The organism is Rhodanobacter fulvus Jip2 (genome assembly GCF_000264315.1).
Lineage (GTDB): Bacteria > Pseudomonadota > Gammaproteobacteria > Xanthomonadales > Rhodanobacteraceae > Rhodanobacter > Rhodanobacter fulvus.
Genome location: NZ_AJXU01000001.1, coordinates 57,672 through 115,342, shown reverse-complemented (window position 1 = coordinate 115,342; position 57,671 = coordinate 57,672). Strand labels below are relative to the sequence as shown.

Annotated in this window: 48 protein-coding genes (2 of these 48 cut by a window edge); 34 read left to right on the top strand and 14 right to left on the bottom strand. The window is 66.0% G+C overall.

The genetic code is table 11. The features are described from left to right. The 3 genes from trxB to aat all read left to right on the top strand — a co-directional run. Positions 1–626 carry the 3' portion of a thioredoxin-disulfide reductase gene (gene trxB / locus UU9_RS00485; RefSeq protein ID WP_007079738.1) on the top strand. It extends 340 nt beyond the left edge of the window, so the window shows 626 of its 966 coding nt (coding positions 341–966); its start codon lies off the left edge, out of view; it ends in the stop codon at positions 624–626. Positions 627–709: 83 nt separating this feature from the next. Further along, on the top strand, positions 710–1,894 hold the full coding sequence (locus tag UU9_RS00480; RefSeq protein WP_040669785.1) for a GNAT family N-acetyltransferase: 1,185 nt from the start codon (positions 710–712) through the stop codon (positions 1,892–1,894). After that, the gene (gene aat, locus UU9_RS00475) at positions 1,891–2,613 is read left to right on the top strand and encodes a leucyl/phenylalanyl-tRNA--protein transferase (protein ID WP_007079736.1); all 723 of its coding nucleotides are present in this window, start codon (positions 1,891–1,893) and stop codon (positions 2,611–2,613) included. The genes UU9_RS00480 and aat overlap by 4 nt, the downstream gene beginning before the upstream one ends. Before the next feature lie 120 nt (positions 2,614–2,733). Here the strand turns inward: aat and UU9_RS00470 are convergent, their stop codons facing one another. Both UU9_RS00470 and ispG read right to left on the bottom strand, forming a co-directional pair. Beyond that, the gene (locus UU9_RS00470) at positions 2,734–3,576 is read right to left on the bottom strand and encodes an HD-GYP domain-containing protein (protein ID WP_007079735.1); all 843 of its coding nucleotides are present in this window, start codon (positions 3,574–3,576) and stop codon (positions 2,734–2,736) included. Positions 3,577–3,675: 99 nt separating this feature from the next. Next, positions 3,676–4,905 (bottom strand): flavodoxin-dependent (E)-4-hydroxy-3-methylbut-2-enyl-diphosphate synthase, encoded by a 1,230-nt coding sequence (gene ispG / locus UU9_RS00465; protein WP_007079734.1) that lies wholly within the window; start codon positions 4,903–4,905, stop codon positions 3,676–3,678. Positions 4,906–5,230: 325 nt separating this feature from the next. Here ispG and ccoN point away from each other — a divergent pair, with 325 nt between their 5' ends. From ccoN to ccoS, 7 genes are all read left to right on the top strand, one after another. Continuing rightward, entirely contained in the window at positions 5,231–6,700 is a 1,470-nt protein-coding gene (gene ccoN, locus UU9_RS00460) for a cytochrome-c oxidase, cbb3-type subunit I (RefSeq protein ID WP_007079733.1), read from the top strand. A 114-nt stretch (positions 6,701–6,814) separates the two neighbouring features. Then, positions 6,815–7,468: a cytochrome-c oxidase, cbb3-type subunit II gene (gene ccoO / locus UU9_RS00455; protein ID WP_007079732.1), complete on the top strand. Its 654-nt coding sequence runs from the start codon at positions 6,815–6,817 to the stop codon at positions 7,466–7,468. Then, a complete protein-coding gene (locus UU9_RS00450; protein ID WP_007079731.1) occupies positions 7,465–7,686 on the top strand; it encodes a cbb3-type cytochrome oxidase subunit 3 in 222 nt (73 codons plus the stop codon). The genes ccoO and UU9_RS00450 overlap by 4 nt, the downstream gene beginning before the upstream one ends. Continuing rightward, positions 7,683–8,609 carry a cytochrome-c oxidase, cbb3-type subunit III gene (ccoP, locus tag UU9_RS00445; protein WP_040669779.1) on the top strand — a complete coding sequence of 309 codons (927 nt, stop codon included), beginning with the start codon at positions 7,683–7,685 and terminating at the stop codon, positions 8,607–8,609. The genes UU9_RS00450 and ccoP overlap by 4 nt, the downstream gene beginning before the upstream one ends. After that, positions 8,596–8,826 carry a hypothetical protein gene (locus UU9_RS00440; RefSeq protein WP_040669777.1) on the top strand — a complete coding sequence of 77 codons (231 nt, stop codon included), beginning with the start codon at positions 8,596–8,598 and terminating at the stop codon, positions 8,824–8,826. Before ccoP ends, UU9_RS00440 begins: the two co-directional genes overlap by 14 nt. Beyond that, entirely contained in the window at positions 8,823–11,051 is a 2,229-nt protein-coding gene (locus UU9_RS00435) for a heavy metal translocating P-type ATPase (protein WP_007079729.1), read from the top strand. Before UU9_RS00440 ends, UU9_RS00435 begins: the two co-directional genes overlap by 4 nt. Further along, a complete protein-coding gene (gene ccoS, locus UU9_RS00430; protein ID WP_007079728.1) occupies positions 11,048–11,218 on the top strand; it encodes a cbb3-type cytochrome oxidase assembly protein CcoS in 171 nt (56 codons plus the stop codon). Before UU9_RS00435 ends, ccoS begins: the two co-directional genes overlap by 4 nt. A 63-nt stretch (positions 11,219–11,281) precedes the next feature. Here the strand turns inward: ccoS and UU9_RS00425 are convergent, their stop codons facing one another. From UU9_RS00425 to UU9_RS00415, 3 genes are all read right to left on the bottom strand, one after another. Beyond that, positions 11,282–11,707 (bottom strand): hypothetical protein, encoded by a 426-nt coding sequence (locus UU9_RS00425; RefSeq protein WP_007079727.1) that lies wholly within the window; start codon positions 11,705–11,707, stop codon positions 11,282–11,284. 15 nt (positions 11,708–11,722) lie between these two features. Continuing rightward, positions 11,723–12,622 (bottom strand): XVIPCD domain-containing protein, encoded by a 900-nt coding sequence (locus UU9_RS17430; protein WP_083838869.1) that lies wholly within the window; start codon positions 12,620–12,622, stop codon positions 11,723–11,725. Positions 12,623–12,800: 178 nt separating this feature from the next. Then, positions 12,801–14,756 carry an acetyl-CoA hydrolase/transferase C-terminal domain-containing protein gene (locus tag UU9_RS00415; RefSeq protein ID WP_007079725.1) on the bottom strand — a complete coding sequence of 652 codons (1,956 nt, stop codon included), beginning with the start codon at positions 14,754–14,756 and terminating at the stop codon, positions 12,801–12,803. Between the two features lie 59 nt (positions 14,757–14,815). Here UU9_RS00415 and UU9_RS00410 point away from each other — a divergent pair, with 59 nt between their 5' ends. Both UU9_RS00410 and xseA read left to right on the top strand, forming a co-directional pair. Then, entirely contained in the window at positions 14,816–16,273 is a 1,458-nt protein-coding gene (locus UU9_RS00410) for a phospholipase D-like domain-containing protein (protein WP_007079724.1), read from the top strand. A 100-nt stretch (positions 16,274–16,373) separates the two neighbouring features. Further along, on the top strand, positions 16,374–17,720 hold the full coding sequence (gene xseA, locus UU9_RS00405; RefSeq protein WP_007079723.1) for an exodeoxyribonuclease VII large subunit: 1,347 nt from the start codon (positions 16,374–16,376) through the stop codon (positions 17,718–17,720). A gap of 389 nt (positions 17,721–18,109) precedes the next feature. Here the strand turns inward: xseA and UU9_RS17815 are convergent, their stop codons facing one another. Beyond that, on the bottom strand, positions 18,110–18,634 hold the full coding sequence (locus UU9_RS17815; protein ID WP_156804133.1) for a surface-adhesin E family protein: 525 nt from the start codon (positions 18,632–18,634) through the stop codon (positions 18,110–18,112). A 155-nt stretch (positions 18,635–18,789) separates the two neighbouring features. Between UU9_RS17815 and UU9_RS00400 the strand changes: the two genes are divergently transcribed. The 3 genes from UU9_RS00400 to UU9_RS00390 all read left to right on the top strand — a co-directional run bounded on the left by UU9_RS00400 (position 18,790) and on the right by UU9_RS00390 (position 25,339). Beyond that, on the top strand, positions 18,790–20,220 hold the full coding sequence (locus UU9_RS00400) for an aldehyde dehydrogenase family protein (protein WP_007079722.1): 1,431 nt from the start codon (positions 18,790–18,792) through the stop codon (positions 20,218–20,220). A 154-nt stretch (positions 20,221–20,374) separates the two neighbouring features. Continuing rightward, complete coding sequence (locus UU9_RS00395; RefSeq protein WP_007079721.1) at positions 20,375–21,808, top strand: lipase family protein; 1,434 nt, start codon at positions 20,375–20,377, stop codon at positions 21,806–21,808. A 105-nt stretch (positions 21,809–21,913) separates the two neighbouring features. Next, a complete protein-coding gene (locus UU9_RS00390; RefSeq protein ID WP_007079720.1) occupies positions 21,914–25,339 on the top strand; it encodes a trifunctional glycoside hydrolase family 18/polysaccharide deacetylase/glycosyltransferase family 2 protein in 3,426 nt (1,141 codons plus the stop codon). Positions 25,340–25,429: 90 nt separating this feature from the next. Here the strand turns inward: UU9_RS00390 and UU9_RS00385 are convergent, their stop codons facing one another. Next, positions 25,430–25,897: a YehS family protein gene (locus UU9_RS00385; RefSeq protein ID WP_007079719.1), complete on the bottom strand. Its 468-nt coding sequence runs from the start codon at positions 25,895–25,897 to the stop codon at positions 25,430–25,432. 191 nt (positions 25,898–26,088) lie between these two features. On the opposite strand from UU9_RS00385, the gene UU9_RS00380 reads away from it, so the two are divergent. Beyond that, positions 26,089–26,943, top strand: coding sequence for a fumarylacetoacetate hydrolase family protein (locus UU9_RS00380; protein WP_007079718.1), 855 nt, complete (start codon positions 26,089–26,091; stop codon positions 26,941–26,943). A gap of 45 nt (positions 26,944–26,988) precedes the next feature. Here UU9_RS00380 and UU9_RS00375 read toward each other — a convergent pair whose 3' ends face one another. Further along, positions 26,989–27,780, bottom strand: a complete 792-nt coding sequence (locus tag UU9_RS00375; RefSeq protein WP_050982344.1) for a YdcF family protein — start codon at positions 27,778–27,780, stop codon at positions 26,989–26,991. 113 nt (positions 27,781–27,893) lie between these two features. On the opposite strand from UU9_RS00375, the gene UU9_RS00370 reads away from it, so the two are divergent. The 6 genes from UU9_RS00370 (at position 27,894) to UU9_RS00345 (ending at position 34,087) form a co-directional block, all read left to right on the top strand. Next, positions 27,894–28,490: an IMPACT family protein gene (locus tag UU9_RS00370; RefSeq protein ID WP_007079716.1), complete on the top strand. Its 597-nt coding sequence runs from the start codon at positions 27,894–27,896 to the stop codon at positions 28,488–28,490. A gap of 124 nt (positions 28,491–28,614) precedes the next feature. After that, positions 28,615–30,384, top strand: coding sequence for an ABC transporter transmembrane domain-containing protein (locus UU9_RS00365; RefSeq protein WP_007079715.1), 1,770 nt, complete (start codon positions 28,615–28,617; stop codon positions 30,382–30,384). A gap of 231 nt (positions 30,385–30,615) precedes the next feature. After that, positions 30,616–31,707, top strand: a complete 1,092-nt coding sequence (locus UU9_RS00360; RefSeq protein WP_007079714.1) for an alpha/beta hydrolase — start codon at positions 30,616–30,618, stop codon at positions 31,705–31,707. A 43-nt stretch (positions 31,708–31,750) separates the two neighbouring features. Next, positions 31,751–32,806, top strand: a complete 1,056-nt coding sequence (locus tag UU9_RS00355) for an alpha/beta hydrolase (protein WP_007079713.1) — start codon at positions 31,751–31,753, stop codon at positions 32,804–32,806. Positions 32,807–32,841: 35 nt separating this feature from the next. Further along, entirely contained in the window at positions 32,842–33,327 is a 486-nt protein-coding gene (locus UU9_RS00350) for a (R)-mandelonitrile lyase (protein WP_007079712.1), read from the top strand. A 1-nt stretch (position 33,328) separates the two neighbouring features. Beyond that, positions 33,329–34,087, top strand: a complete 759-nt coding sequence (locus tag UU9_RS00345; protein ID WP_237710187.1) for a carboxymuconolactone decarboxylase family protein — start codon at positions 33,329–33,331, stop codon at positions 34,085–34,087. 8 nt (positions 34,088–34,095) lie between these two features. On the opposite strand, the gene UU9_RS00340 is transcribed toward UU9_RS00345, so the two are convergent. After that, on the bottom strand, positions 34,096–34,989 hold the full coding sequence (locus UU9_RS00340; RefSeq protein WP_007079710.1) for a LysR family transcriptional regulator: 894 nt from the start codon (positions 34,987–34,989) through the stop codon (positions 34,096–34,098). A gap of 157 nt (positions 34,990–35,146) precedes the next feature. Between UU9_RS00340 and UU9_RS00335 the strand changes: the two genes are divergently transcribed. From UU9_RS00335 to UU9_RS00315, 6 genes are all read left to right on the top strand, one after another. Next, positions 35,147–36,142 (top strand): aldo/keto reductase, encoded by a 996-nt coding sequence (locus UU9_RS00335; protein WP_007079709.1) that lies wholly within the window; start codon positions 35,147–35,149, stop codon positions 36,140–36,142. A gap of 280 nt (positions 36,143–36,422) precedes the next feature. Then, the gene (locus tag UU9_RS00330) at positions 36,423–36,998 is read left to right on the top strand and encodes a DUF3228 family protein (protein ID WP_007079708.1); all 576 of its coding nucleotides are present in this window, start codon (positions 36,423–36,425) and stop codon (positions 36,996–36,998) included. Positions 36,999–37,528: 530 nt separating this feature from the next. Then, a complete protein-coding gene (locus UU9_RS00325) occupies positions 37,529–37,975 on the top strand; it encodes a hypothetical protein (protein ID WP_007079707.1) in 447 nt (148 codons plus the stop codon). Positions 37,976–38,008: 33 nt separating this feature from the next. Continuing rightward, complete coding sequence (locus tag UU9_RS18290) at positions 38,009–38,245, top strand: hypothetical protein (protein ID WP_237710186.1); 237 nt, start codon at positions 38,009–38,011, stop codon at positions 38,243–38,245. 461 nt (positions 38,246–38,706) lie between these two features. After that, complete coding sequence (locus tag UU9_RS00320) at positions 38,707–39,696, top strand: ligase-associated DNA damage response exonuclease (protein ID WP_007079706.1); 990 nt, start codon at positions 38,707–38,709, stop codon at positions 39,694–39,696. Further along, positions 39,696–41,291 carry an ATP-dependent DNA ligase gene (locus tag UU9_RS00315; RefSeq protein WP_007079705.1) on the top strand — a complete coding sequence of 532 codons (1,596 nt, stop codon included), beginning with the start codon at positions 39,696–39,698 and terminating at the stop codon, positions 41,289–41,291. The genes UU9_RS00320 and UU9_RS00315 overlap by 1 nt, the downstream gene beginning before the upstream one ends. 27 nt (positions 41,292–41,318) lie before the next feature. Here UU9_RS00315 and UU9_RS00310 read toward each other — a convergent pair whose 3' ends face one another. After that, entirely contained in the window at positions 41,319–42,512 is a 1,194-nt protein-coding gene (locus tag UU9_RS00310) for a serine hydrolase domain-containing protein (protein ID WP_007079704.1), read from the bottom strand. Between UU9_RS00310 and UU9_RS00305 the strand changes: the two genes are divergently transcribed. Together UU9_RS00305 and UU9_RS00300 are read left to right on the top strand one after the other, a co-directional pair. Beyond that, a complete protein-coding gene (locus UU9_RS00305) occupies positions 42,511–42,960 on the top strand; it encodes a hypothetical protein (protein ID WP_007079703.1) in 450 nt (149 codons plus the stop codon). The genes UU9_RS00310 and UU9_RS00305 overlap by 2 nt on opposite strands. A 182-nt stretch (positions 42,961–43,142) precedes the next feature. After that, on the top strand, positions 43,143–43,646 hold the full coding sequence (locus UU9_RS00300) for a PepSY domain-containing protein (protein WP_007079702.1): 504 nt from the start codon (positions 43,143–43,145) through the stop codon (positions 43,644–43,646). A gap of 117 nt (positions 43,647–43,763) precedes the next feature. Here UU9_RS00300 and UU9_RS00295 read toward each other — a convergent pair whose 3' ends face one another. Further along, positions 43,764–45,278, bottom strand: a complete 1,515-nt coding sequence (locus UU9_RS00295; protein WP_040669770.1) for an alpha-N-arabinofuranosidase — start codon at positions 45,276–45,278, stop codon at positions 43,764–43,766. 493 nt (positions 45,279–45,771) lie between these two features. Next, a complete protein-coding gene (gene ilvD, locus UU9_RS00290) occupies positions 45,772–47,613 on the bottom strand; it encodes a dihydroxy-acid dehydratase (RefSeq protein ID WP_007079700.1) in 1,842 nt (613 codons plus the stop codon). Between the two features lie 127 nt (positions 47,614–47,740). On the opposite strand from ilvD, the gene UU9_RS00285 reads away from it, so the two are divergent. The 4 genes from UU9_RS00285 (at position 47,741) to UU9_RS00270 (ending at position 53,528) form a co-directional block, all read left to right on the top strand. Continuing rightward, positions 47,741–48,649, top strand: coding sequence for a LysR family transcriptional regulator (locus UU9_RS00285; protein ID WP_007079699.1), 909 nt, complete (start codon positions 47,741–47,743; stop codon positions 48,647–48,649). A gap of 129 nt (positions 48,650–48,778) precedes the next feature. Continuing rightward, positions 48,779–51,250: a hybrid sensor histidine kinase/response regulator gene (locus UU9_RS00280; RefSeq protein WP_007079698.1), complete on the top strand. Its 2,472-nt coding sequence runs from the start codon at positions 48,779–48,781 to the stop codon at positions 51,248–51,250. A gap of 27 nt (positions 51,251–51,277) precedes the next feature. After that, positions 51,278–52,189: a hypothetical protein gene (locus tag UU9_RS00275; protein WP_162098760.1), complete on the top strand. Its 912-nt coding sequence runs from the start codon at positions 51,278–51,280 to the stop codon at positions 52,187–52,189. Positions 52,190–52,301: 112 nt separating this feature from the next. After that, positions 52,302–53,528 carry an MFS transporter gene (locus UU9_RS00270; RefSeq protein ID WP_007079696.1) on the top strand — a complete coding sequence of 409 codons (1,227 nt, stop codon included), beginning with the start codon at positions 52,302–52,304 and terminating at the stop codon, positions 53,526–53,528. 1 nt (position 53,529) lies between these two features. Here UU9_RS00270 and pbpC read toward each other — a convergent pair whose 3' ends face one another. Beyond that, positions 53,530–55,911 carry a penicillin-binding protein 1C gene (gene pbpC, locus UU9_RS00265; RefSeq protein ID WP_040669818.1) on the bottom strand — a complete coding sequence of 794 codons (2,382 nt, stop codon included), beginning with the start codon at positions 55,909–55,911 and terminating at the stop codon, positions 53,530–53,532. A gap of 26 nt (positions 55,912–55,937) precedes the next feature. Next, on the bottom strand, positions 55,938–57,671 hold the 3' portion of the coding sequence (locus UU9_RS00260) for an MG2 domain-containing protein (protein ID WP_007079694.1). The gene runs 4,272 nt beyond the window's last position; the window shows 1,734 of its 6,006 coding nt (coding positions 4,273–6,006); its start codon lies off the right edge, out of view — the gene reads right to left on this strand; it ends in the stop codon at positions 55,938–55,940.

Below are 57,671 nucleotides of genomic sequence, written 5' to 3'. Positions count from 1 at the left end.
CCGGCGCCACCGCGAAATACCTGGGCATCGCCTCGGAAGAGAAGTTCAAGGGCAAGGGCGTGTCCGCCTGCGCCACTTGCGACGGCTTCTTCTTCCGCGAGCAGGCGGTGGTGGTGATCGGCGGCGGCAACACCGCGGTGGAAGAGGCGCTGTACCTGTCCAACATCGCCAGCAAGGTCTACCTGGTGCACCGCCGCGACAAGCTGCGCGCCGAGAAGATCATGCAGGACAAGCTGTTCGAGAAGGCCGCCGCCGGCAAGATCGAGCTGGTGTGGAACCACAGCGTGGACGAGGTGCTGGGCGACGACTCCGGCGTCACCGGCGTGCGCGTGAAAGACGTCAACTCCGGCGCCACCCGCGACATCGAGGCCACCGGCTTCTTCGTGGCGATCGGGCACACGCCCAACACCGGCATCTTCCAGGGCCAGTTGGACATGCACGACGGCTACATCCGGATCCACAGCGGCCAGCAAGGCATGGCCACCATGACCTCGGTCGAAGGCGTTTTCGCCGCTGGCGACGTGGCCGACCATGTGTACCGGCAGGCGATCACCTCGGCCGGCTTCGGCTGCATGGCGGCACTCGATGCCGAGCGCTGGCTGGATCAGCAGACGCCGGCTGCCTGATGTAGGAGCGCACCCTGTGCGCGATGGCTCTTCGTGACGTAACGGAAAGCATCGCGCACAGGGTGCGCTCCTACACTTTCCTCATGCTTACCACACGCTTCCACGACGCGATCGCCGAGCTGCCCGCCGCGGCGTGGGACGCTTTGCGCAGCGACGCGAACCCGTTCGTGTCGCACGCATTTCTGTCCACGCTGGAACGCTCCAACTGCATCCGTGCCGATTGGGGTTGGCAGCCGCATCACCTGGGCATCTACGAGCGCGACCGGCTGATTGCCGCCGCGCCGCTGTACTTCAAGGGCAACTCGCACGGCGAATTCGTGTTCGACTTCGGCTGGGCGCGTGCCTGGCAGCAGGCCGGCGGCGAGTACTACCCGAAACTGCTCAACGCCGTGCCCTACTCGCCCGTCACCGGGCCACGGCTGCTGGCCGGCTGCGATGGGCAAACGGTCCTGCTGCAGCGGGCGCTGGTGGAGGCGATGCGCGGCGAGGCCGAGGAGCTGGGGCTTTCCTCGGTGCACGCCAATTTTCTGGAGACCGCCGAAACCGAGGCGTTCGATGAGGACTGGCTGGTGCGGTCGGACGTGCAGTTCCGCTGGCACAACCGCGGCTACCGCCATTTCCCGGCGTTTCTGGCCACGCTCAACCACAAGAAGCGCAAGAACATCCTGCGCGAGCGCCAACAGGTGGCGGCCAGCGGGCTGGCCATCGAATGGCGCAGCGGCGACAGTCTCAGCCTGCTCGAATGGCGCCGCGTGCACGCGCTGTACGAAGCCACCTTCGACGCCAAGGGCAACCACGCCGCGCTCACCGCCGCGTTCTTCAGCCACCTGGGCGAACTGGGCCAGACGGCCCAACTGGCGCTGGCCCGCGACGGCGACACCATCGTGGCGATGGCGCTGTTCATGCAGGGCGGCGGCGTGTTGTATGGGCGCTACTGGGGCGCGTCGGTGGAAGCGCCGGGGCTGCATTTCGAGCTGTGCTATTACCGCGGCATCGACTATGCGATCGCGCAGGGCCTCACGCGTTTCGAGCCCGGCGCGCAGGGCGAGCACAAGCTGGCGCGCGGCTTTTTGCCGGTGCGCACGCATTCGCGGCATTTTCTGGTCAACCCCGGTTTCCGCGCCGCGGTGGCGGACGCGCTGATCCACGAAGCGGAAGCGGTGGACGGTTATGCGGCCGAACTGCTGGCGCACAGCCCGTATGCAAAGACCCGCGAGACGACGCGCGAGGAAAACGGGCCCGGCTCACCGCGCGACCCGTCATCGTGATCCGCCTGCCCCTGCTCGATCCGGACGCGCCGGCGTCGTTCCCGGACCCCCGGCAGGCGTTGACGGAACCCAATGGTCTGCTGGCGTTCGGCGGCGACCTTTCGCCGACGCGGTTGCTGGCCGCCTACGGCAAGGGCATCTTCCCGTGGTTCAGCGATGGCGAACCGATCCTGTGGTGGTCGCCCGACCCGCGCTGCGTGCTGCACACGCAGGACCTGCGCATGAACCGCAGTTTGCGTCGCCAGTTGGCGGACAAGCATTGGCGCCTCACGCTGGATCACGCGTTCGACGCGGTGGTTCGCGGCTGTGCCGCGCCGCGCCGGGATGCTTCGGGCACCTGGATCGTGCCGGCGATGGTCGATGCCTATAACCGCCTTTATCACCTGGGCCACGCCCACAGCATCGAGGTGTGGGAGGACGGGCAACTGATCGGCGGCATCTACGGGATTGCGCTGGGGCAGTTGTTCTGCGGCGAGTCGATGTTCAGCCGCCGCAGCGGCGCCTCGAAACTGGCATTGGTTGCCTTGGCCCGCCTGCTGCACAGCTGGGATTTCCCGTTGATCGACACCCAGGTGGCCAACGCGCACACCTTGAGCCTGGGCGCCGTCGAGATACCGCGCGCGCAATACCTGCAGGACGTGGCCACGCTGCGCCGCCAGCCCGGTCAACCGGGCAATTGGGCGGCATTTACCGACGAGCTGATCCAGCCCTGCAATTGATGGCAGGAACGGCCTGGGTGGACGCAGCTTTTGTGGGAGCGGCTTCTGTGGGAGCGGCTTCAGCCGCGATGCTCTCGCAATTCCCGATTCACGCCAAAAGCATCGCGACTGAAGTCGCTCCTACGCGTGCGCGGCACGCCGCGGCGGGTTGACCCTGTCGGGTGGTTCACCCAGTGCCTTGAGTTCGTCGTAGTGCTCGATGAACAGCGCGACCAGGCGTGGATCGAGCTGGCTGCCGGCCACCTTGCGCAGGTAATCGAGGACGTCGGCTTCGGGCCAGGCGGGCTTGTAGACGCGGGGGGAAATCAGCGCATCCCAGATGTCGACGACGCTGAAGATTCGCGCCGCCAGCGGGATGGCTTCGCCGCGCAGGCCAGCCGGATAGCCGGTGCCGTCCCAACGCTCGTGGTGACTGTAGGGAATGTCGCTGGCACGGCGCAGGAAATCCACCCGCTGCAGCATGTCGCCACCGAACCGCGCGTGCTGGCGCATGACGGCGATCTCACCCTCGTCGAGCTTGCCCGGTTTGACCAGGATGGCGTCGGGCACGGCCAGCTTGCCGATGTCATGCAGCAGCGCACCGAACGAGAGGTTGCGCAGCGCGTCGCCGCGTACCCCGGCCACGCGCGCCAGCCCGGTGGCCATGCGCATGACGCGGTCGGAATGGTCGCCGGTTTCCTTGTGCCGGATGTCGATCGCCGACACCAGCACGCGCAATGCCTGCTCCTGTCCTTCCAGCAGCCGTTGGTTGGCTTCCCGCAGATGGTGCATGTCGCGGCCGAGTACCCAGTAGAGCAAGGCACCGGTGCCCAACACGAAAAACCAGCCCTTGATGCTCTGCAGGAACGCCAGCTCGGCGCGACCCTCGACCAGGGCATTCAAGGCGTGATCGGAAAACCATATCCACAATGCGGACACTGTCACGTAGAGAACGACGGTGCGCAGTTGCGGGCGTTTCGTCACGGGTAGGCATCCATTGGAGGAGGTCTCGCGCCAGGGGTCATCACACGAGTCGTCGACCTAGTGTGATGAATACCGCACCCGCGCATTGTGACGCATCCATCAGCTCGTGCGCGCGGTGTATTTGCGCTCCACGTAATCGTCCAGGATGCCCACGAATTCGTTGGCGATATTGTCGCCACGCAGGGTCATTGCCTTCTCGCCATCGATGAATACCGGCGCCGCGGGCGCTTCGCCGTTGCCGGGCAGCGAGATGCCGATGTTGGCGTGCTTGGATTCGCCCGGCCCGTTGACGATGCAGCCCATCACGGCCAGCGTGAGGTTTTCCACGCCGTCGTACTTCACCCGCCACAGCGGCATCTGCTCGCGCACGTGTTCCTGCACGGTCTTGGCCAGCACCTGGAAGAACTCGCTGGTGGTGCGGCCGCAGCCCGGGCAGGCGGTGACCAGCGGCGTGAACGAGCGCAGCCCCATCGTCTGCAGCAGCTCCTGCGCCACGATCACCTCGCCGGTGCGCGGCGCGCCCGGTTCGGGCGTCAGCGAGATGCGGATGGTGTCGCCGATGCCTTCCTGCAGCAGCACCGCCAGCGCGGCGCTGGAGGCGGTAATGCCCTTGGAACCCATGCCCGCCTCGGTCAGGCCCAGGTGCAAGGCGTAATCGCAGCGCGCGGCCAGGTCGCGGTACACGGCGATCAGTTCCTGCACGCCGGAGACCTTGCACGACAGGATGATGCGGTCGCGTCCCAGGCCGATCTCCTCGGCCTTGGCGGCCGATTCCAGCGCCGAGCGGATCAGCGCCTCGCGCGCCACCCGCGATGCATCCCATGGGTCGGCGCGCTGTGCGTTCTCGTCCATCAGCGCGGCCAGCATGCTCTGGTCCAGCGAACCCCAGTTGACGCCGATGCGCACCGGCTTGGCGTAGCGCAGCGCCATCTCGATGATCGAGGCGAACTGGGTATCGCGCTTGGCGCCGAAACCCACGTTGCCGGGATTGATGCGGTACTTGGCCAGCGCCTCGGCGCAGGCCGGCTCGCGTTCCAGCAGCTGATGGCCGTTGTAGTGGAAGTCGCCCACGATCGGCACGTCCACACCCATCATCGCCAGCCGTTCGGCGATGCGCGGCACCGCGGCGGCGGCGGCCGGCGTGTTGACCGTGATGCGCACCATCTCGGAACCGGCACGGGCCAGTTCGGCGATCTGCTTGGCGGTGCTGGCGGCGTCCTCGGTGTCGGTATTGGTCATCGACTGCACCACGATCGGCGCGCTGCCGCCGACGCGCACCTTGCCCACCTGCACGGCAACGCTGTGCCGGCGTGGGGCCGGACCCGCCATGGGAGGCGCCTGGGTAACCATCTCGCTCATGTTTTCGACCGAAAGAAATGCCGACAAGGATACCCGATCGGGGCTGTGCCACTGCGACAAATCAACGCAAGCTGGCCGCATCCGGAAAACGGGCGCGCCGCCGGCTCCATCGACGAAACCCCGCCGCGCCCGCCTTTCTGTCGGGCATGTCGCGAGCGGGAATGCCGTGCACGGCAGACGGGGCTGCATGCTGCTACCGTCCGCGGCAGGGCGCATTGTCGCAGCCGCTTGATTGGCGTCATGGCACGGCGTCACGCTTTACGCAAAATAGTGCGGCTAACCGTCGAGGAACCACATGCCGAACACCGAGTATTACAACGACAAAGTGGTGCGCCAGTTTCTGCTGGCTGCGGCCGTGTGGGGCATCATCGGCATGTCGGTGGGCGTGTACGCCGCCGCCGAGCTGGCCTGGCCCGCGCTGAACTTCGACACCGCCTGGCTGACTTTCAGCCGCATTCGACCCGACCACACCTTCGGCGTGATCTTCGCCTTCGGCGGCTCGGCGCTGATGGGCACCTGCTACTACGTGGTGCAGCGCACCGGGCATGCGCGGTTGGCGTTGGGCAAGCTGGCCGGCTTCACCTTCTGGGGCTGGCAACTGGTGTGCGTGCTGGCGATGATCACGATGCCGCTGGGCATCACCCAGAGCAAGGAATACGCCGAGCCGGAGTGGTTCATCGACATCCTGATCGCGATCGTCTGGGTCAGCTTCGGCGTGGTGTTTTTCGCCAGCCTGGCGCGGCGACGGATCAAGCACATCTACGTGGCGAACTGGTACTACGGCGCGTTCATCATCGCGGTGGGCCTGCTGCACATCGTCAATAACCTCGCCTTGCCGGCCTCGCTGTTCAAGTCCTACCCGATCTACGCCGGCGTGGTCGATGCGATGGTGCAGTGGTGGTACGGCCACAACGCGGTGGCGTTTTTCCTCACTGCCGGCTTCCTCGGCATGATGTATTACTTCGTGCCGCGGCAGGCGCAACAGCCGCTGTGGAGCTACCGTTTCTCGATCGTCAATTTCTGGGCGCTGATCTCGGTCTACATGTGGGCCGGCGCGCACCACCTGATGTACACCGCCCTGCCCGACTGGGTGCAGTCCGTCGGCATGGCGTTCTCGCTGGTGCTGCTGATGCCCAGCCTGGGTTCGGCGGCCAACGGCCTGCTCACCTTCAACGGCTCGTGGCACAAGCTGAAGATGGATCCGGCGGCCAAGTTCATGGTGCTGTCGCTGGTGTTCTACGCCGCCTCGACCTTCGAAGGCTCGATGATGGCGATCAAGACGGTCAACTCGCTGTCGCACTACACCGACTGGACCATCGCCCACGTGCATTCCGGTTCGCTGGGCTGGGTGGCGATGATCACCATCGGCTCGCTGTACGCGATGGCGCCACGCGCGCTGGGGCAAGAGAAGATGTATTCGCGCAAGGGCATGGAGTGGCATTTCTGGATCCACACCATGGGCCTGCTGCTGTACGTGGGGTCGATGTGGACGGCCGGTGTCACCGAAGGCCTGATGTGGCGCAAGACGCTGCCCGACGGCTCGCTGGCGTACGCGTTCATCGACAGCCTGATCGCGGTCAAGCCGATGTACTGGATCCGCTGGCTGGGTGGCGTGTTCGTGCTCAGCGGCATGGTGATCATGGCGTGGAACCTGTGGCATACCGCGGCCGACGCGCGCGCGCACCTGATCAAGCCGATCCCGGTGCCGATTCCGGAGCCGTACCCGCACCAGGTGCCGGAACCACTGCCCGCGGTGGTCAGCTGATGCGCCCGTCCCTGCGCGCCGCTCCGATCGGTTCCATGGCTGGTGGCCGCCATTCGGGCCTGCAACTCCAGAAGCGGCCGTTCATGACCGCACTTTTCAGGTAGAGCTCACATCATGGCCTACAAACATTTCGAAGTGATCGAGAAGCACGCCGGCCTGCTCGGCGTCCTCATCGCGATCATGGTGTCCATCGGCGGCCTAGCCGAGATTACCCCTTTGTTCGTGCAGGCCCATTCGGTGAAGGCGCCGCCGGGCGTGAAACCGTACGATGCGCTGCGCCTGGCCGGCCGCGATGTGTATGTGCGCGAAGGCTGCTATCTCTGCCACTCGCAGATGATCCGCGCGCTGCGGGCGGAAACGCAGCGCTACGGTCATTTCTCCACCGCTGAGGAATCGGTCTACGACCGGCCGTTCCAGTGGGGCTCCAAGCGCACCGGGCCGGACCTGGCGCGCGTGGGCGGCAAGTATTCCGACCACTGGCAGCGTTTGCATCTGGAAGACCCGCGCCAGGTGGAGCCGGAGTCCAACATGCCCGCCTATCCGTGGCTGAACGACAACAAGCTGGACATCGCCGACGTGCAGGCGCGCATGCGCACGCTGCGCCGGTTGGGCGACCCGTACAGCGACGATGACATCGCGCAGGCCAACGAGTCGCTGGCGGGCAAAACCGAGATGGATGCGCTGATCGCCTACCTGCAGGGGTTGGGCATCAAGAACGAGCCGGTCGCCACCGTGCCGGTGCCGGTCGGGCATGGAGACAAGCCATGATGAATCCGATCTGGGGCCATATCACCGGCGTGGTAACCGTGGTGCTGATGCTGATCTTCATCGGCATCTGGGTCTGGGCATGGCGCAAGCGCCATCGTTCGACGTTCAAGCGGATGTCGGAGATTCCGATGGAAGACAAGCCCGAGGGCCCGCTGCCCGACCCGGCCGAGATTGCCAGCAAGGACGTCGCCGACAACGAGGGGAGCGATAAGCCGTGACCACTGGACTGTCGCTGTGGGTAATGTTCCTGGTGGTGCTGAACCTGGGCATCACGTTCTTCCTGTTCCTGTGGGCGCCGCGGGCGAAAATCCCCACCCTGCCCGACCAGACCAGCGGCCACGTCTGGGCGCACGGCACCGTACGCGAAGGCGTGCGCAACCTGCCGTTGTGGTGGCTGCTGTTTTCCGGCGCGATGTTCCTGGCCGGTTTCACCTATCTGGTGCTCTACCCCGGTTTCGGCAGCCACAAGGGCATCCTGGGCTGGACCTCGCACGGCGAACTGGCCCGCGACGAAGCCATCAACAACGCGAAAATGGACGAGTTGCTGGAGCGGTTCCGGCAATACCCCATCGAGCAACTGGCCAACGACCCCGCCGCGCTGCAGATGGGCGGCCGACTGTTCGTGGACAACTGCGCCGCCTGCCACGGCCGCGGCGGCTACGGCAATGTCAAAGTGGGCGCACCCAACCTGATCGACGACGACTGGTTGTACGGTGGTACCGGCGCGGACATCCTTGCCAGCATTCACGATGGCCGCAGCGGCCTGATGCCACCGTGGGCCAGCCTGGGCGAGGACAACGTCAAGAATCTGGCCCAATACGTATTGAGCCTGTCCGACTCGCCGCACGACGCGGCCAAGGCCGCCGCCGGCAAGCCGCTGTTCACCACCTGTGCCGCCTGCCACGGCGCCGAAGGCAAGGGCAACCCCGCACTGGGCGCGCCCAACCTTACCGACCACGTGTGGCTCCATGGCGGCAAGCTGGAGGACATCGAGCACTCCATCGGTGGTGGTCGCCAGGGCGCCATGCCGCCATGGAACAAGCGTCTGACCAACGACCAGATCCGCGTGCTCGCCGCCTACGTCTACCACCTGTCGCACCAGGGCGATGCCGCCGCGGGGCAAGGCCATGCCAAGCGCTGACCCCGTGCGGGCGCCAGCCAGGACAGCGTGGTATCGCCAGCCCGTGGTGTGGCTGGGCGTGACGCTGTTCGTGGCTTCGCTGGCCGGTTGCGTATGGATCATCGTGGTGGCCGCGCACCATCCCGATACGCCGGTGGAACACGCCGGCAGCGGTTTGTTCGGCGTGCCGTCCACTGCGCACAGCAGCCACGGCCCGCCGCCCGCCAAACCGCAATGAACGCGCACGCGGCCTGGGCGCATCCGCAGCTCGCCGCGCAGGTCATGCGGCCGCGCCGCGATGGCCGCAGCGAAATCGCCCTGCGCGTCGACGGTCTGCGTGATGCCCGCCAGATCCTGACCCTGGAGCAATTGATCCGTGCCTTGCCTGGCGTGCAACGCGTGGCGATCGATGCCCCGGCCGGACGCGTGCGGGTGGTGTGGGATGCCCGGCGCACACCGTTGCCACGCCTGCTCGCCGTCTTCGCCAACGCAGATTGCACCGCGCAGCCGCTGCGTCACGACAGCATCGACGATGCCCGCGCCACCGAAATGCATGCGGCGCTGAAACGCCTGCTGGTCGGCGGCATGTTCGCGATGCAGGTGATGACCTACGCGTTCGTGATGTACATCGGCGCGGTCGATTTCGTGGATTTCACCACGCGCGGGCTGTTCCGCTGGCTGAGCCTGCTGTCCACGATTCCGGTGGTGTTCTATTCGGCGCAACCGTTCTTTGCCGGTGCGCGGGACGAGCTGCGCCAGCGGCGGCTGGGGATCAACCTGCCGGTGGCGCTGGCGGTGACGCTGGTGTTCGTGGCCAGCGCCGTCAACACGCTGCGCGGCGATGGCGAGATCTATTTCGATTCGGTCAGCATGTTCGTGTTCCTGCTGCTGGGCGGACGCTATCTGGAACTGCGCGCACGCCATCGCAGCGGCGCGCTGGGCGATGCGGTGATCGATGCCACGCCATTGCTGGCCGAACGCCGCCGCAGCGACGGCCAGCTCGAAACCGTGGCCGCGATCGAGCTGGCCCCCGGTGATCTGGTGCACGTCGGCGACGGCGGCACGGTGCCTGCCGACGGCGTGCTGGAAGGCATCACGGTGCGCGTCGATGAAGCACTGCTTTCCGGCGAATCGCGGCCGGTAACCCGGCATGCCGGCGAACGGCTGGTGGCGGGCAGCGTGGTACTGACCGGGCCGGCGCAACTGCGGGTGGAATCCAGCGGCTCGCAGACGGTCGCCGCGCGGCTGGGTGAACTGGCGGCGCGGGCACGGCAGGCGCGTGCGCCCTCGATGCTGGCCAGCGAACGCGACGCCAGCCGCTTCGTGGCCCGCGTGTTGCTGTTGACGGTGCTGACCGCGCTGGGCTGGCTGCTGGTCGATCCTTCGCGCGCGTTCGAGGCCGCGGTGGCGGTGCTGGTGGTGGCCTGCCCCTGCGCCTTCGCGCTGACCTTGCCGGCCACGTTGACCCGGGCGCTGGGCGTGCTGGCGCAGCGTGGCGTGCTGGTGACCGACAGCGCGGCGCTGGAACCGCTGGCGCGCGTCGACTTCGCGCTGTTCGACAAGACCGGCACGCTGGCCACCCCGCAACTGTCGCTGGCGACGGTCGAACCGCTGCGAGGCGACGACCCCGCCCACGTCCTGCAATGGGCGGGCGCACTGGCGCGCGAAAGCTCGCATCCGCTGGCCCGTGCACTGGCCGCGGAAGCCGCCGCGCATGGCACGCCACCGCACGCCACGGCGGTGCGGGTCGTCGCCGGCGCGGGCATCCGTGGTGAACTCGATGGCCGCGCCCTGCGTCTGGGCCGCGCGGATTTTGCGCTGGAACACAGCGCGGCAAATGCCTCGACGCTGGCCGCCGGCATCCTCGTGCTGGCCGATGCGCAGGGCGCCATCGCCGCGTTCCATCTGGATGAACGGGCGCGACCCGACGCCGCAAGCACCGCAGAATTTCTTCGTGCCGACAACATCGCCTGCGCGATCGCCAGCGGCGACGTGGCCGAACGCGTGGCCCCGCTGGCCCGCGCATTGGGTATCAGCGATTGGCATGCGCGGCAGACCCCGGCCGACAAGCTCGCCGTGCTGCAGGCCGCGCGGGCGCGAGGCAATGTCACTCTGGCTGTGGGCGACGGCACCAACGACGCCCCCATCCTGGCCGGCGCCGACGTCTCCGCCGCACTCGACAGCGGCACCGGCCTGGCCCAGGCGCACGCCGATCTGTTGTTGCTGGATGGACGGCTGAATGGTTTGGCCAGCGCCCGCGTGATCGCGCGGCAGGTGCGCCACGTGGTGGCCCAGAGCAGGCGCTGGTCGCTGGCCTACAATCTCTGCGCGGTACCGTTCGCCGCGTTCGGACTGGTGCCGCCGTGGCTGGCCGGCATCGGCATGACCTTGAGCTCGCTGGTGGTCGTGCTCAACGCGCAGCGGGTCGGCACGCCCACGCCCGCGCGGGGAACCTCCGCATGAACATCCTGCTGATCCTGATCCCCGTCACCCTGATCGTCATCGGCGTGGCCGTGGCGTTGTTCTTCTGGGCCGTCAACCACCAGCAGTTCGACGACCTGGACAGCCCCGCCGTGCTGCCGTTGATGGATGATCCGCCAGCGGAGACGGATGAAAAAGACGCGCCCTAGCGTCGAGCCACAAGCCAGCGCAACGACGCCGGGAGAGCTCACCGCTCCGCCTTGTGTCTACTCTCACTGCCAATAACTGGCTTTGCGCTTTAGATGGATGACCTCTTTGTTTCCCGAGAACGATCCGGTCAGCTCTTGCAGCCCGATCGTTCCGACAAAGTTGCCGCGAGGATCAATGGATTTCGGTACCGAAAACTTGATTGACGTACCGGATATTGTCGCGGGCACCACCACTGGTGTTGTTGGTTCACCCTCACTGGATTGATAGACGACGAAGTAGCCGTCTCGAGCATAGGTGACAAAAATCTCCGTCCCGAGCAGGTCGCCTCCTTCGTCGTTGTATGCCATGTCCGAAAACATGCCCGTCGGCTTCGGTTGCCTGGCGTTGGCAGCGGTGGCCGCTGTTAAGGCGATGCTGAAAACAAGCACCATCAGGAATACGTAGTTCATCCGTTTCATCGTCTTGCTCCCGAAAATATCGTCAGTCATTGGCTGCTCCACGCTTTACCCCAAGCATGAAACATTCTGCGCGGCGGTCGCCTGCTGGTTTCCCTGTTGAGCCATTTGCTGCGCCCCGTGCTGGCCTTGCTGTTGCAAGGTCCGATTAACCTGTGCCATCTGCTGCGTGCTTCCCTCGATCGGCGTGTTGACCGCTCTAGCCGTATCTACATTTGCTACGTTCGTTACCACGCCAAGCATGGGTTGCTCAGTAGCAAACGCCTTGGAGCCATCGTCGCTCAGAACAACACTGTCGATTTGCTTCAAGCCCCGCGATTTTGCCTCGACAGCCAACGCACCGGCCAGGTTTTTACTGAGCCGATCCGACGCACGGCCTTGCTCGGCATCAATTTTTTTGACACCAGCGTACGCTTGCTTAAATAGCGCGTGATCCGGATGTGAGGCTTCGTCCAGACGTGGTGTTACCTGCGCTGATGTACCAGGTGCCGGATACTCGGGCGGCGCCTGCAGCGCGCTGTGCTGGTGAGTTGGCGCATCGTGATGCTCAGGCGCAGGCGGCCTATGGCGCCCGGTCAGCTCGTTATATTGCCGGGTGGCATTCGCGATAGCCGTGTTTCTGTCTATGGGCGGATCCGCATAAAAATGCGGCGGGTCGCGCCGATGAAAATTGCCGCCCCAGCTCAACCCCGCATCGTGTGCGGCCGTTCGAATGATTTCACGCTGCGCTTCGCTGACGGTGGAGTAATTCACATCGACGGCAAACCCGGCCGAATGAAGACTGTGCGTGGCCGGTGTAATGGCGTTGGGATCGTGGTGCAACCGTTCCTGATGTTCCGGGGTTCTGAACGCGCTGTTGAAATGGAGGCTTACACCGTGCGCCTGTGCATTCGCTATGAAAGCGTTGACCTTGGGAACCATCGATTGGTCGAGATAGGTATGACCCATGCCAGACAGCGTAACGGGCACGATTCGTAGTCCTGAACACCGTGGCCACGCCGGGTCGAGCGCCGCGGAAGGGTCGAATCTTTGCCGCGGCCGGCGTAGGAACCGCCGGTCAGGATGCTTCTGCTCCGCCCCCAAACAAAGAGCATCGCGACTGAAGTCGCTCCCACAGTGGTCGTGTCTACGGGGTATTCCGCAGCGCTGCCAGCAACACCCGCTGCTGCAGTCGATCCTTCCATGTCACCGGCGCCGTCAACCCCATCCGCTTCAGGGCCTCGGCTTCGCCCGCCACCGCATCGCCGGGACGGACCACGGCCTTCACCAGCCGCCACTTTCCGCGCCAGCTGATGGCGCAGCCTTTCAGCCAGTTCAACGCCGGCAACAACCGCTGCTCCACCTCGTCGAAATCGCTGCCGAACGGGAACGTGGGCAGCAGGCCCTTGCGCTGCAGCGGCGCCAGCGATTGGCGCAGGCAATCGGGGCGGTTGCGGCGCCAGGCGGCGGGTATCACGAAATCCGGTGCCAGCTTGCCGTGCGCCTTCGCCTCCGCGCACAAGGCGTCGAGGAAGCAGGCGTCGCTGATCGACAGCATCGCCTCCACGCACTCGCTGTCGCTCTTGCCGCGCAGGTCGGCCACGCCGTATTCGGTGACGTAGATATCGCGCAGGTGACGCGGGATGGTGGTCTGGCCGTAGTTCCAGCGGATATTGCTTTCCAGGCCATTGCGGCCCGCGCGGGTGGCGCGCAGCAGCAGCACCGAGCGTCCGTCGGCCAGCTCGTGCGCCATCGCCACGAAGTTGTACTGGCCGCCCACGCCGCTGACCACCGCGCCCTCCTCCAGCGTGTCGGAAACCGCGGCGCCCAGCAGCGTGGCCATCATGCAGGTGTTGAAGAAGCGCGCGCCGCGCCGCTGCAAGGCGGCCAGCGTCTGATGGTCGCCGTACAACTGGTTGACCTGGGACACCGGGCACATGTCGATCGCGTCCGGATCGGCCGCCTCGGTCTCGCCCAACCATGCATACAGCTCGCGCGAGCCTAGGAAGAACGCGCCGCGCAGGTAGTGGCCGCCCGGCGTCCCCGGATTCAAGCGACCCGCGACGGAGGCGCGTTCCAGCGCCAGGTTGTCCCAGCTGCGGCGCTTCAGAATGCCGCCGCGCTGCAGGTGCATGAAGCCGTCCATCACCATTTCGCTGGCGCCGTACAGGCCGGCAGCCAACGGCGCCGTGCCACCCATCCAGCCGGCCAGCGTGCGCGTGTTGCCGCCCGCGTCCAGCGACGCCAGCGCGCCACGCCACGCGCTGTTGGACTGCTGGCGCAGCAGCAGCGCCTTGACCAGCGCATCGGACAGCGCGCCGATGCCGATCTGCAGGCAGCCGCCATCTTTCACCAGCGCGCTGGCGTGCAGGCCCAGCGCGTATTCGGCCACGTCCAGCGGCAGGCGCGGCAGCGCGAACAGCGGCGGCGAGGTTTCCGGTTGCAGCTCGATGTCGAAGAAGCTTTCGGGTACTTCGGCCGCGCCGCTCATGTACGGCAGGTCCGGATGCACCACCGCCACGCACAGCGGCCGCGGCTTGCCGGCGGCCTGCGTCTGGCGCAGGAAATCCAGGGTCAGGTCGGGGTTGCTGGACAGGCTGTAGTGCACGCCGTCGGGGCCGTCGCGCCGCGCCACCAGTTGCACCAGCAGGTTGATCTCCTGCAGCACCAGGTCGCGCGCCACGTGGGTGTAGTTCTGGCTGATGTAGCTGCGCTGGGCGCTGGCCGAATGCAGCAGCGCGCCCGACTGCAGGTAGAACTCGTGCACGGCCACGTTGGGCGGCAAGGCGTCGCGCGCCTGGTCGATCGCGTATTGCGGATCGATCTGATCGGTACCGAAATGCCGCCGCAGGAAAGGTTCGAGGAAACGCGCCTCCAGCCCCGGCTTGGGCCGCGGACGCGTCAGCGACAGTGCGGTGTACAAACGCAATGAGCGCGTGGTGTCCGCGGCGGTCAACGCGTACAGCGCGTTGAGCAGGCCATGCGGCTTGCCCAGACCCAGCGGCGCGGCCACGCGCAGGTCCGGGCCAAGCGCATCGGCGACCTGCTGCGCGCAGGTGGCGGTATCGGCGTAAAGGCGACGGATCGGCATGTTTGCGATCATGCCAGAAGCGCCGCGCGGCGATGGCGCTACGTCAACAAGGCTTCGCTTACACTCGGGCCATGTCTTCGCTACCGCTCATTCCCACCACGCCGAGCCGCTTGCTGGCCGAACAGGCGCTGAGTCGCGCCGCCGGTGCGCCGCTGCTCAATGGCAACGCGGTGGAGTTGCTGATCGATGCCGCCGCCCACTACGAGGCCTGGCTGGCGGCAATCCGCGGCGCGCGGCAGCGCGTGCTGCTGGAGAACTACATCGTCCGCGACGACGACGTGGGCCGCGCCTTCCGCGATGCCCTGGTCGAGCGGGCGCAGGCCGGCGTGCTGGTGAACGTGGTGGTGGACTGGATGGGCTGCCTGGGACAGTCGCGCAGCCGCTTCTGGGCACCGTTGCGCGCGGCCGGCGGCGAAGTGCGGGTGTTCAACCCACCGCAACTAGGGCAGTCGTTCGGCTGGCTCAGCCGCGATCATCGCAAGGTACTGGTGGTCGATGGCGTGCAGGGTTTTCTCTCTGGCGTGTGCATCAGCGCGAAGTGGCTGGGCGATCCCGCGCACGAGGTGCCGCCGTGGCGCGACACCGGCGTAGCACTGCTCGGGCCGGCGGTGATGGAGCTGGAAGCGGCCTTCGCGCAAAGCTGGAGCAGTATCGGCACGCCGCTGGCGTCGTTTGCGCCGCTGCCCGAGCCGACCGAAGCGGCCGGCTCGGTCGCGCTGCGGGTGATCGCCACCCAGCCGGCCACGGCAGGCATGTACCGGCTCGACCAGCTGATCGCCTCGATGGCGCGCAAGACCCTGTGGCTTACCGACGCGTATTTCGTGGGCCTGGCGCCTTACGTGCAGGCGCTGGTGGCCGCTTCGCGCGATGGCGTGGACGTGCGCCTGCTGGTGCCGGGCAACAGCGATATTCCCGTCGTGGCCAGCATGTCGCGTTCGGGCTACCGGCCGTTGCTGAAGGCGGGCATCCGCGTGTTCGAGTGGAATGGCTCGATGCTGCACGCCAAGACGGCGGTGGCCGACGGCCAATGGGCGCGGGTGGGCTCGTCCAATCTCAATATCGCCAGCTGGCTGAGCAACCGCGAAATCGACGTCTCGGTGGAGGACGCCGGCTTTGCCGGCCAGCTGGCCGCGCAGTACGAGCGCGACCTGGAGAGCGCCACCGAGATTGTGCTGGCGCCGCATCGCCGCCATCCTGGCAGCGAGCGGGTGCGCAGCAGCCAGGACCGACCGCGCCGGGTGCGCCATGCCGGTGGCAGTTCCAGCCGTGCCGCGGTGGGCGCGTTGCGCATCGCCAACACCGTGGGCGCCGTGCTGAGCAATCGCCGCGTGCTGGGCGACACCCCCAGCGGCCCGCTGTTTGCCGGCACCGCCGGGCTGACCTTGCTGGCCGTGGTGTCGTTGCTGTGGCCCGCCTGGGTCGGCTGGCCGCTCGGCGTGCTGGCCGCCTGGTTTGCATTGAACCTGGGCATCGCGGCCTGGCGCGTGTATCGCGGTCGACGCCGCCCGGCGCCAGCCAAGAGCAGTTGAGGCAGGATGCGGCTTGTGCAAAGCAATCTCTCAGCAAGCTGCGCCAAGCGGATGTTTCTACAGGACTAGATCCGACGGCGCGTGCTAGGCTCGCCGTCCCATGCCCGCCCTCGACGACAGCACGCCCCGTCATGTCCTGACGCCCAGTTCGCTCAACCGGCTGGTGCGCGACCTGCTGGGCGACGCGCTGCCGCAGGTGTGGATCGAAGGCGAGCTTTCCAACGTGGCCCGTCCCGCCTCCGGCCATGTGTACTTCACACTCAAGGACAGCGGCGCGCAGGTACGCTGCGCGATGTTCAAGATGAAGGCCTCCGCGCTGCGCTTCCGGCCGGTGGATGGCATGCAGGTGATGGTGCGTGCCAAGGTCGGCCTGTACGAACCGCGCGGCGAGTTCCAGCTGGTGGCCGAATACATGGAGCCATCGGGCGAAGGCGCGCTGCAGCGGGAGTTCGAGCAACTCAAGGCCCGGCTCAACGCCGAAGGCCTGTTCGACCCCTCGCGCAAGCGCCCGTTGCCGCGTTACGCACGGCGCATCGGCGTGATCACCTCGGCCACCGGTGCGGCGGTACGCGACGTATTGAGCGTGCTGGCGCGGCGCTGGCCGCTGGCGCATGTCGAGATATTGCCCGTGCCGGTGCAGGGTCGCGAAGCGCCGCCGGCGATCGTGGCAATGCTGCGCAAGGCTTCGGCCTGCGCCCGCTACGACGTGGTGTTGCTGACACGCGGCGGCGGCTCGCTGGAAGACCTGTGGGCGTTCAACGAGGAGGTCGTGGCGCGGGCCATCCATGCCAGCGCGGTTCCGGTCATTTCGGCCGTGGGCCACGAAATCGATTTCAGCATCGCCGACTTCGTGGCCGACCTGCGCGCGCCCACGCCCTCGGCCGCGGCGGAACTGCTGGTGCCTGATGCGGTAGCGATCGGCCGTCACCTGCGCCAGTTGCAGCAACGCCTGCTGACGGTGCAACTGGGCCGGTTGCAGGCGCAATCGCAACGCATCGATCACCTGCTGGCACGCCTGCAGGCACAACGGCCGCAAGCCCGGCTGCAACGCGACCGCGAGCGGCTGGTACACCTGCGACGCCGCCTGACCACCGCGCTGCGCGAACAGGACCAGCGCCGCCGCACCCGACTGGAACGCCTGCACGCACGCCTGCTGGCGCGCCACCCACGCAACCAGCTGCCCCTGCTGCAGCGCCGCCTGGCCGAGCAGGACCAGCGCCTGCGCCGCGCCATCACCCAACTCTTGCAACGGCGCCAGACCCAACTGCGCCACGATGGCCGTGCACTGCACGCCGTAAGCCCGCTGGCCACGCTGGAACGCGGCTACGCGATCGTGTTCGACGCCGACGGCAAGGTGCTGCGCTCGGTGCAGAATGTCGCTGCAAATACGCGTCTACGCGCACGCCTCGCCGACGGAGAGCTGCAGTTGCAAGTCAGCGACGATTGAAATGCATACCCCACCATCTCCGCGAAAGATTAGGGGAGGTAGCTCATAGTGCGCGCCTTGGATACTCCAAGTTTTGGCAGCAGCGCGATCGCTCTTGCGTCATATGAAAACACCGCAAAGCGCCGCAGCCGTGCCAACAAATGCGGACCAAAGTGCCCACCGCGCAGCACGTCCATTCAATTCGCTAGCTCGGCGGGAAGCCTCAAGTAAACCAACGTTCCAGCCCGAAAGGCTGGAGATAGAATCCACCGGCTCGTCTAAAGAATTCATACCCCAAATTGGTGCTGTAACAACGCTGCTCGCATTGAGCGCCAGTCTGGCAGAGCGACAGGCCATAACGGCTGCAATCATCGAGAGCGAGGCACATAGCACCTTTGACCACATGAAGTTCATGAGCAAAACTCCCTCAGCACCAATGCGCCAGGGGTACCCGGAATAACTTCCTCGCGTTCAACCATTTCGTGTGATGCAAGAGGCTTATCGGTCGCCTTCTGAGCATAGAAAGCACGTTTGTCAGTGGTGATAAGCGCTTTATGGCAGTCAGCCGACACATGCTCAATTATTACCTTGTACCGGTCGCCGGAAAGCTTACGGGTACGTGAGTTAGCGAAATTCCACATCACCCACCCCTGCGTCCCCTTGCCTTCCTCCTTCCAACCACCGTCTATGGAAAGCTGCCACGCATCGTGTCCATTGCCGCCTCCGCCTAGCCGTCGCCATTGAGGTATCTGGTAAAAGCTGATCACTACGCATCCCATGTTGGGTTCGTTCGTAAATTTAATGCCACCAGTGGGTGTCGTGCAGCGGTATAGAACACCTTTCGCTTGCAAGTTTGTTCGTTCGGCCGCTTGTGCGTATATGTTTTGTCCAAGCACGCAACCACCAAGAACCAAAAGGCAACGTATGACGTTCATATCTCCCCCTTCCTCTTCGCGCCAAGTCTAGCCGAGGAGGAATGGGCCTATAGGTATTGGCATCGAGCGCCATACAAGCTGCCACGCAAACGAGGTCTCACATCGTTTCAACGGTTCAGCGCCCACCCTCAGAGGGTGCCAAATCGGGAACGACCATGTTGAAGAAAAGCTACCCCTACTACCTCGCCAACCAGCCGCAGCAGCCGAACACCGATCTCGCCGTGCGCGACAAGTACAGCGGCAGGATCGCCACGCGGGTGGCGGTGCCGGATGCGAAGACGGTCGAAAAGGCCATTGCCGCCGCGGTGAAAGCCACCACGCCGATGCGCAACTTCAAACCCTGGGCGCGGCAGGCGGTACTGCGCCATTGCGTGCAGCGCTTCAGCGAGCGCCGCGACGAGCTGGCCGAGGCCCTGTGCATCGAGGCGGGCAAGCCGATCCGTGATTCCGCCGGCGAGGTGACGCGGCTGATCGAGACGTTTCAGATCGCCGCCGAGGAAGCCGTGCGCATCAACGGCGAGACGCTGAACCTGGAATTGGCCAGCCGTCTGGACGGCTATCACGGCTATACCAAGCGCGTGCCGCTGGGGCCGGTGTCGTTCATCACGCCGTTCAATTTCCCGCTGAACCTGGTGGCGCACAAGGTCGCCCCCGCCATTGCGGCCGGCTGCCCGTTCGTGCTGAAACCGGCGGAGAAAACCCCTATCGGCGCGCTGATCATCGGCGAGATCCTGGCAGAGACGGATCTGCCCAAAGGTGCGTTTTCCATCCTGCCCATCGATGGCGAGCATGCGTCGCCACTGGTCGAGGACGAGCGCTTCAAGCTGCTCTCGTTCACCGGCAGCCAGATCGGCTGGGATCTGAAGGCGCGCGCCGGCCGCAAGAAAGTGGTGCTGGAACTGGGCGGCAACGCCGCCTGCATCGTCGACGCGGACCAGGGCTCGAAGCTGAAGCACGTGGTCGAACGGCTGATCTTCGGCGCGTTCTACCAATCCGGCCAGAGCTGCATCGGTGTGCAGCGCATCTATGCCCACGACGACATCTACGACGCCCTGAAGAAGCGGCTGGTAGCGGCCACGAAAAAACTGAAAAGCGGCGACCCGAAAAAGCCCGACACCTTCCTCGGCCCGATGATCGACGAAGCGGCCGCCAAGCGCCTGCACGGCTGGATCGACGAAGCGCGCGAGGCCGGCGGCAAGCTGCTTTGCGGCGGCAAGCGCGAGGGCAACATGCTGCAGGCCACGCTGATGGAAAACGTGCCCGCCGACGCGAAAGCCAACCGCATGGAAGCGTTCGGCCCGTTCGCCCTGCTGCAGCGCTACAGCACGTTCGACGAGGCCATCGCGATGGTCAACGATTCGGATTACGGCCTGCAGGCCGGCATCTTCACCGACAGCCTGGACCACGCCATGCGCGCCTGGAACGAGCTGGACCAGGGCGGCGTGATCGTCAACGACATCCCCAGCTTCCGCGTGGACAGCATGCCCTACGGCGGCGGCAAGCTGTCCGGCTTTGGCCGCGAAGGCATCCGTTATGCGATCGAGGACATGACCGAGATCCGGCTGATGGTGATGCGGGAGAGCTGACCGATTCGGTGGGAGCGACTTCAGTCGCGATGCTCCTTGCTGTGGGCTCCAGAGCAGAAGCATCGCGACTGAAGTCGCTCCCACAGTCGCCCCACCATTTCGCCGCGCCCCGCATTGCGCCATCATCGCCAGCATCTCCTCGCGGAGCGGTGCCATGACCACGCTTGTGTTCGTCCACGGCTGGAGCGTCACCAACACCTCGACCTACGGGCAACTGCCGCGGCAGTTGCAGCAGCAGGCCGCCGCGGCCGGGATGCCGTTGACCCTGGCCGATGTCTGGCTGTCGGAATACGTGAGTTTCGACGACGCCGTGACCATGGCCGACCTGGTGCGCGCGTTCGATCACGCGCTGCGCGACCTGCATCTGCGCGATGCCAGCATCGCCTGCATCACCCACTCCACCGGCGGTCCGGTGCTGCGCGAATGGCTGCGGGCGCAGCGCGACAAGCCCGGCAGCCACAGCACCATCAAGCTGAGCCACCTGGTGATGCTGGCGCCGGCCAACTACGGCTCTGCCCTGGCGCAGTTGGGAAAAGGCACGCTGGGCAAGCTGAAGTCGTGGTGGAACGGGGTGGAACCGGGCCAGCGCATCCTGGACTGGCTGGCGCTGGGCAGCGACGCTTCGCTGTCGTTGAACCTCGACTACATCCATGGCGCCGACCCCACCAGCGCCGGCCAGTACCTGTTCGTGCTGACCGGCGACCGGCCCGACCGCGCGTTCTACGATCACTTGAACAGCTACACCGGCGAGGACGGCTCCGATGGCGTGGTGCGCATCGCCGCGGCCAACCTCAACGCGCGCCACGCGGTGCTGGTGTCCGACGGCAAGGCCGCCACGCTGGACACCCTGGCGCTGAACCTGCAACGCGGCCCCCGTTGCGCGTTCAAGCTGATTGCCGGCGCATCGCATTCCGGCGACGCCCACGGCATCATGGCCAGCGCCGCCCCCGCCACCGTGGACGCCATCCTGCGCTGTCTGCAGGTGCGCAGCGCCGCGGCGTATGCCGCGCTGTGCACGACGTTCGACCAGGAGAACGACGCGCGCGATGCGGACAAGGTGGAACTGGAACCGGCCGGCCCGTTCGCCCCGCGCGTGCACATCCACGACCCGCGCAGCCTGCTGATCGTGCGCCTGTCCGACGAGGCGGGCGAGCCGCTGCCCGATGGCGGTTTCCTGCTGACCGCGGGCGCGCAGGCCAGCCCCGACCTGATGCCCGACGGCTTCCTGGTCGACCGCCAGACCAATGCGAAAACCCGCGCGACATCGCTGTTCCTCAACCACAGCCTTCTGGCCGGGGATGGTCGCGTGGCCGACCCACGCAACAGCCGCAAGACCTTGCGCGCGGCGGTGGCCAGCCATCGCCCGTACGGAGCCAGCGTGCAGCCGGCCGATCTCGCCGGGCTGGTGCACCACGCGCTGGCGCAAAGTGCGCCGGCCGACGACCTGTTCAACATGCTGGGCGCGCACCAGACCACGGTGCTGGACGTGGTGCTGCCCCGGCACGTGCACGAGGGCGTGTTCCGCCTGACCCAGGATCTTGCGCCGCACGATTTCCATGCGCCGGTGCCCGGCCCGCTCATCAGCTGAACAGCCTCAGCTGCCGTTGTGTTTTTTGGCCTATGATCGCGCTCGCTCCGCCCGGTCGAGACGTGCCCCGCACGCTGTCCACGGGTGGCCACATCGAACGCGCACATGCAAAAGAAACCCGTCTTCTTCGACCCCACCGGCCGCCGCGCCGGGCGGGTTTCGTTGCTGGTGCTGCTGGCCGGCGTGGTCAGCACCTTGTTCGTGGTGGCTTGTGCCGCCAGCCTGTTCGTGGGCCCGACCATGGCCGGCCTGCATATCGGTGAGCATGCCCGCACGCGCCACGCGCTGGCCAACGTCAAGGCCGCCGCGCCGGAACTGCTGAAGCCCGCCGCGAAACTCGCCGCCGAGGTGCGCGCCCGCCAGAAGCAGCTGCACGCGCCGCACACCCACGCCAGCAAGGCACCCGCCACTCACGTGCCACCGCTGTCACTGGACAAGCCCGCCGACCGGCCGCTGGCGATCGGCTTCTACGTCAACTGGGACGACAACAGCTACGCCTCGCTGAAGCGCAGCCTGGCGCAACTGGATTGGGTGATCCCGTCGTGGATGAGCCTCAGCGGCAAGGACATGGCGCTGCACACCAGCGTCGACGCCAAGGCGATCGACCTGATCCGTCAACAGAAGCCTTCCACACCGATCCTGCCGCTGCTGCAGAACGCGCTGGACGGCCAATGGGATGGTGCCGGTCTGGCCCGCATGCTGGCCGACCCGGCGTTGCGGCAGGCGCGTATCGCGCAGATCGTGGCATTCATCGCAGCCAACCATTTCCAGGGCGTGACGGTCGACTTCGAGGAAGTGCCCGACACCGCGCAAGGCGACCTGAAAACCTTCCTCGGCGAACTCAACGATGCCTTCGATCCGCACGGCTGGGGCATCGTGCTGTCGGTGCCGTTCGACGACGCCAGCTGGGATTACGCCGGCTACGCCGACATCGTCGACTTCGTGGTGCTGATGGCCTACGACGAACACTGGGCCGGCAAGACCCCGGGCAGCATCGCCGGCCAGCAATGGTTCGAGAACACCCTCGAAAAACGCATGAAGGACCTGGACCCCGCGCAGACGATCGTGGCGATCGGCAGCTACGGCTACGACTGGTCGCACGGCAACAATGCCGAGGCGCTGACCTTCCAGGATGCGATGGACCGCGCGTCGGATGCGCAAGCCGACATCAGCTTCGACCCCGACACGCAGAACCCGCACTTCTCCTACAACGAGGACGATGGCAGCACGCACCAGGTCTGGTTTCTGGACGGCGTCACCGCCTACAACCAGATCCACGCCGCCGACGAATACAAGCCTTACGGCTACGCCTTGTGGCGACTCGGCTCGGAAGATCCGTCGGTATGGTCGTTGCTCGACCGCCCCTATGGCGCAGCGGCGCCCGATCAACTGCGCTCGATCGGCGCAGGCGAGGACATCGACATCGAAGGCCAGGGCGAAGTGCTGGAAATCGTCTCGCAGCCCTCGCCCGGCGCGCGCAGCATCGAGGTCGACAAGGACGACGGCAGCATCGACGACGAAAGCTATGCCAGCCTGCCCAGCTCATACGTGATCCAGCGCGCCGGCACGCTGCCGCGCAAGATCGCGCTGACCTTCGACGATGGCCCCGACCCGGAGTGGACGCCGCAGATCCTCGACATCCTCAAGGCCAAACATGTGCCGGCCACGTTCTTCATCATCGGCGAGAACGCCGAGATGTCGCCGAAGCTGGTGCAGCGCGAAGTCGCCGAAGGCCACGACGTCGGCAACCATACCTTCACCCACCCCAACCTCGGCGAAAGCCCCGCCGGCATCGTGTCGCTGGAACTCAACGCCACCCAGCGATTGTTCGAGGCGCTCACCGGGCACTCGATGCGCCTGTTCCGCGCGCCCTACTTCGGCGACGCCGAACCGACCACCGCCGACGAACTGGTGCCGATCCAGATCGCGCAGAAAATGGGCTACCTCTCGGTAGGCCTGCACGTGGACGCCGAAGACTGGCAACGCCCCGGTGTCGATGCGATCGTGAATAACGTGGTCGCCGGCATCGAAACCACCAATGTCGACCGCAAGGGCCAGGTCGTGCTGCTGCACGACGGTGGTGGCGAGCGCTCGCAAACCGTGGCCGCGCTGCCGCGCATCATCGACGGCCTGCGCGCGCAGGGTTATGAGTTCGTCACCGTCTCCGCGCTGGCCGGACTGACCCAGGCGCAGACCATGCCCGCGATCCAGCCTGGCTCGGTGTCGCAATGGGCCGACCGCATGGTGTTTCTGGGGCTGGGCTTTTTCGGCCACTTCATCCGCTGGCTGCTGACCACCGCGATCACGCTCGGCGTGGCGCGGCTGCTGATATTGGGCGGCCTGGCCCTGCTCAACCGCCGTCGCGAAAAGCGGCGCATCGTGCCGGTGCTCGGTGACGAGCCGCCGTTGGTGTCGGTGCTGATTCCGGCCTACAACGAGGAAAAGGTGATCGCCAGCTCGATCCGGCAGATCCTCCGCAGCCACTACGCCAACCTCGAAGTGATCGTGGTCGACGACGGCTCGACCGACGCCACCTCCGCGGTAGTGCGCCAGCACTACGCCGACGAGCCGCGCGTGCGCCTGCTCACCATCCCCAACGGCGGCAAGGCACACGCCGTCAACACCGCGCTGCGCGAATCCCGCGGCGCGGTAGTGGTGGCGCTGGATGCGGACACCCAGTTCGAGCCGGACACCCTTCCGCACTTGGTGCGCTGGTTCGTCGATCCGAAAGTCGGTGCCGTGGCCGGCAACGCCAAGGTCGGCAACCGGATCAACCTGATCACCTTGTGGCAGGCGCTGGAATACATCACCGCGCAGAACCTGGAGCGCCGCGCACTGGCCGCACTGGGTGCGATCACCGTGGTACCCGGCGCCGTCGGCGCGTGGCGTCGCGACGCACTGGAGCAGCTCGGCGGCTTCCCCGCCGACACCCTGGCCGAAGACCAGGACCTGACCATCGCGGTGCAGAAAGCCGGCTACACCACCTTGTTCGATGCCGACGCCATTGCCTGGACCGAAGCGCCCGACACCGCCCGCGGCCTCGCGCGCCAGCGCTTCCGCTGGTCCTACGGCACGCTGCAATGCCTGTGGAAGCACCGCGACGCCACCTTCAACCCGCGCCACGGCTCACTGGGCACGGTGGCGCTGCCGCAGGTGTGGCTGTTCCAGATCCTGTTCTCGGTGGTCTCGCCGCTGGTCGACCTGGTGCTGGTCTGGCAGATCGTCGCCACCACGCTGGATTACTTGCAGCACCGCGGCCAGTTCGACGACACCAACCTGATCCGCATGCTGGTGTTCTACGCCGCCTTCATGGCCGTGGATCTCGCTGCCTCGGCGCTCGCCTTCGCAATGGAAAAGAAGGAAAAGTGGAGCCTGCTGTGGTGGCTGGTGCTGCAACGCTTCGGCTACCGCCAGCTGATGTACTACGTGGTGGTGCGGTCCGTCTGGACGGCCATCAAGGGCCCGTCGGTGGGCTGGGGCAAGCAGGAGCGCAAGGCAACGGTGAACGCCGCCAACGCGGCGGAACACTGATCTCCGCACACGGTTCATGACCTGCGGGAGCGGCTTCTCCTCAAGCCATGAAAAACATCGCGGCTGAAGCCGCTCCCACAGGCAAGCGCCTCAGCCGCGCACGCGCAGCGTCAGCCCCTTCAGGAAATTGCGCAGCAACTGGTCGCCGCACAGCTTGAAGTTCTTGTGGTCGCTCTGGCGGAACAGCGCGCTCAGCTCGGGTTTGGACACCGGCATGCCCGCGCTCTCAAGGATCTGGTGCATGTCCACGTCTTTCAGCTCGAAGGCGACGCGCAGTTTCTTCAGCACCACGTTGTTGGTGACGCGCTTCTCCGGCGGACGCGGCGGCTGGCTTTCGTCGCGGCCGCGGCGTTGCACGACCAAGCCATCCAGGAACTGCACGAGCACCTTGTTGCTGCATTCCTCGTAGCCGGGCTCGCCTTCCTTCTTCAGGTACGCCTGCACCTGCTCTCTCTCCAGTTCCACCGTCGGGTCGGCCAGGTTCACGAGCTGCGCCACTTTCGCGTCGCTGAGATCGAGCATGTAGCGGATGGCACGCAGTACGTCGTTGTTGATCATGGGATCGCCGGGGTTTGCGGGGACGCCATGCTACCGCGACCGGGGTCGGTGTGGACCGGCCGCCGACCATTCGGCCGCCCAAAAGGACCACTGATGCACCGTATTCCATGCACACACGAAGCGGCGAATGCACGATGATCGGTGGCATGCCGGCGGCGGTTTGCCCGGCCCCCTGCCATGGAATACTGCCGATGAAACTCGTGCGTTATGGAAACCCAGGCCGCGAAAAGCCCGGCATGCTGGACGCCGAAGGCCGTCTGCGCGACCTCTCCGCCGCCGTGACGGATATCGATGCCGCCGTAGTGAGCCGCCACGGCCTGCGCCAGCTGGCCGCGCTGGATCCCGAGCGATTGCCATTGGTCGACGGCTCGCCCCGCTACGGCACGCCGGTGGCGCAAGTGGGCAAGATGATCTGTGTGGGCCTGAACTACGCCGACCATGCGGCCGAAAGCGGCGCCAGGGTGCCCGAGCAACCGGTGCTTTTCATGAAAGCCACCAGCGCCATCATCGGCCCCAACGACGACGTGATCCTTCCGCGTGGTTCGGTCAAGACCGATTGGGAAGTGGAGCTGGGCATCGTGATCGGCGATGTTGCCCGCGACGTGTCCGTCGACCATGCGTTGGGCCACGTAGCCGGCTACACGGTCGTCAACGACTTGTCCGAGCGCGAATTCCAGCTGGAACACGGCGGCCAGTGGGTGAAGGGCAAGAGCTGCGACACCTTCGGCCCGATCGGCCCCTGGCTGGTCACCGCCGATGAAGTGGCCGACCCGCAAAACCTGGCGCTGTGGCTGGAAGTCAACGGCCACCGCTACCAGAACGCCAGCACGCGCACGATGGTGTTCGGGGTGGCGCATCTGGTGAGCTACATCAGCCGCTACATGACGCTGCTGCCCGGCGACGTGATCAGCTCGGGCACCCCGGCCGGTGTGGGCCTTGGCTTGAAGCCGCCCACCTACCTGCGCGCCGGCGACGTGATCGAGCTGGGCGTGGAAGGTCTGGGGCAACAACGCCAGCAGGTACTGGCTCATCCCGCCGACCGTTGAAACGCGCACTCCCGCTGTCCATGGCGACAGACGCGGGGCCGACGATTACTTCGGCGCCGACGCGTCGTCCACCACGGGCGCGACGTCCAGCGCAGCGCTTTGCGGCGCATTCCAGCCCAACGCGTTGTAGACGTGATAACGCGCGATACCCGCGTATTCGTGCAGCGCCAGGTCCGTCAGCACCAGGTTGCTGGCGCTGGGCCACAGGCTGAAGGTGGCGGCGAGGTAATCGGCGCGGACCGGGGTCGGATGGATGCCGAAATGCGCGAAATACAGCAAACCGCGCTGCAGGTGGAAGCCCGACGTCACCAGCCAGATGCGTTGCGCACCGAGCGCCTGCAGCAACGGACGGCTGAACTGCGCGTTCTGCCAGGTGTTGCGGCTGCGCGACTCCAGCGTCAGATCCGCCACCGGCACGCCGAGTCGTTGCAGCACCGCGCCGTAGGTTACCGCCAGCGGCGTACCCAGCAGCGAAGGGTCGCCGCCGGTCACCAGCACGGTGCAACGCCGCGCCGCGCTGGCGCAATCGCGATACATCGTGGCGGCCTGCACGATGCGGCCGTAAGCGGCGAAACCGGGCTCCACCGGCTCGTCCGGAACCGGCACCGCGCCCGAGGTCAACAGCACGATCGCGTTGTCGGGCGCCCATGCCGGCGCCGGTCGCGCCACATACGGCGCCTGCAACCGCTGCAGCAGGAACATCGGCAACAAACCGCTGCCGGCCAGCAGAAACAGGGCCAGCCCCAGCGCAACCACGACGCGGCTGCACCGGCGCCAGCGGACCCAACGCAACACGCCGGCAAGCACCAGCGACATGGCAAGAGCAGTGAAGATCATGGCAACCGGCAGCAATCAATCAGCGTCCGATTGTAGGGAAGCTGCGCGCGCACGGCGATCCATCGCCCGCCGCCACGACCCATGACGCGGAATGCATGCGCGACAATAGGCGGATGAGCGAAGCCCTTCACGCCCTCACCGAGCGCTGCCGCCACAGCGAGGAGATCAGGAGAAGCCGCTTCCTGGCCCAGGCTGCGCCCGTCGCCACCGCGGTGCAGGCGCTGGATTTCCTGCGCGAGGTGAGCGATCCCGTCGCCACGCACAACTGCTGGGCCTACCGGATCGGGCAGGAATACCGCTTCAACGATGACGGCGAACCCGGTGGCACCGCAGGCCGGCCGATCCTGCAGGCGATCGAGGGTCAGGGCATCGACAACGTGATGGTCGTGGTTACGCGCTGGTTCGGTGGCACCAAGCTGGGTGCAGGCGGCCTGATGCGCGCCTACGGCGGTACTGCAGCCGAATGCCTGCGGCTGGCATCCCGCCAACCGATCGTGGCGATGGCGCGGCTCGGCCTGCATTGCGACTTCGCCGAGCTGGCCCTGCTGAAAGCGCGCCTGAAGGAACTGCAGGCCGAGGTCGAGCGGGAAACCTTCGGCGCGGACGGCGTGACCCTGCAACTGCGCCTGCCGGACAGCCACGTCGCTGAAGCGCAAGCCCGCGTCAACGACATCAGCCGCGGCCGCAGCACGGCCAAGCGCCTTGATTGAAGACGGACAGTACGGCTCCTGCGAATCCCCCATCCCGCCCCCAGCCAATTGAATCAACGCCCACACGCCCCACTTCAATGACGGCGTGCCCAGCACGCATCGCCTCCAGCCACAGCGAGATTCCATGAGCGACGCCGCCGAAACGCCGAAACCCTCCCGCCGTATCGGCGCGCTGCGCGAGCTGTGGCCCTTCATCAAACCGCACAGGGCATTGGCGTTCGGCTGGCTGCTGTTCCTGGCGCTGTCATCGGGCGCGTCGCTGGTATTGCCGATGGCGTTCCGCCACATCATCGACCAGGGCTTCGGCAACTCCAGCCTGGCGGTGATCAACGAAACCTTCCTGGCCATGTTCGGCGTGGCGCTGGTGCTGGCCTTCGCCACCGCGGCGCGCTACTTCTGCATCACCCTGCTCAGCGAACGCGCGCTGGCCTCGCTGCGCGATGCGTTGTATGCGCACGTGATCCGCCTGGACGTGAGCTTTTTCGAAAAGGCCCGCGTGGGCGAACTCACCTCACGCCTCAGCGCCGACACCGAAGTGGTGCAAGCGCTGGTGGGCTCCGGCGTGTCGGTGGCACTGCGCAGCGCGGTGATGCTGGTAGGCGCCGCCGTGGCGATGGTGTGGACCGCGCCGTCGCTGGCCGGGCTTACCGCGCTGGTGATCCCCGCCGTGATGTTGCCGATCCTGATATTCGGCCGCCGCGTACAGAAACTGTCGCGCGCCAGCCAGGACCGCCTGGCCGATGCCGCCGCCATCGCCAACGAAACCTTGAACGCCTCCACCGCGGTGAAGGCGTACGCGCGCGAGACGATCGAAAGCCACCGCTACGCCAGCGCCATCTTCCGCGCATTGGCTACCGCACGCCGGCGCATCGGCATGCGCGCGCTGCTGACGTTGTCGGTGATCGTGCTGGTGTTTGGCGCCATCACCCTGGTGCTGTGGGCCGGTGCCCGCCACGTGCTGGCCGGCACCCTGGACGCCGGCGTGCTGGGCCAGTTTGTGCTGTACGCCATCTTCGCCGCCGGCTCGGTGGCCGGCCTGTCCGAAGTGTGGGGCGACGTGCTGCGCGCGGCCGGCGCGATGGAGCGCATCGGCGAATTGCTGGCCGAACGCGCCGAGGTCGTCGCGCCCGCGCAGCCACTGGCCCTGCCCTCGCCCATGCGCGGCGCGCTGCACTTCGACGACGTCACCTTCCATTACCCCACCCGGCCCCACACCGCGGCGCTCGAAAGCTTCACCCTCGACGTGCAGCCTGGCGAAACCGTGGCTCTGGTCGGTCCCTCCGGCGCCGGCAAGAGCACGGTGTTCGGCCTGCTGCTGCGCTTCTACGACCCGCAGTCCGGCACCGTGAAACTCGACGGCGTGGATCTGCGTGCACTGGCCCTGCCCGACCTGCGCGGCGCCATCGCCCTGGTACCGCAGGAAACCATCATCTTCAGCGGCAGCGCCGCCGACAACATCCGCTTCGGTCGCCAGGACGCCAGCGACGCCGAAGTGATCGAAGCGGCCAGGGCCGCCGAAGCCCACGAGTTCGTCAGCGCGCTGGACAACGGCTACGCCGCCGAAATGGGCGAACGCGGCGTGCGCCTCTCCGGCGGCCAACGCCAGCGCATCGCCATCGCCCGCGCGATCCTGCGCGACGCCCCGCTGCTGCTGCTGGACGAAGCCACCTCGGCACTCGACGCGCAATCCGAAGCCGCTATCCAGCAGGCGCTGGAGCGTCTGGAAAAAGGCCGCACCACCCTCGTCATCGCCCACCGCCTGGCCACCGTGCAGCGCGCCGACCGCATCGTGGTGATGGACGGCGGCCGCATCGTGGCGCAGGGCACGCATGAGAGTTTGCTGGCCGAGGGCGGGTTGTATGCGGAGTTGGCGCGGTTGCAGTTTGTGGCTTGAGGTTGCGCGACGCGGAGGCCGCCCGCCCACAAGCTTCCGCGCCGCGAAGACCAGCTTGCTTTCAAGCCTGATCCCGATCAGCGCCGGCGGCGGCTCGACGCCTGGAAAGCCGACATGATCACCACACCACCACTTATGCCACCAGGGTATGAGTCCTATCCCACCAGCGACCTTTTTCTATCAATACGCCCCCGGTAAGTTGCTCTTTATGATCTAGCCGGAGAGCTATCCATGAAGAACAGCAGCGTTCGCGTTTTTTCCTTGTTCGGGATCGTGATGCTCTGCGCGGCGGCGTGCGCGAATGTGGCGGCAAGCACGACCGACCGCGCTCCGCTCGTGATCAAGGATCAGGGGAGCCTGATCGCTGGCGGCACGGTCACCGCGTATCCCGGCACGTTCGATCCGCGTCACCCGTTGAAGCCGGATGGCCAGACATACCACGGCGACCACGTGTATGCGTTCTACCAGATTCCGGTCGATGCCCGTCCGCTGCCGATCGTGATGTGGCATGGCGCGGGACAATCGGCGAAGAGCTGGGAGACGACGGCGGATGGGCGCGAGGGGTTTCAGAACATTTTTCTGCGGCGGCGCTTTGCCACCTACCTGATCGATCAGCCGCGGCGCGGCGATGCGGGTCGCAGCATGGTGGAAACGACGATCAAGCCGACGCCGGATGAGCAGCTGTGGTTCAACCAGTTCCGCATGGGCTTGTGGCCGAACTTTTTCAATGGCGCGCAATTCGACCACAGTTACGAGACGCTGAACCAGTTCTTCCGCTCGATGACGCCGAATACCGGGCCGTTCGACATGGAGGTGGTTTCCCGTGCCGTCGCCGCGCTGTTCAGGAAGATCGGCCCCGGCATTCTGTTCACCCATTCGCAAGGTGGTGGGCCGGGTTGGCTCACTGCCATCAAGAGCCGCAACGTCAAGGCGATTGTCGCCTTCGAACCAGGCAGCAGCTTCATATTTCCCGAGGGCGAACTGCCCGCACCGATCCCCAGCGCCTTCGATACCGTGAAAGGTGTTGCCGTGCCGATGCCGCATTTCGTGGAGCTGACGAAGATTCCGATCCTCATTTTGTATGGCGACAACATCCCCGATAAGCCGATGGATTTGCCCGCACAGGACAGCTGGCGCGCGCGGCTGGAGATGGCGCGAAATTGGCGGGATACCGTCAACAAGCACGGCGGCGACGTGACATTGATCCATCTGCCGGACATCGGCATCCGCGGCAACACCCACTTCATTTTCTCCGATCTGAACAACGTGCAGATCGCGGATCTGGTGTCGAAGTTTCTCGCCGAGAAGCACCTGGATCGATGAGCAATGAAGCGCGGGCAACAACGCCATTCAAGGGAACACGACCATGAAGCGAACAACCTTGATGGCCCCGCTCATGGCGGCCGTAATCGGCGTCTCGGCAGTCAGCGCCGTAGCAGCTGACTACAAGAAGAATCCTTTCACGCTCGCCTATGACGGCGCGATCACCAGGAACGAGCCGGGCAAGGTCAATATCCACTCCGTCAGTTACACCCTCGACGGCCTGGACATCGCCGCCAACGTCTACACGCCCGCGAACTACGATCCGCAAAAGAGCTATCCCGCGGTAGTCGTGGCGCATCCCAATGGCGGTGTAAAGGAACAGGTGGCCGGCTTGTATGCCCAGCGGCTGGCGGAACAGGGTTACATCACCATCGCCGCCGATGCGGCCTACCAAGGTACCAGCGGCGGCGAACCGCGCAACGTGGACAAGCCCTCCCACCGCATCGAGGACATCCACGGCATGGCGGATTACATCGACCGCTATCCGGGCGTCGACCGCGCGCGCCTGGGCCTGCTCGGCATCTGCGGTGGCGGTGGCTACTCGCTGGCGGCGGCGCAAACCGACAAGCGGTTCAAAACCATTGCGACGTTGAGCATGTTCAACTCCGGGCGGGTGCGTCGCAATGGCATGCAGGATTCGCAACTGGCCACCATCCAGCAACGCTTGCGGCAGGCTTCCGATGCCCGCGCCCAGGAGGCGGCCGGCGGGAAGGTCCTCTATTCCGGTGACGCGAACCTGACCGATGAGCAGATCGCCAAGCTGCCGTTCGAGCTGTACCGGCAAGGCTATGCGTACTACTGGAAGACCCATGCGCACCCGGGCTCGACCTTCAAATACACCACCAGCAGCTTGCTGGACTTGATGCGTTTCGACGCCACCGACCGGATCGACCTGATCCACCAGCCGCTGTTGATGATCGCCGGCAGCAAGGCCGACACCTTGTACATGACCGAAGACGCGTTCAAAAAAGCGACCGGTACGAAAGACAAGACGCTGTTCCTGATCGATGGCGCCACCCACATCGAAACCTATTGGGTGCCGAAGTACGTGGATGCGGCCATGGACCAGCTGACGCCCTTCTACGCCCGGACACTCTGATCCGGCCCCACCCGCAACCGAGAGAGCGCACAGCCATGAACAAGACCTTGTTGGGCATCGCGGCATGCATGGCGATCCCCTTCGCCGGGGCGAGCGAGCCGCGCTCGGCCGAGCAGCAGATTACCCGCGCAGGTACCCAGCCTTCTGCCACGGGGCCCGCGGACCACTTCACCGGACAGGTCAGGGTTGATCCCTTGTTTCCCGCCAGCAACGAAATCCGCGTTTCCGGCGCCTACGTGACGTTCCAGCCGGGTGCGCACTCGGCGTGGCACACGCACCCAGCCGGGCAACGACTGGTAGTGACTTCCGGCGTGGGCCTGGTCCAGGAATGGGGCAAACCCGTGCAGGAAATCCATCCCGGCGATGTGGTCGTGTGCCCGCCGGGCGTGAAGCACTGGCACGGTGCTGCGCCGACGAGTGCGATGACCCATCTGGCGATTACCGGCGCCGTGGACGGCAAGAGCGTGGACTGGATGGAGAAAGTGTCGGATGACCAATACAACGCCCATGAAGCCCCGTAAATTGCGCGCGCTGGCAGCCGCGCTGGTCTTGGCTTCCGGGTTGACGATGGCTCCGAGTTACGCCTCTCAGAACAGTGCCGAGCTCCATGCCATGGCCCACGAGTATCCAACGGCTGAGACGCTGTCCGCCAAGCAGCAAGCCATCCCGCTGATCGCCGTCTCCATGGCCAAGAGCGATATGCCCAGTCTTCGCTCTGCCTTGAACCAAGGGCTGGATGCCGGCCTGACCATCAGCGAAGCCAAGGAAATGTTGGTGCAGCTCTACGCCTATGTCGGCTTTCCGCGCAGCCTCAACGCGCTGGGCGAGCTGAAATCGGTGGTGGAGGAACGCCGCAAGCGCGGCATGCATGACGCGCCGGGGCGCGAGCCCGGCCATCCGGCGCCGACGGGCGACGCCTTGCTCACCGTGGGCACGGCGAACCAGACGCGTATTGCCGGCAAGCCGGTGAAGGGACCGTTGTTCGACTTCGCGCCCGTCATCAACCAGCTCCTGCAGGCGCATTTGTTCGGCGACATCTTCGAACGCGACAACCTCGACTGGCAGAGCCGCGAGCTCGCCACGGTGGGTGCACTCGCGGCAACGCCGGGCGTGGAGGCGCAGCTGGGCTCGCATGTGGCCGCCAGCGTGAGAGTCGGCCTGACCGTTTCGCAGTTGCGTCAGCTGGCCCAGACATTGGCCAATCACGGCGACGCCGATGCGGCCCAACGTGTGGGCAAGGCGCTGGACGCGTATCTGGCCAAAGCCGGCGGATCGAATTGATCGGGATATCAGTCCGCGTAACGCAAGGCATCGCGTAACAGCGTGAAGGCAGGTGAGCTCTGGCGGCGGCTCGGATAGTAGAGGTGGTAACCCGGAAACGATGGGCACCAGTCCGCCAACACGCGGATCAATCTTCCCTCGTTCACCTGCGCCGCCACCAGGTCCTCGGGCATGTACGCCAGGCCCAGTCCCTTGAGCGCGGCATCCAGGCGCATCGCGATATTGTTGAACACGAGTTGGCCTTCCACACGCACTTTCAGCTCTTGGCCTTTCTTCTCGAACTCCCACGGAAAGATGCCGCCGTAGGTCGGCAGGCGGATGGCGATGCAGTTGTGCCGCAGCAGGTCGCGTGGAGTCCTGGGTCGCGGATGCCGGGCGAAGTAATCCGGCGATCCGACCACCGCCATGCGCACCTCGGGACCGATGCGCACCGCGATCATGTCCTTGGCCACCTGCTCGCCCAGCCGCACGCCGGCGTCGTAGCCCTCGGCCACGATGTCGGTGAGGCCGTAGTCCACGATGATCTCGATATGCAGATCGGGATGATCCGGCAGCAGCTTGGCGAGCACGGGCTGCAGGACAGCGGTGGCCGCGTGTTCGCCCGCGGTGATGCGCAACCGGCCTGCGGGCGTGTCCCTGAATTCGCTGAGCGAGGCCAGCTCGATATCGATTTCCTCGAACCGGGGAGCGATGACCTTCAGAAGGCGTTCGCCGGCCTCGGTGGGTGAGACGCTACGGGTCGTGCGCGCCAGCAATCGCACGCCCAACCGTCCCTCCAGCTGGCGTATGGCCCGGCTCAGTGCAGGTTGTGACATGCCGAGCTTCGCGGCGGCACGCGTGAAGCTGCGTTCCCGCGCCACCATCGAAAAGATCGCCAGTTGATCGTAGCTCTCGGACGACATTTATCCGCACCGGTTATGAACGCTTTCCGATTGTGCCATCTAGTGCCGGCAATGGCCGGGATCTAAATTGTTCATGGCGAGCACACGAAGGCGTGCTCCCGCCCCGGCTTCTCGACACCCGGTGATGGCTGACTGCAACAGACAACGGAGTAGACCCATGAAAAACCGCACACTCGGCAACAGCCATCTGGACGTCTCCGCCCTCGGGCTGGGCTGCATGGGCATGAGTTCCGCCTACGGCCCGGCCGGCGACAAGCAGGCCATGATCGCCCTGATCCGCGCCGCCCACGAACGCGGCATCACCCTCTTCGATACGGCCGAAGCCTATGGCCCGTTTGCCAACGAGGAACTGGTCGGTGAAGCGCTGGCGCCGATTCGCGACGAGGTCGTCATCTCGACCAAGTTCGGCTTCGACATCGACCCGCAGACCGGCGAACGCGGCAGCGGCACCAACAGCCGGCCCGCGCACATCAGGGCAGCGGTCGAAGGCAGCCTCAGGCGGCTGCGCACCGACCGCATCGATCTGCTGTTCCAGCACCGGGTCGATCCCCAAGTGCCGATCGAGGATGTGGCCGGTGCGATCAAGGAACTGATCGCCCAGGGCAAGGTGAAACATTACGGCCTGTCGGAACCCAGCCTGCAGACGGTCCGCCGCGCCCATGCCGTGCACCCGGTGGCCGCGGTGCAGAACGAATACTCACTGTTCTGGCGCGGACCTGAAGCAGACATGTTGCCGCTGGTTGAAGAACTCGGCATCGGCTTCATGCCTTTCAGTCCGCTGGGCGCCGGCTTTCTCACCGGCAAGATCGACGAGAACACCACGTTCGACCCCACCGATTTCCGCAACAGCGTGCCCCGCTTTTCGCCCGAAGCGCGCAAGGCGAATCTGGCCCTGGTCGATCTGGTCAAGATCGTCGCCGAACGCAAACAGGCAACGCCTGCACAAATTGCGCTGGCGTGGTTGCTGGCGCAGAAGCCATGGATCGTGCCGATTCCCGGCACGACGAAGTTGCACCGACTGGAAGAGAATCTTGGCGCTGTCGACGTGGCATTGACACGCAATGATCTGCACGAGATCGATGTGGCGACGTCGAAAATCGAGATCGAGGGCGAACGTTTACCCGAAGCGGCGCTGAAGATGACCGGGCGCTGATGGACGACAAGCCGGGCGAAACGCGACCACGGTTTGCTATTGCTCCCTCCCCTGCTTGCGGGGAGGGCCGGGGTCACGCCCTGGATCTGACTTTCGCGGCGTAGCAAGAGCATCCTCCCGACTCCCGCGATCGAAGGGAATCCCTCGGGGCAAGCAGAGAAACCAGCAAAGCGCGCTCAGGCAACTTGCGTACATTGCCAATGAATGGGCCGAAGGAAGGCAGTCCGACAGCACTCCCAACGCGATACCCTCATGCGTTGAGCCACCACCCATCCACGTCATGTCCATCATCCTCACCGCCTTCGCCCGCACCCGCCTGTTCCCCCGCGATCGCCGCCCCAGCGCGATCCAGGACTGCACCGCCGAGGCCTTCGAGCAGCGCCTCAACGACGAGCTGCCGCTGAAGGTGCTGGATGGCTACGCGCCGTTCTGCAAGCTGCATGTGCACCGCAACTGGACGTCCACACGCTGCACCGCCACGCCGATCACCGACGCCAACCGCCACCTGTTGCGCTCGGCGTACGAGGCGCGTAGCCGCGATGAACTGCCAGTGCTGGTGCGCTGGTTCGAAGGCATCGATCCGCCAGTCGCGGATTATCTACTGCCGATCCTCTACAGCCGCGAGCAACTGGCGAAGGAGGGTTCGCCGATTGATGCGGATTGGGGCGTGGTCGGCTGTCTCTACACCGCCGAGCCGGAGGAAATTCCGATGGTGCCGATCACGATGCTGCGCAATGCACTGGGCGTGGAAGAAGGCGGTTCGGGTATATCGCTGGATCGCGAGGCGTATCGCCGCGCCGTCGCGTTCTGGGAGCAACACGCGAACTGGCGTAGGGGAACGGCTGTGCACGGGTAAGGTTCCAGCGCATTCGCTTGAGGGCGCCGACGCCAAACTGTTCGCGCGGTGCATGAAATCGTGGAACACATCCATGAAGTCCGGCATGCATCACTGCCAGAATTCCATCAACGAGTCCATGTCAGGAGTGCCTTGCGCAGCCACATCGGTTTCCGCAGCGGCAGACGCTTGCGCGCGGCGCTTGGGTATCGTTATTCCATCAGATTCGAAGCCGCGTACGCTGATCGACGTCCACTTTTCCGCAGAAACTCTCCTCCAGCGCTGGATCCCCACCTGGAGTGGCACGGTGACTCGGAGTATCAAAATTCCACATGATGCTCAAAGACAGGAGTCCATCACGAACGAACCGAGCGCAAAGGCTGCGCAACGACCGGCGGGCCACACGTGTACAGTGGGCAACACCCGATCAATCCTGTTGATTGCGGCCTGAGCTCGGCTTCCTGTTGAGACAGAAACGCGTGCTCAAGGTAACGTTGCTAATCTGCATTCGCTGAACAGTAGATCCATATCCATAAAAAATGGAGGTAGTCATGTTCAAGATAAGGGCTCTTGCAGTACTCGCAGCAGTCTCCACTGCAGCCGGTTGTTCATCCGGGTACCTGGTCAAGCTCGACTCGACGCCACAGGGCGCCACGGTCGTCTGTAGCGGAACCGACCAGGGCTACACGCCAACGGCCGTTCACTACGAAAAAAGCGCCGAAAAGCATTCTTATATCGATGCGAGCAACTGTATCGCCAAGTGGCAAAGCGGGGCCAAGGCCACCTACCCCGCGCACCTGAAGGTTTCCCCGGAAGGTCCTATTACATCCACGATAGCGAGGCCAGATGTGCCCGGCTATCAGAAGGATGCAGACTTCGCTGCGAAAGTTGAGCGGATGAAACACGACAAGAACTTCGCCCAAAAGGATGCCACGGGAAAGAATCATTCAAGCACGATGTTGTGTTCATACGTGGGCGGTCAGCAAACCTGCTTGTAATCTGCAGCAGGCTCAAGCTCACTGGTGGACAGAGTGCTCAAGCGGCGTCTGGCAATTCGTCAAAAGGGACGGCCAGGCGCCTCTTGCTCTGATGAGCACCAACAAGAAAGACTCATCTGTCAAAGAGTTGTTCGCGCGCTCAGCACCGAGCAAGCGTCGCGCAGGTTCGACCTGCTGTTCGTCAATGCAGGCATAAAGAATGATGACCGCGAGACGATCGCCGATGTATCGACCGACGAATTCGTGCGGGTGATGTGGCCAACGCCCTGAGCCCCATGTGCGCGGTCGAAACGCTGCAGGACCTGGCGGTGGCCGCGGGCACGATCGACATCATGTCGTCCGGCTACGGCAGGGTGACCAACAACACCAAGGTTGCACGGTGCCCTAGTAGGCGCGCTGCGCATACGCCGCACTGTTGACTGCTCCCTCCCCTGTTTTCAGGGGAGGGCTGGGAAGGGGGCTGCTTGATCTTCCCGGCCAGCCCGAGCAACCCCTCCCGCCTCCCCCTGCACGCAGGGGGAGGAGCAAAGCAGGCGCTCGCGACCAGCCCGCACGCCTCGACGGCTCCCTCCCCTGCTTGCAGGGGAGAGTTGGGGAGGGGTTCGCTTTTGATCTGGGCTTCTCGAGAGCAAGAGCAACCCGCTTCCCACCTTCCTCTGCAAGCAGGGGAAAGAGCAATAGCAACGCCCATTGCCGCCGCCTTGACGCCCCGCCGCCTAGCGTCGGCGACCATGCGCGACGACCTGCTGCAACCACGTTCCCAGGGGCTCTACTGCCCGGCCGGCGATTTCTTCATCGACCCGCGCTGGCCGGTCGAGCGCGCGGTGGTGACGCACGCGCATGGCGATCACGCGCGTATCGGCAACGCCGGTTACCACGTGGCTGCGGCGGGTTCGGCACTGATGCGCGAGCGGCTGGGCGAGGAAGCCGTCATCGAGACGCACGAGTACGGCGAGGCGTTCACGCTCGGCGACGTGCGCGTGTCGATGCATCCCTCGGGGCACATGCTGGGCGCGGCGCAGATCCGGATGGAACACGGTGGGCGCGTGGTGGTGGTTTCCGGCGACTACAAGCGCGAAGCCGATCCCACCTGCGCGCCGTTCGAGACGGTGCCGTGCGACGTGTTCGTCACCGAATCGACCTTCGGCTGGCCGGTGTACCGCTGGCCGCCGATCGACGCCGTGATCGCCGACCTGCTGAGCTGGTGGGACGACTGCGCGCGACGCGGCGTGCCTGCGCTGCTGTTCTGCTACGCGCTGGGCAAGGCGCAGCGGCTGCTGGCGGAACTGGCCTTGCGCTGCGACCGCGTGGCGCACGTGCACGGCGCGCTGCTGCAACCGGTGCAGCACTACCGCGATGCCGGCATTGCGTTGCTGCCCACCGTGCCGCTGGCCGAGAACGCGCGCGGCACGGCCATGGCGGGCGAGCTGATCATGGCGCCGCCCTCGGCCGCCAACACGCCCTGGATGCGCCGCTTCGCCAACGCCTCCACCGCCTTCGCCTCGGGCTGGATGCAGGTGCGCGGCAACCGGCGCCGGCGCGGTTTCGATCGCGGCTTCGTGGTATCCGATCACGCCGACTGGCCCGGCCTGCTGCGCAGCGTGGCGGACAGCGGCGCATCACGCATCTACGTCACCCATGGCGACGGCGACGTGCTGACGCGCCACCTGCGCGAACTCGGCCACGATGCGCTGGCACTGGAAGCGTTGGGAGAATCCTGATGCGCCGCTTCGCTGCCCTCTATGCGCAGCTCGACCGCACCGCCTCGACCGTGGCCAAGCGCGAGGCCATCGCCGCCTACCTGCACGATGCGCCGCCCGCCGATGCCGCCTGGGCGGTCTACGTGCTGGGCGGTGGCAAGCTGCGGCGGCTGGCGACGGCCACCGAATTGCGCACGGCGGCGCAGGCGGCCACGGGTTATGCGGAGTGGCTGATCGATGCCAGCTACCAGCATGTCGGCGATCTGGCCGAAGCCATCGCGCTGCTGTTGCCGCCCGGCGATGGCGCGCTGGCGGACACGCCACTGCAGGTGTGGATGGAAGACTGGTTGCCCGCGCTGGGCAAGCTCGATCCACCTGCGCGGCAGCTGCAATTGCAGGCGTGGTGGCGAGCATTGGCGCCGCAGCAGGTGTTCCTGCTCAACAAGCTGCTGACCGGCGCGCTGCGCGTGGGTGTGTCGCAGCGGTTGGTGGTGCAAGCGCTGGCGCTGTGGTCGCAACTGCCTACCGACCTGATCGCGCATCGCCTCAGCGGTGACTGGCAACCGCACGCCGCAGCACTGTCTGCGCTGGCCGAACCGGACAGTGGCGAAGAACACCTCACCGATCGGCCCTATCCATTCTTCCTGGCCTCGCCGCTGGAACAGAACGTGGAAGCATTGGGCGATCGCAACGACTGGCTGGCGGAATGGAAGTGGGACGGCATCCGCGCGCAACTCATGCGCCGCAGCGGCGAGGCGCGGCTGTGGTCGCGTGGCGAGGAGCGTCTGGATGGCCGTTTCCCCGAACTGGAAACCGCTGCCGCCGCACTGCCGTTCGACGGCGTGCTGGATGGCGAGATCCTGGCCTGGAACGCCGCCGGCCACCTGCCGCGCGCGTTCACCGCGCTGCAGAAGCGCATCGGCAAGCTCAAGCCCGGCGCCAAGCTGCTGGCCGATACGCCGGTGCGCTTCATGGCCTACGACCTGCTGGAACACGACGGCGAGGATCTGCGCCAACAACCCTTGCGCGCGCGTCGCGAACGCCTCGCCACCCTGCTGCAGGACGTGTCGCCCGCGCTGATGCTGTCGCCCGCCCTGCCCGCCACCGACTGGCCTGCACTTGCCCTCGAACGCGAACAATCGCGCGCACGCCAGACCGAAGGACTGATGCTGAAACGGCTCGATTCGCCCTACCGCGTAGGCCGCAAGCGCGGCGACTGGTGGAAATGGAAAGTGGAGCCGTACACGCTGGACGCCGTGCTGATCTACGCGCAGCTCGGCCACGGCCGCCGCGCCGGCCTGTACACCGACTACACCTTCGGCGTGTGGGATCGCAGCCACCTGGTGCCCGTCGCCAAGGCGTATTCGGGACTGGACGACGCGGAGATCGCCACGCTCGACCAGTGGATCCGCAGCCACACGCTGGAGCGCTTCGGCCCGGTACGCTCGGTCGAACAGGTGCACGTATTCGAGCTGGCGTACGAAGCCATCCAGCGCTCGTCGCGGCACAAATCCGGCGTTGCCGTGCGCTTCCCGCGCATCCTGCGCTGGCGCACGGACCTGGCCATTCGCGATGCCGACAAACTGGACGATCTGCGGCGGCTGGCGATGGATTGATCGCGCGCGCTGCGCACGAACCGCGTTTCAGTGCGCTGCCTGCGCTCCCTCCGCGTCCACCGCATCCTTGACGGCCGCCACGAAGGCACGCCGCGCCGCGACCAGCGCGTCGGATGTCGCGTGCGGCCAGGAGCCCACCTGGGCGATCACCAGCTGGCGCGCGGGGTCGACGTAGATCACCTGGCCGAAGATGCCGATGGCGGCATAGCTGCCGTCGGCATCCGTCCACCACAGATAGCCGTAGCCACGGTCCGGTGCATCGACGCTGGCCTGACGCTGCAGCGCGCCCTTGAGCCAGGCCGTCGCCACCACCGGCTTGCCATCGATGCGCCCGCCATCGAGCATGAACTGGCCCAGCCGCGCGTAATCGCCCAGCGTGGCCGAGAGTCCGCTGCCGCCGGTGTCGCTGCCATCGCATTCGTCCTTGACCCAGGTGGCATCGGACGCCATGCCGTACGGCTTCCAGATGGTCTGCGACAGGTACGCCGCCAGCGAGCGATGCGTGGCCCGCTGCACCAGGATGCCGAGCAGGTCGGTTTCGGCGGTGTTGTAGTTCCAGTGCGTGCCGGCGGGCCATTGCCGCGGTTGTTTGCGCAGGTAAGACAGCACATGCGCCTGGCCGTCCATGCAGGCACCCAGGTACATCTGCGCCACATCCGATCTGGGGTCCGCGTAATCCTCGTTCCACTGCACACCGGAGGTCATCGTCAGCAACTGCTGCACGGTGACGTCGGCGTAGGCGCTGTCACGCAATTCCTGGATATAGGTGCCCAACGTGTCGTGCAGGCTGTGGATTTCGCCGCGCTGGAGCGCGATGCCCAGCAAGGTGGAGGTGACCGACTTGGCCACCGAGAACGACTCCCACCGCTGCTGCGGCCCGAAGCCCAAGCCGTAGCGCTCAAGACGAACGCGCCCGTGCTGCAGCACCATTACGCCGGCTAGATGGTGCTGCCCCATGTAGCTCGCCAGCGACATGGAATCGACCGGCAGAGACTTGCCTGGCGGCAGCTCGTGAACATGCGTGCCGCGCGGCGCAAGGTCGCTGGGAAACAGCTTGGCCATCTGGCGGAACTGCGCCTCGCGCTGCGCCTGCGACCAGAACAGTACCTGCTCGCGTTGCTGGCCGATGGTGGGTGCCGCCGGCGCGGCCGCCGCCGATGGCAGCGAGACGATCAGGCAAAGTGCGGCGGCGAACAGGCGGACACTGATGACACGGTACATGGCGATACGGCCGGAGCGATGGCGGGATCATCATTTTACCGGCCAGCACCGCCAGGATTGCCGGCGCGATACGTCAGCCCATACGCCACCGCTGGAACGGCTGCGCATCCTGATGCGTGCCTTCATCCGCTACGAATGCGAGGAAGCGGCGATGCGCGTGGCGCTCAATGACGCCGCCCCGCTCTATCGCGACGTACCGGAAGCGAAGGAGGCCAAGGCAGCGGGCCATCGCATGTTCCAGGCATTCATGCGTGAGGCGCTGCCCAAGGCGACCAGCAAGACCCGCGCTTTGGCCGGCAACCTGATCACCACCACGCTCAGCACGGTGGGGAAGGACTTCTCTGAAAGCCCCCGGACCTCCACGGAGATCGACACCTACGCCAAGGCCATGTCCAACATGTTTTGCGCCTATCTTGAAGCGCTGAACAGGGACACCAGGCGGTTGTAGGTTTGCGGGAAGGTTCCGGCTTCACATCCCCACGACGTTTGCGCCGCCGCCTTCACGCTGCATTGCGCACAAGATGGTTCGATCGAGTCATTGCGGAGCAGCTTTCCAGCACTCCCATGACTTGGGCGACGCCGGCCAGCCGGCCCGCCATCTGTAGTGCCAACCCGAGAAAGGAGTTATCGATGATCAAGCGCACGCTTCCCCTACTGATTGGACTGTCGGTTTGCAGTGTGGCCCTGGCGCAGGATCCACCTGTCACTACCCAGTCGCAGACAACCACCACCCAGACCACCACCACGGCGTCCACCTGGAGCACCGAGCCGCCCGCGGGTGCGTTGAGTGAGGAGGCCATCAAGACCGCGGTCGCCAATGCCGGCTACAAGGAGGTCAAGGATCTGGAATTCAAGGATGGCGTCTGGCGCAGCGAGGCACGCGGCGGCAACAAGCAGTGGGTGAAGATTGCGGTGGGACCGGAGACCGGCAGGGTCTACGTCAGTGACGCGCCGTCCAAACTCAACGAGGATGAGGTGAAGGCCAAGCTGGCCACCGCGGGCTACGAAAAGGTTCACGACGTGGAATACGAACATGGCTTGTGGAGCGCGGACGCGTCCACTCACAGCGGTGCCGCGGTGGACCTGCTGGTCGACCCGACCGACGGCAGCGTGGTGGCCAAATCACGCGACTGACATCGCGCCACACTGACATCGCATCACCGAGAAAAAGAAAGCCCGGCGCAACATGGCCGGGCTTTCCTGCATCAGGTCGGACGGCGCAGGAATTGCGCGCCATCCCGCTCATGCGCCTCAGCGCAATTGCAGCATCACGATCGACTTGGCCGGCAGTGCGACCTTCAACTGGTCACCCTGCACGCGGGCGCCGTTGAACGCCGCCGGCTTCACCGCGTCGGGCCGGTCGAAGGTGTTGCGCGAGTTGATCTTGGGCGCGGTGAGGATCTGCCCGCTGACACCCTTCGCCTGCAGGCCCTGCACCTTCACCTGCACCTGCGCGGCGCGAGCCGGGTCGAGGTTGGTCAGCGCCACGTAGACATGGCCGTCCTTCGCCCGCACCGCGGAGCCGTGCACCTGCGGCACCGAAATACCGTCCAGCGTGTACTTCGGCGTATCGAGCTGCAACGGCAGTTCGGTGGCGTCCTGGTACGGCAGGTACATGGCGAACACGTGGTACGTGGGCGTCAGCAGCATGCGCGGGCCGTCGGTGAGGATCATCGCCTGCAGCACGTTGATCATCTGCGCGATGTTGGCCATCCGCACGCGGTCGGCGTGGTGGGTGAAGATGTCCAGCGTCAACGAGGCCACCAGCGCATCGCGCAGCGTGTTCTGCTGCTGCAGGAAGCCGGGGTTGCTGCCCGGAAGCGGCGCATACCAGGTGCCCCACTCGTCCACCACCAGGGCCACCTTCTTTTCCGGATCGTACTTGTCCATCACGGCGCTGTGGCGGGTGATCAGGTCATCCATCCGCAAGGCTTCGGACAAGGTCTGGATCCAGCCCTTGTTGTCGAAATCGGTGGACGACTGACTCGGCGGCCAGCCGCCGGCCACGGTGTAGTAATGCATGCTGAGGCCGTCCATCAGCTTGCCGGCCTCGCGCATCATCACCTCGGTCCAGTGGTAATCGTCGCCGTTGGCACCGGGCGCGATCTTCAACATGGTTTCGCCGGCGGGCACTTTCACGAAGGTCTGGTAGCGCCGATACAGGTCAGCCGCGTACTCCGCGCGCATGTTGCCGCCGCAACCCCACAATTCATTGCCGATACCGAACAGCGGCACTTTCCAGGGCTTTTCGCGGCCATTGGCGATGCGCTCCTTGGCCAGCGTCGATTGGCCCGTGGCGGTCATGTACTCGGCCCACTGCGCCATTTCCTCCGGCGGCGCGTTGCCCACGTTGCCGGCCACATAGGCCTCGCTGCCGATGAGCTCCACGAAGTTCATGAACTCGTGCGTGCCGAACGCATTCGATTCGGTCACGCCACCCCAGTTGGTGTTGACGCTGGTCGGGCGCTTGCTCTTCGGACCCACGCCATCGCGCCAGTGGTACTCGTCCGCGAAACACCCGCCGGGCCAGCGCACGTTGGGCACGTGCAAGGCTTTCAGCGCCGCCACCACATCGTTGCGATAGCCGTCCGTATTGGGGATGGACGAATCCGGCCCGACCCACAGGCCGCCGTAGATGCCCGTGCCGAGATGCTCCGCGAACTGGCCAAACAGGTGGCGCGAGACCACGGCGCCGGGCTTGCCGGCCTCGAGGCTGCCGCTGACGGATACGTCGGCGGCCAGTGCCTGCCCCATCCCCAGTGTCATCAGGACGGACAGCGAAAAAAGGTGCCAGCGTCGTGCAGGTTTTTGTGGCATTGCGGAGGTCCCCCCTTTGAATCAGTGCGGCGAACGCACGGGCTTGAATAAAGTCGGCGATGACGGGCGCATGCCTATGGCCATCCAACGACCGACCGTTCCCACTGAGCGTAGCCTGCGCAGCAGGCGAAGTCGAAGTGTCGCCCAAGCTTGAGAGCGGCGAAAAGCGGAAGGCCCGCTTTCGCTTCTCCTGCATAGCGGAGACAAGATGGCAGGATTGCCATCTTGAGCAGCAACGCTGCCCGCAGGGCAGATGCCATGGATGGCATCTGTTCAAGCTGCCCGAAGGGCTGAAGGGGGCGCTTTTCGTTCTGCTTGAAAAGCAACGGCAGCGCGGCTGGCCGCGCCCCCTTCCGCCTTCGGCACCTTCCCCCGCAAGCGGGGGAAGGAACAGCATCGCGCTTGGCCCGAATTCCTCACAAACTCTGAGGCTTCGGCAGCTTCAATCCTCCAGCAGATCCAGATCGCGCACCGCGCCCTTGTCGGCGCTGGTCACCAGCTTGGCGTACGCCTTCAGCGCGGCGCTGACCTTGCGCTTGCGTGGCAATGCCGGCCGCCAGCCCTTCGCCGCCTGCGCCGCACGCCGGCGTTCCAGTTCCTCGTCGCTGACCTCGAAACGCACGATGCGGCTGGGGATGTCGATCACGATGATGTCGCCGGTCTGCACCAGGCCGATGTTGCCGCCCTCGGCCGCTTCGGGCGACACGTGGCCGATCGACAAGCCGGCCGTACCGCCGGAGAAACGGCCGTCGGTGATCAGGGCGCAGGCCTTGCCCAGCCCCTTGGATTTCAGGTAGCTGGTCGGGTACAGCATCTCCTGCATGCCCGGTCCGCCGCGCGGGCCTTCGTAGCGGATGATGACCACATCACCGGCTTTCACCAGGCCGCTGAGAATGGCCGCCACCGCCGCATCCTGGCTTTCCAGCACCACCGCGGGGCCGCTGAAGGTGAGGATGCTCTTGTCGACGCCGGCGGTTTTCACGATGCAGCCGCGCTCGGCAAGGTTGCCGTAGAGCACGGCCAGGCCGCCATCCTGGCTATAGGCGAATTCGCGCGAACGGATGCAGCCGGTCTCGCGGTCGGTATCCAGGTTGTCGTAGCGGCAGCTCTGCGAGAACGCGGTCTGGGTGCGGATGCCGGCGGGGCCGGCGCGGAAAAACTCCTGCACGGCGGCATCCTTCGTGCGCGCCACATCCCACGTGTCCAGCGCCTCGGCCAGCGACGGGCTGTGCACGGTGGGGACGGACGTATCGATCAGGCCCGCGCGATCCATCTCGCCCAGGATCGCCATCACGCCACCGGCGCGATGCACATCCTCCAGGTGGTAGCTGCTCGACGGCGCCACCTTGCACAGGTTGGGCACCTTGCGCGAGAGCCGGTCGATGTCGCTCATGGTGAAATCGACGCCGCCTTCCTGCGCCGCCGCCAGCAGGTGCAGCACGGTGTTGGTGGAGCCGCCCATCGCGATATCCAGCGACATCGCGTTCACGAACGCCGCCTTGCTGGCGATGTTGCGCGGCAGTGCCCGCGCATCGTCGCCCTCGTAGTAGCGGCGGGCCAGCTCGACCACGGTGCGACCGGCCTTGCGGAACAATTGCTCGCGATCGGCATGCGTGGCCACCAGCGAACCGTTGCCCGGCAACGACAGGCCCAGCGCCTCGGTGAGGCAGTTCATCGAATTGGCGGTGAACATGCCCGAACACGAGCCACAGGTGGGACAGGCGGAACTCTCGATGGCCAGCACGTCGGCGTCGGACACGCTGTCGTCGGCGGCGGCCACCATCGCGTCGATCAGATCCAGCGCCACCTCCTTGCCGGCCAGCCTGGTCTTGCCCGCTTCCATCGGACCGCCGGAAACGAACACCACCGGGATGTTCAGCCGCAGCGCCGCCATCAGCATGCCGGGGGTGATCTTGTCGCAATTGGAAATACACACCAGGGCGTCGGCGGTATGGCCGTTGCACATGTACTCCACGCTGTCGGCGATGATGTCGCGCGACGGCAGGCTGTAGAGCATGCCGTCGTGACCCATCGCGATGCCGTCATCGACGGCGATGGTGTTGAACTCCTTGCCGACGCCGCCGGCGCGCTCGATCTCCTCGATCACCAGTTGCCCCATGTCCTTCAGGTGCACGTGGCCGGGCACGAACTGGGTGAACGAGTTGGCCACCGCGATGATGGGCTTCTGGAAATCGCCATCCTTCATGCCGGTGGCGCGCCAGAGTGCGCGGGCACCAGCCATGTTGCGGCCGGCGGTACTGGTACGGGAACGGTAAACGGGCATGGAAGGCTTCCCCTGTGGCGATGGCGAGGAGTCGGTCGGGCTCCCGTTGGGCGAACGCCCATTCTGCTTGGCGACCTCCATACCGTCCAATACAATACGTGGAGTCCAGCCATACGGTATACGAATAGTGGAACTACGCCAGCTTCGCTACTTTGCCGCCATCGTCGAGGAAGGCGGCTTCTCCCGCGCCGCCGAACGGCTGCATGTATCGCAGCCGCCGTTGTCGACCCAGATCCGGAATCTGGAGAACGAGCTGGGTGTGCAACTGCTGGAACGCAGCAATCGCGGCGTGGTGCTGACCACGGCGGGGGCGGTGTTCTACGACGAGGTACAGGCGGTGCTGGCGCGGCTGGAGCACGCCAGAGTGAAGACGGTGCAGACCGAGCGCGGCGACATCGGCATGCTCTCGATCGGCTTCGTGTCGATCGCCGATTACGGCATCCTGCCGCCGGCGCTGAAAAACTTCCGTGCCCGTTTTCCGATGGTGGAAGTGCAACTGCACGAGTTGACGACAGACGCGCAGATCCGCGAGTTGCGTGCGGCCCGGCTCGACCTGGGCATCGCCCTGGCGCCCGTGAACGAGCCGGACCTGGTGTTCAAGGGCGTGATGCGCGAGGCGCTGGTGCTCGCCGCGCCCGCTGGCGATCCCGCGGCGAAAGGCGACGGGCCGATCAGTCTGCGCAGCCTGTCAAAGGCCAGCTTCATCGTGCCGCCACGCGAGGTCGCCTCCGGCCTGTACGACCTCACCATCAGCCATTGCCACGCGTCCGGCTTCGCCCCGCAGGTCACCCAGCACGCGCGGCAGATGCAGACGGTGATCGGGCTGGTCTCCAGCGGCATGGGCTTCGCGCTGGTGCCGTCGTCGGTGCGCAACCTGCAACGCCCCGGCGTGCGCTACCGGCCGCTGCGCGGCAAACCGGCCTTCATCGAGCTGGGCATCCTGCGTCTGCGCAGCGTGACCAACCCGCTGGCCGAAAACTTCATCGCGGCGCTGCGCTCGGCAGCCGCGGAGCACGGAACCCGCAAGCCGGCGTAGTGGTTTTTGGCGCGCGCGTCCCCGTATCAAACGCACGCCGCCGGGCAAGCTCCATCCACGCGTCATTGCCAGCCTGCGCAGAAGGCGGCACGATCCATGGTTATTGGTCGACGCCGCGCTGGAGGGCTCATGGCAGAAGTCTCCTTCTTGTCGGGTGGCGGCGAGATGGGTGCGTTGATGCGTGCCCATGACTGGTCGCACCACCCGTTGGGCCGGCCAGAGAGCTGGCCGCAGTCGCTGCGCACCACCCTTCGCTCGATGCTCAATTCGCGCCACCAGATGTGCGTGTTCTGGGGCAGCGAGGCTTTCTGGTTCTACAACGACGCCTATCGGGAGACGCTCACGACCGAACGCCATCCGTCGTCGCTGGGCAAACCGGGGCGGCAGGTGTGGCCCGAGATCTGGGACGACATCGGCGCGCAGATCGCCCAGGTCATGCGCGGCGGCAGCGCCACCTGGCACGAAAACCAGCGCCTGGTGATGCAACGCGATGGCCGCGACGAGGACACCTACTGGACCTACAGCTACAGCCCGATCGACGACGAAAGCGCCGACAGCGACGTCGGCGGCGTGCTGGTGGTGTGCACGGAAACCACCGAGCAGGTGCTGGTGTCCCGGCGTGCGCTGGAGGAGCGCCAGCGGCTGGCCGGGCTGTTCGAACAGACACCCTCGTTCATCGCCATGCTGCGCGGTCCCGACCATGTCGTCGAGCTGGCCAACCCCGGCTACATGCGACTGGTCGGCGGCCGCCCGCTGCTGGGCCGCAAGGTGGCCGAAGCCCTGCCCGACGCGGCCAGCCAGGGCTTCGTCGACCTGCTGGACATCGTCTACGTCAGCGGCCAGTCGTACGTGGCCACGGCCACGCCTTTTGCGATGCAGCCGGCACCCGGCGCGCCGATCAGCCAGCGCTATCTCGACTTCGTGTATCAGCCGATCAGGGACGACGCCGGCAGGGTCACCGGCATCTTCGTCGAAGGCACCGATGTCACCGAGCGCGCGTTGGCGGAAAAGGCGCTGCGCGCCAGCGAAATCAGGTTGCGCGCGATCAACAGTGACCTGGAACAACAGGTGGCGCAGCGCATACATGGCCGTGCGCGCACCTGGCAGTTGAGCACCGACATCATGGGCGTGCTCAATGCCGAGGGCATCTTCGAGCTTTCCAATCCCGCCTGGCAGCGGGTGCTGGGCTGGCCCGAGGAAATCATCGCCTCCACCCCGTTTTTCGACTTCCTGCATCCGGATGACCTGGAGCGCAACCAGCGCGCGTTCAGCCGCGCCCTCGAACTGGGCGAGCCGGCGCTCAGCTTTGAAAACCGCTATCGCCACGTCGATGGCGGCTACCGCTGGCTGTCGTGGGTGGCCATTCCCGAAGACGACAAGATCTACTGCAGCGCGCGCGACGTCACCGCCGAAAAGCAGGCCGCCGAATCACTTGCGCGCACCGAGGCGGCGCTGCGCCAGGCGCAGAAGATGGAAGCCGTGGGCCAGCTCACGGGCGGCATTGCCCACGACTTCAACAATCTTCTGGGCGGCATCATGGGTGCGCTGGAAGTCGCCCGGATGAAACTGGAGCAAGGCAAGATCGGGGATCTGCCGCGCCTGCTGGAAATCGGCGACACCGCCGTACGCCGCGCCGCCTCGCTCACCCAGCGCCTGCTGGCCTTTTCCCGCCAGCAAACGCTGGACCCGCGCCCCACCGACATCAACCGGCTGGTCGCCGGCATGGAAGAACTGATACGCCGCACCATCGGCCCGCCGGTGCAGTTGGAAGTGGTCGAAGCCGACACCTTGTGGCTGTGCAGAGTGGACCCACCGCAGTTGGAGAATGCGCTGCTGAACCTCTGCATCAACGCCCGCGACGCGATGCCCGACGGCGGCCACCTCACGATCGAAACCGCCAACCGCACGCTCGATGATCCCGCCGCGGCGGCGGTCTTCGATCTCCAGCCCGGGGAATACGTGTCGTTGCGCGTCACGGATACCGGCAGCGGCATGACACCCGAGGTGATCGCGCGTGTCTTCGATCCCTTCTTCACCACCAAGCCGATCGGCCAGGGCACAGGGCTGGGCCTGTCGATGATCTACGGCTTCGCCCGCCAATCCGGCGGCCAGGTGAGGATTCACTCCAAACCCGGCAAAGGCTCGGCGTTCACCATCTACCTGCCACGCCACTTCGAAGCGCCGCCGCAGGCCGAGCCCAGCCAGCCCCAACACCTGCCGGCAGCCACCCCGCAACGCGAGACCGTCCTGGTGGTCGAGGACGAGCCGTCGATCCGCGAGCTGGTCTGCGAACTGCTGACGGGGTCGGGCTTCCGCACACTGCACGCCGCCGACGGCAGCGCCGGCCTGCGCATCCTCCAGTCGGCGGCCAGCATCGACCTGCTGATCACCGACGTGGGACTTCCCGGCGCACTGAATGGTCGGCAGATGGCCGATGCCGCCCGTACCTTCCGCCCCCGATTGAAAGTCCTGTTCATGACCGGCTATGCCGAGCACTCCGTTGTGGGCGACGGCCACCTGGAACCGGGGATGCACATCCTCACCAAGCCGTTCTCGCTGGATGTGCTGCGGCGAAAGATCCACGACATCCTGTCGGCCTGATCCATCGAGCGAGGTTTTGCTGCGGCCATGGCAGGGATGCCGATGTTTCCGGGGTCTTATAGGATGAAAGGTTCTACCCGGACTGGAGAACGCCCGATGGCAAGCCGCTGGATGCCGACCCTGCTCACCCTCGCCCTGCTGCTCATCGGCGGCAGGCATGGGCAAACCGCACAGGCAGCGCCGCCAGCATCATCGCCCGCTGCCGCCCGGCACCTGTTGCTGTCGGATGACCTGCTCGACCGGATGATCGCCGTCGCCAGGGAACGCCAGGCACTCGAGAAATCCCACCCCGGCACCGACGAAGACGACAGCGACGATGACGACGACACCGGTGTGCCCACGCTCGCATCGATGGCGAACCGGATGGACGCCGATCCAGACACGCGCGCGATGCTGGCGCGACATGGCTTCACGGGAAAGAGCTACCTGCTTGCCATGACGACACTGGCCCACGCCGGCGCCCAGGTGCGGATGGCCGGAACCAAGTGGGCCTCGACCATGCCCGGCGCGGCTTCCGTCGACCCGCGCAACATCGGTTTCTACAAACAGCACGCGGCGAAAATTTCGACCTTGAACGCGCTGAACAATCCCGATTATTCCCCCGAGGAAGATGCGCGTCTGGCGCACGACCTGCGCAGCATCGACCCCGAGGATTTCGACGACTGCGTGCTGCTGATTCCCGCCACGCTGCCACTTACACCCTTGGCGGAACCCGGCAGCATCGCCACCACCCCGGCATCGCGCATCGAACTGGCCCGCGCCACCGGCAAGGTGGCCGAGCAGTTTCACTCCGAGCGTCTGAAGAAGGATTTCACCATCATTGCGGACGAAGTTCGCCGCCATGCCCATGAGCCCAGGATCGAATCGGCAAGCCTCGCGGCCGCACTCGAAGACACCAGGATCTGGGCGACGGGGCGTTGCAAGGGGAGTGGCTCATAGCGCGGTGGCGCTTCAACCCACGGTGGGTGGCGGTCCGTACCGAACGGCGCGTTCCGCGCACCCTCCTCCGATCCATCGATGATGCCTTCCTCCAACCCTGCCCTGTGGACTCATGCGCACCCTGATCGCCGACAACGTGCGCTTCGCGACCAGCAACAGCCGCTGGATCGGTGGCTGCTTTCTGCTGACCCTGTTTTCCTCGTTCGGCCAGACGTTTTTCGTGGGGCTGTCCGGCAACGACTTGCGCGCGCAGTTCGACCTTTCCGGTGGGCAGTTCGGCGGGCTGTACATGGCCGCCACCTTGATGAGCGCCATCACCCTGCCCTGGCTCGGCCGCACCCTCGACGTGATGCCGGGATGGAAGGTGGCGCGTTTCACCATCCCCTGCCTGGCGGTCGCCTGCGTGTTGCTGGCACTGGCCCCGCATCTCGCCGTGGTGGCGCTTGCGCTCTATCTGCTGCGCCTGTTCGGTCAGGGCATGATGACGGAGATTGCCTATACCGAAACCGGCCGCTGGTTCGTTGCCAACCGGGGCCGCGCGATGGCGCTGGTGGTGCTGGGCGTGCAGGTGGGCTCGGCCTTGCTGCCAGTGGCGGTGGTGCTGCTGCGGGACGTGGGTGGCTGGCGGCTGCCATGGATCGCCTCGGCCATCGTGTTGATGCTGGTTGGCTATCCCTCGGTGCTCAGGCTGCTCGCCACCGAGCGCGTACCGCATTCGACCGAATACCCGGCGGACGGCGCGCGAATGACACGCGACTGGACGCGCGCCGAAGTGATCGGCGATCCCGTCTTCTACCTGCTGTTGAGCGGCGTGCTGGCACCGCCCTTCATCGGCACCACGATCTTCTTTCATCAGGGCTACCTGATCGCGCTGCGTGGTTACGACCCGCTGGTTTTCGCAGCGGCCTTCCCGGTGATGGCGGTGACGACGGTGGTGTTCGGCCTGATATGCGGCCAACTCGTCGACCGTCTCGGTGCGCTGCGGCTGCTGCCTTTCTTCCTGATCCCACTGGCCGTCGCCTCGGCGGCGGTCGGCCTGCTGACGCCAGTCTGGGGCATCTACCTTTTCATGTTTCTGCTCGGCATCAGCAGTGGTTTCACCCAGACGTTGCTGGGGGCGCTGTGGCCGGAGGTCTACGGTGCCGCCAACCTCGGCGGCATCCGCGCGATCGTCGTGTCGGCCATGGTGCTGTCCACGGCGCTGGGGCCTGGCATCAGCGGCGCCTTCATCGATCTGGGCGTGGCGCTGCCAACGCAGATGCTGTGGATGGCCGGCTGGTGCGTGGTCGCATCGTTCGGCCTGGCGGCGGCGTCCCGCGCCGTTGTGGCGCGGCAATGACCTACTGCACCACGCCAACCTCCAGGCTGCGCGCGTCGCTGCGGCCGTGGTCGTCCACCACGCGCAGCTGATAGTTGCCCGCCTGCACCGGTTGCCAGGTCAACGCATGCGCGGGCGTGGCGCGGCCGATGTAGGCGTCGTTGACGAACCAGTACAGCGCTCGCACGTCGGCGTCGCTGGTGGCGGCAAGCACCACGGCATTGCCATCGGGGCGATCCAGTCGCAACGCGTAGGACGCCCCGCGCAAGGGTGAGGTGATCGCCGGCGGATCGCCCTGCGCCTGACCGGCGTTGGCGCAAGCGGGATTGTGCGGCGGCTTGCGGATCGGAATGCCGGCGCGGGCGAACACGGCGGCAAGATCCGAAGGCCAGTACTGGAACACCTCGGTGCGGGTCGACCCGCCGGCATACGGCGGACATGCCGGCAGGCCGCTGGCGTTGTCGATCACCACCGGCCGATACACGTTGCCCACCTTGATCGGGGAGACGCCGGGGATGAACCAGGTCCAGCCCGTGGCCGGACACCAGCGGCTGGGCAGCATGCCGGTGGCCAGGCACACGCGCACGCGTTTCACGCCGTGGGGCAACGAGCGCGGTGGCGGGCGCAGATGCGGATGGCCGGCCAGCAGCGCGTCGTGGATGCGGAAGAACAGCGGTGCGGCGGCGTCGATACCCACAAAAGCGGGGTTCGGCGTGCTGTCGAAATTGCCCACCCACACCACCAGCACGTACGGGCCGAAGCCCCCCGCGGTCCAGGCGTCGTGGAACGCCCATGAGGTGCCGGTCTTCCAGAACACCGGTGCGGCGGCGGGCCGGCTGCCGAAGGTGGTGCCCGGCCGCGGGTTCTGCTCCAGCATGTCGGTGACGATGAAGCTGGCCGCCTCGCTCAGCAGCCGCTTGCCCGGCACCACCGGCACGTCCTGGCGCAGGCGCAACGGTTTCAGCACACCGCGATTGGCCAGCAGCGCATACATGCGCGCCAGGTCCTGCATGGTCACGTCGCCGCCGCCCAGCACCAGCGCCAGGCCGTAGTGCTGCTCGCTGGCCAGGTTCCGCACGCCGGCCTGGCGCAGGAAGCCGTACAGATCCGGATCGCGCAATTGCGCATCGACCCACACCGCCGGGATGTTGCGGCTGTGGATCAGCGCCTGGGTGGCCGTCACCGGCCCAAGGAAACGTCCGTCGAAATTTTCCGGCGTGTACGGCCCGAACGAACTGGGCACATCGCGCAACACGGTTTGCGGCCCGAGCACGCCCTGATCCAGCCCCAGTCCGTAGATGAAGGGTTTCAGGGTGGACCCGGGCGAACGCGATGCCAGCGTGCCGTTGACCTGGCCGTGGATGCCCTCGTTGAAATAATCGACCGAACCCACCAGCGCCTTGATGTCCATGTTGCGGGTATCGACCAGCATGGCGCTGGCGTTGCGCACACCCACACCGGCCATGTGCTGCACGTAATCGCGCACCTGTCGTTCCAGCAATTGCTGCAGGCCGAGGTCGATGGTGCTGCGCACCTGCGGCGGCAGCGGCTCGCCCTGCGCGTTCGCGCCGGCAATCAACTGATCGACCGCATGCGGCGCCTCGAACGGCAGCTGCGCGATGGTGTGCAACGCCAGCGGCATGCGGAAGACCGCGCGCCACCTGGCGTCCTCCGGATACTTGCGCAGCCAGCGCTGGAACAGCCGGTTGCGCGCGGCGGCAAGACGCGGTGCCACCACGGTGACGTCCGCGCCGTGGCGGGCGTCGAGCCGACGCGAGGGATCCTGCGGGATCACCGCCAGCGTCAGCGCCTCGGGCAGGCTCAACCGGGCGGCGGATTTCTCGAAGTACACCAGGCTCGCGGCGCCGACGCCCTGGATATTGCCGCCGTAAGGCGCGCTGTTGAGATAGGCCGCCAGAATGTCCTTCTTCGAATAAAACAGCTCCAGCCGCAGCGCCAATGCCACCTGGTGCAGCTTGCCCAGCGGCGTGCGCGTATCCAGCCGATACAGCAGCCGCGCAAGCTGCATGGTGATGGTGGAACCGCCTTGCGGGTGTCCGTGGCGCACATAGGTGACCCACGCTCCACGCAGCAGGCCCCAGGGATTGAAACCCGGATGCCAGCGGTACCACTGGTCCTCGTGCATCAGCGTGGCGTCGATCAGCGGCGGGGAGATCTCCGTCAGCGGCGTCCACAGCCGGTACTGGTCGTCGCTGGCCAGGGTGAGCCGCAGCAGGCGACCGGCATCGTCATGGATGGCGGTCGATCGCGGCAACGCATCGCGCAGCGACGGATGCGGCCACAAGCGGCAGCCGATCAGGATCGCCGCGATCAGCCCCAGCGCCGCCAGCACGTTCTGCCAGCGGCGCAACCAGCGCCGTGCTCCGGCGCGCGCGGCACTCACCCACTCCGTGCGCACGCGCCTTCAGCTCACTTCGGTCGCACCACGGTCAGCACGCCGGCGGCGGGCGCTTCGGCCTGCACGCTGGGGCGGTACATGGCCGAGGCATAGGCCGGCGGAATGCGGAAAGTGCCCGCATTGGTGGCGCGGATGCGGTACACGAATTCGCGCACGTCGGACGATACCGAGCCGTAGATCACCACCCGATCCTCGCGCACGTCGGCGTGGTCGGCGTGCCAGCTGGAGCTGTCCAGGCCCAGCGGCGACGTCCATTGCGCCTGCGCGCTGTCGTCGTCGGCATACTCGCCGTCTTCCGAGGTGTCGGTGGTGGCCGGCGGCGGCGTGCGCAGCACGGGATCGAAGCCGCCGGGCAGCAGATCCACCACGGCGATGTTGTCCAGCGCCTCATCGCCGATGGCGCGAACCTTCACGTGGACATCGATCTCCTGTCCCACCGTGATCTTGTCCAGCGGCCGCCCCTTGTCGTCGGTGTAGTCGCGCACGATTTCCAGGCCCTGCTTGATCGCCTTGGCCGGCGCCTGGCGGTCATAGCCGCTCTGGGTCAGTACGCCCCACGCACTTTGGCCGCTGTGATTGACGAACCGCAGCTTGGCCGTCGCCGCATCCCACGCCTGCGCCTGCAACAGGTGGCCCTGCGGCTTGCCGATGGACGTCGCCGCGCCGCCCGCGGCCACCGCCTCGATGGACAGTTTGGCGAGGTTGCCCGGCTCCATGCCGGCGTAACTGTCCAGCGCCAGGATCGTCATCGCCGACGACAGCGTGTTGTAGTCGTTCTGCCGCAGCGGCCAGGCGATGTTCTCGAACACCTGCGGCGGCAACGCCCTAGCCTGCGCCGGGAACTGTCGCGACACGATGTACAGCACGCTGGCATCGCGCACCGCGGGACCGTAGTAGTCGGCGAAGTCGAAGCTGTCGCTGTCCGGCTTGCCGCGTTCGAGCACCTTGAGCGGCCCGGCGATCAGCTTGTCGGCTTCATCATCCTGCTGCAGCAGCTTGTACGACGCGGCCAGCCAGGCGGCAGCCAGATCACTCCGCCACTGCTTCGCATACAACGCCTCCAGCCGCTGCTGCACGGTGGCGATCTGGTTGGTGGTGACGTTGCCCTGCACGGTCAGCAGGTAGATCGCGTACGCACGGTCGCGCAGTTGCGCCAGCGAAGTGAGGCTGTCGTCCGCCGCCAGGTCACGCAGGTAGGCGTTGCCGTTGTCGAGCACGTTCTGCGGTACCGCCACGCCACGCTCGCGTGCCTCCAGCAGGAAGTTCATCGCGTAGGCGGAAACGAACGGCAGCGAGGTCGGCGTGGCCGACCACAGGCCGAAACCACCGGCATCGTTCTGGCGCGTTTCCAGCGTGCTGATGAAATCCGCCAATGCCTTGGCATTGCTGATCGGCTTGTCCTCGAACGCCGGTTGCAGCGCCTGCACGAACCCGGGCGCCGCGTCCCAGTTGGCCACGATCAGGCGCGGCATTGCCGAGCTGATGATCTGCTCGGTGCAGTAGTTGGGGTAGTTGATCAAATAGCTGGTGAGTCCGCGCGCCAGCACCACCGGCGAGGACGACAGCACCGCATCGCGCCGCGCATACGGCGCGTACAGCGAACGCAGCGCGGCATCGTCCACCTGGCTGCCCGGCTTCACCCGTGTGGTGGAGATCGAGGTGCGGTACGGCACGTTCGGCCGCACCGACAGGTCGACCGTCTGGCGAGCCGAGTGCGCACCGTGACTGGCGCTGAAAGCGAGATC

Coding starts and splice junctions, on each gene's coding strand:
- UU9_RS00480 (WP_040669785.1), top strand. CDS start 710: ATGCTTACCACACGCTTCCACGACGCGATCGCCGAGCTGCCCGCCGCG.
- ispG (WP_007079734.1), bottom strand. CDS start 4,905: ATGGCGGGTCCGGCCCCACGCCGGCACAGCGTTGCCGTGCAGGTGGGC.
- ccoN (WP_007079733.1), top strand. CDS start 5,231: ATGCCGAACACCGAGTATTACAACGACAAAGTGGTGCGCCAGTTTCTG.
- ccoO (WP_007079732.1), top strand. CDS start 6,815: ATGGCCTACAAACATTTCGAAGTGATCGAGAAGCACGCCGGCCTGCTC.
- UU9_RS00450 (WP_007079731.1), top strand. CDS start 7,465: ATGATGAATCCGATCTGGGGCCATATCACCGGCGTGGTAACCGTGGTG.
- UU9_RS00440 (WP_040669777.1), top strand. CDS start 8,596: ATGCCAAGCGCTGACCCCGTGCGGGCGCCAGCCAGGACAGCGTGGTAT.
- UU9_RS00435 (WP_007079729.1), top strand. CDS start 8,823: ATGAACGCGCACGCGGCCTGGGCGCATCCGCAGCTCGCCGCGCAGGTC.
- ccoS (WP_007079728.1), top strand. CDS start 11,048: ATGAACATCCTGCTGATCCTGATCCCCGTCACCCTGATCGTCATCGGC.
- UU9_RS00425 (WP_007079727.1), bottom strand. CDS start 11,707: ATGACTGACGATATTTTCGGGAGCAAGACGATGAAACGGATGAACTAC.
- UU9_RS17430 (WP_083838869.1), bottom strand. CDS start 12,622: ATGGGTCATACCTATCTCGACCAATCGATGGTTCCCAAGGTCAACGCT.
- UU9_RS00415 (WP_007079725.1), bottom strand. CDS start 14,756: ATGATCGCAAACATGCCGATCCGTCGCCTTTACGCCGATACCGCCACC.
- UU9_RS00410 (WP_007079724.1), top strand. CDS start 14,816: ATGTCTTCGCTACCGCTCATTCCCACCACGCCGAGCCGCTTGCTGGCC.
- xseA (WP_007079723.1), top strand. CDS start 16,374: ATGCCCGCCCTCGACGACAGCACGCCCCGTCATGTCCTGACGCCCAGT.
- UU9_RS17815 (WP_156804133.1), bottom strand. CDS start 18,634: ATGAACGTCATACGTTGCCTTTTGGTTCTTGGTGGTTGCGTGCTTGGA.
- UU9_RS00400 (WP_007079722.1), top strand. CDS start 18,790: ATGTTGAAGAAAAGCTACCCCTACTACCTCGCCAACCAGCCGCAGCAG.
- UU9_RS00395 (WP_007079721.1), top strand. CDS start 20,375: ATGACCACGCTTGTGTTCGTCCACGGCTGGAGCGTCACCAACACCTCG.
- UU9_RS00390 (WP_007079720.1), top strand. CDS start 21,914: ATGCAAAAGAAACCCGTCTTCTTCGACCCCACCGGCCGCCGCGCCGGG.
- UU9_RS00385 (WP_007079719.1), bottom strand. CDS start 25,897: ATGATCAACAACGACGTACTGCGTGCCATCCGCTACATGCTCGATCTC.
- UU9_RS00380 (WP_007079718.1), top strand. CDS start 26,089: ATGAAACTCGTGCGTTATGGAAACCCAGGCCGCGAAAAGCCCGGCATG.
- UU9_RS00375 (WP_050982344.1), bottom strand. CDS start 27,780: ATGATCTTCACTGCTCTTGCCATGTCGCTGGTGCTTGCCGGCGTGTTG.
- UU9_RS00370 (WP_007079716.1), top strand. CDS start 27,894: ATGAGCGAAGCCCTTCACGCCCTCACCGAGCGCTGCCGCCACAGCGAG.
- UU9_RS00365 (WP_007079715.1), top strand. CDS start 28,615: ATGAGCGACGCCGCCGAAACGCCGAAACCCTCCCGCCGTATCGGCGCG.
- UU9_RS00360 (WP_007079714.1), top strand. CDS start 30,616: ATGAAGAACAGCAGCGTTCGCGTTTTTTCCTTGTTCGGGATCGTGATG.
- UU9_RS00355 (WP_007079713.1), top strand. CDS start 31,751: ATGAAGCGAACAACCTTGATGGCCCCGCTCATGGCGGCCGTAATCGGC.
- UU9_RS00350 (WP_007079712.1), top strand. CDS start 32,842: ATGAACAAGACCTTGTTGGGCATCGCGGCATGCATGGCGATCCCCTTC.
- UU9_RS00340 (WP_007079710.1), bottom strand. CDS start 34,989: ATGTCGTCCGAGAGCTACGATCAACTGGCGATCTTTTCGATGGTGGCG.
- UU9_RS00335 (WP_007079709.1), top strand. CDS start 35,147: ATGAAAAACCGCACACTCGGCAACAGCCATCTGGACGTCTCCGCCCTC.
- UU9_RS00330 (WP_007079708.1), top strand. CDS start 36,423: ATGTCCATCATCCTCACCGCCTTCGCCCGCACCCGCCTGTTCCCCCGC.
- UU9_RS00325 (WP_007079707.1), top strand. CDS start 37,529: ATGTTCAAGATAAGGGCTCTTGCAGTACTCGCAGCAGTCTCCACTGCA.
- UU9_RS00320 (WP_007079706.1), top strand. CDS start 38,707: ATGCGCGACGACCTGCTGCAACCACGTTCCCAGGGGCTCTACTGCCCG.
- UU9_RS00315 (WP_007079705.1), top strand. CDS start 39,696: ATGCGCCGCTTCGCTGCCCTCTATGCGCAGCTCGACCGCACCGCCTCG.
- UU9_RS00305 (WP_007079703.1), top strand. CDS start 42,511: ATGGCGATACGGCCGGAGCGATGGCGGGATCATCATTTTACCGGCCAG.
- UU9_RS00310 (WP_007079704.1), bottom strand. CDS start 42,512: ATGTACCGTGTCATCAGTGTCCGCCTGTTCGCCGCCGCACTTTGCCTG.
- UU9_RS00300 (WP_007079702.1), top strand. CDS start 43,143: ATGATCAAGCGCACGCTTCCCCTACTGATTGGACTGTCGGTTTGCAGT.
- UU9_RS00295 (WP_040669770.1), bottom strand. CDS start 45,278: ATGACACTGGGGATGGGGCAGGCACTGGCCGCCGACGTATCCGTCAGC.
- ilvD (WP_007079700.1), bottom strand. CDS start 47,613: ATGCCCGTTTACCGTTCCCGTACCAGTACCGCCGGCCGCAACATGGCT.
- UU9_RS00280 (WP_007079698.1), top strand. CDS start 48,779: ATGGCAGAAGTCTCCTTCTTGTCGGGTGGCGGCGAGATGGGTGCGTTG.
- UU9_RS00275 (WP_162098760.1), top strand. CDS start 51,278: ATGGCAGGGATGCCGATGTTTCCGGGGTCTTATAGGATGAAAGGTTCT.
- UU9_RS00270 (WP_007079696.1), top strand. CDS start 52,302: ATGCGCACCCTGATCGCCGACAACGTGCGCTTCGCGACCAGCAACAGC.